This window comes from uncultured Psychrobacillus sp., assembly GCF_938022135.1.
GTDB lineage: Bacteria > Bacillota > Bacilli > Bacillales_A > Planococcaceae > Psychrobacillus.
The window spans coordinates 1-57,671 of sequence record NZ_CALIED010000044.1 but is presented as its reverse complement, the minus strand read 5'-3'; the positions used below and the strand labels follow the sequence as shown (position 1 = coordinate 57,671).

At 38.8% G+C, this 57,671-nt stretch carries 48 protein-coding genes and 2 other annotated features (1 of these 50 running past the window's edge); of the genes, 42 read left to right on the top strand and 6 right to left on the bottom strand.

Going from position 1 to position 57,671, the window contains the following annotated elements; all coding sequences use genetic code 11:
* The 9 genes from ilvD to Q0371_RS09640 form a co-directional block, all read left to right on the top strand.
* A protein-coding gene (ilvD, locus tag Q0371_RS09680) for a dihydroxy-acid dehydratase (protein ID WP_298470677.1) crosses the window boundary here: on the top strand, nucleotides 1–546 show its 3' end. 1,122 nt of this gene lie to the left of the window's left edge; the window shows 546 of its 1,668 coding nt (coding positions 1,123–1,668); its start codon lies off the left edge, out of view; the stop codon is at nucleotides 544–546.
* A gap of 7 nt (nucleotides 547–553) precedes the next feature.
* Nucleotides 554–812: a binding site (T-box leader), on the top strand.
* 85 nt (nucleotides 813–897) lie between these two features.
* A complete protein-coding gene (ilvB, locus tag Q0371_RS09675; protein ID WP_298470675.1) occupies nucleotides 898–2,652 on the top strand; it encodes a biosynthetic-type acetolactate synthase large subunit in 1,755 nt (584 codons plus the stop codon).
* On the top strand, nucleotides 2,649–3,167 hold the full coding sequence (gene ilvN, locus Q0371_RS09670; protein ID WP_169358835.1) for an acetolactate synthase small subunit: 519 nt from the start codon (nucleotides 2,649–2,651) through the stop codon (nucleotides 3,165–3,167). The genes ilvB and ilvN overlap by 4 nt, the downstream gene beginning before the upstream one ends.
* A gap of 30 nt (nucleotides 3,168–3,197) precedes the next feature.
* Nucleotides 3,198–4,229, top strand: coding sequence for a ketol-acid reductoisomerase (gene ilvC, locus Q0371_RS09665; protein ID WP_298470672.1), 1,032 nt, complete (start codon nucleotides 3,198–3,200; stop codon nucleotides 4,227–4,229).
* Nucleotides 4,216–5,757 (top strand): 2-isopropylmalate synthase, encoded by a 1,542-nt coding sequence (locus Q0371_RS09660; RefSeq protein ID WP_298470670.1) that lies wholly within the window; start codon nucleotides 4,216–4,218, stop codon nucleotides 5,755–5,757. Before ilvC ends, Q0371_RS09660 begins: the two co-directional genes overlap by 14 nt.
* A 23-nt stretch (nucleotides 5,758–5,780) precedes the next feature.
* The gene (gene leuB / locus Q0371_RS09655) at nucleotides 5,781–6,881 is read left to right on the top strand and encodes a 3-isopropylmalate dehydrogenase (protein WP_298470668.1); all 1,101 of its coding nucleotides are present in this window, start codon (nucleotides 5,781–5,783) and stop codon (nucleotides 6,879–6,881) included.
* 15 nt (nucleotides 6,882–6,896) lie between these two features.
* The gene (gene leuC / locus Q0371_RS09650) at nucleotides 6,897–8,306 is read left to right on the top strand and encodes a 3-isopropylmalate dehydratase large subunit (RefSeq protein WP_298470666.1); all 1,410 of its coding nucleotides are present in this window, start codon (nucleotides 6,897–6,899) and stop codon (nucleotides 8,304–8,306) included.
* 12 nt (nucleotides 8,307–8,318) lie between these two features.
* On the top strand, nucleotides 8,319–8,903 hold the full coding sequence (gene leuD / locus Q0371_RS09645; RefSeq protein ID WP_298470664.1) for a 3-isopropylmalate dehydratase small subunit: 585 nt from the start codon (nucleotides 8,319–8,321) through the stop codon (nucleotides 8,901–8,903).
* 348 nt (nucleotides 8,904–9,251) lie between these two features.
* On the top strand, nucleotides 9,252–10,097 hold the full coding sequence (locus tag Q0371_RS09640) for a VOC family protein (RefSeq protein ID WP_298470662.1): 846 nt from the start codon (nucleotides 9,252–9,254) through the stop codon (nucleotides 10,095–10,097).
* 406 nt (nucleotides 10,098–10,503) lie between these two features.
* On the opposite strand, the gene Q0371_RS09635 is transcribed toward Q0371_RS09640, so the two are convergent.
* Nucleotides 10,504–11,295 carry an SDR family oxidoreductase gene (locus Q0371_RS09635; protein WP_298470660.1) on the bottom strand — a complete coding sequence of 264 codons (792 nt, stop codon included), beginning with the start codon at nucleotides 11,293–11,295 and terminating at the stop codon, nucleotides 10,504–10,506.
* A gap of 488 nt (nucleotides 11,296–11,783) precedes the next feature.
* On the opposite strand from Q0371_RS09635, the gene Q0371_RS09630 reads away from it, so the two are divergent.
* The 3 genes from Q0371_RS09630 to raiA all read left to right on the top strand — a co-directional run bounded on the left by Q0371_RS09630 (nucleotide 11,784) and on the right by raiA (nucleotide 13,609).
* Nucleotides 11,784–12,278 (top strand): C40 family peptidase, encoded by a 495-nt coding sequence (locus Q0371_RS09630; protein WP_169358843.1) that lies wholly within the window; start codon nucleotides 11,784–11,786, stop codon nucleotides 12,276–12,278.
* Nucleotides 12,279–12,559: 281 nt separating this feature from the next.
* On the top strand, nucleotides 12,560–12,970 hold the full coding sequence (locus tag Q0371_RS09625) for a PilZ domain-containing protein (protein ID WP_298470658.1): 411 nt from the start codon (nucleotides 12,560–12,562) through the stop codon (nucleotides 12,968–12,970).
* Between the two features lie 81 nt (nucleotides 12,971–13,051).
* Complete coding sequence (gene raiA / locus Q0371_RS09620) at nucleotides 13,052–13,609, top strand: ribosome-associated translation inhibitor RaiA (protein WP_251552802.1); 558 nt, start codon at nucleotides 13,052–13,054, stop codon at nucleotides 13,607–13,609.
* A 93-nt stretch (nucleotides 13,610–13,702) separates the two neighbouring features.
* Here raiA and Q0371_RS09615 read toward each other — a convergent pair whose 3' ends face one another.
* Nucleotides 13,703–14,050, bottom strand: a complete 348-nt coding sequence (locus tag Q0371_RS09615) for a hypothetical protein (RefSeq protein WP_298470655.1) — start codon at nucleotides 14,048–14,050, stop codon at nucleotides 13,703–13,705.
* Between Q0371_RS09615 and Q0371_RS09610 the strand changes: the two genes are divergently transcribed.
* The 15 genes from Q0371_RS09610 to pyrE all read left to right on the top strand — a co-directional run bounded on the left by Q0371_RS09610 (nucleotide 14,042) and on the right by pyrE (nucleotide 32,048).
* Nucleotides 14,042–14,830, top strand: coding sequence for a YlmH/Sll1252 family protein (locus Q0371_RS09610; RefSeq protein ID WP_169361230.1), 789 nt, complete (start codon nucleotides 14,042–14,044; stop codon nucleotides 14,828–14,830). The two genes, Q0371_RS09615 and Q0371_RS09610, sit on opposite strands and share 9 nt — an antisense overlap.
* 94 nt (nucleotides 14,831–14,924) lie before the next feature.
* The gene (locus tag Q0371_RS09605) at nucleotides 14,925–15,434 is read left to right on the top strand and encodes a DivIVA domain-containing protein (protein WP_169361231.1); all 510 of its coding nucleotides are present in this window, start codon (nucleotides 14,925–14,927) and stop codon (nucleotides 15,432–15,434) included.
* 52 nt (nucleotides 15,435–15,486) lie between these two features.
* Nucleotides 15,487–15,704 (top strand) — a binding site (T-box leader).
* Between the two features lie 66 nt (nucleotides 15,705–15,770).
* A complete protein-coding gene (gene ileS / locus Q0371_RS09600; RefSeq protein WP_298470653.1) occupies nucleotides 15,771–18,533 on the top strand; it encodes an isoleucine--tRNA ligase in 2,763 nt (920 codons plus the stop codon).
* Nucleotides 18,534–18,949: 416 nt separating this feature from the next.
* Complete coding sequence (lspA, locus tag Q0371_RS09595) at nucleotides 18,950–19,426, top strand: signal peptidase II (RefSeq protein WP_169361233.1); 477 nt, start codon at nucleotides 18,950–18,952, stop codon at nucleotides 19,424–19,426.
* Entirely contained in the window at nucleotides 19,426–20,352 is a 927-nt protein-coding gene (locus Q0371_RS09590) for an RluA family pseudouridine synthase (RefSeq protein WP_298470650.1), read from the top strand. The genes lspA and Q0371_RS09590 overlap by 1 nt, the downstream gene beginning before the upstream one ends.
* A 199-nt stretch (nucleotides 20,353–20,551) precedes the next feature.
* Complete coding sequence (gene pyrR, locus Q0371_RS09585; RefSeq protein ID WP_298470648.1) at nucleotides 20,552–21,091, top strand: bifunctional pyr operon transcriptional regulator/uracil phosphoribosyltransferase PyrR; 540 nt, start codon at nucleotides 20,552–20,554, stop codon at nucleotides 21,089–21,091.
* 21 nt (nucleotides 21,092–21,112) lie between these two features.
* The gene (locus Q0371_RS09580; RefSeq protein WP_298470646.1) at nucleotides 21,113–22,435 is read left to right on the top strand and encodes a solute carrier family 23 protein; all 1,323 of its coding nucleotides are present in this window, start codon (nucleotides 21,113–21,115) and stop codon (nucleotides 22,433–22,435) included.
* Between the two features lie 145 nt (nucleotides 22,436–22,580).
* Nucleotides 22,581–23,459, top strand: a complete 879-nt coding sequence (locus Q0371_RS09575; RefSeq protein ID WP_298470644.1) for an aspartate carbamoyltransferase catalytic subunit — start codon at nucleotides 22,581–22,583, stop codon at nucleotides 23,457–23,459.
* A gap of 1 nt (nucleotide 23,460) precedes the next feature.
* Nucleotides 23,461–24,741: a dihydroorotase gene (locus tag Q0371_RS09570; RefSeq protein ID WP_298470642.1), complete on the top strand. Its 1,281-nt coding sequence runs from the start codon at nucleotides 23,461–23,463 to the stop codon at nucleotides 24,739–24,741.
* A complete protein-coding gene (locus tag Q0371_RS09565) occupies nucleotides 24,738–25,838 on the top strand; it encodes a carbamoyl phosphate synthase small subunit (protein ID WP_298470640.1) in 1,101 nt (366 codons plus the stop codon). Before Q0371_RS09570 ends, Q0371_RS09565 begins: the two co-directional genes overlap by 4 nt.
* Complete coding sequence (gene carB / locus Q0371_RS09560) at nucleotides 25,831–29,028, top strand: carbamoyl-phosphate synthase large subunit (protein ID WP_298470638.1); 3,198 nt, start codon at nucleotides 25,831–25,833, stop codon at nucleotides 29,026–29,028. Before Q0371_RS09565 ends, carB begins: the two co-directional genes overlap by 8 nt.
* On the top strand, nucleotides 29,025–29,801 hold the full coding sequence (locus Q0371_RS09555; protein ID WP_298470636.1) for a dihydroorotate dehydrogenase electron transfer subunit: 777 nt from the start codon (nucleotides 29,025–29,027) through the stop codon (nucleotides 29,799–29,801). The genes carB and Q0371_RS09555 overlap by 4 nt, the downstream gene beginning before the upstream one ends.
* The gene (locus Q0371_RS09550; RefSeq protein ID WP_298470634.1) at nucleotides 29,798–30,712 is read left to right on the top strand and encodes a dihydroorotate dehydrogenase; all 915 of its coding nucleotides are present in this window, start codon (nucleotides 29,798–29,800) and stop codon (nucleotides 30,710–30,712) included. The genes Q0371_RS09555 and Q0371_RS09550 overlap by 4 nt, the downstream gene beginning before the upstream one ends.
* Nucleotides 30,709–31,419: an orotidine-5'-phosphate decarboxylase gene (gene pyrF, locus Q0371_RS09545; RefSeq protein WP_298470632.1), complete on the top strand. Its 711-nt coding sequence runs from the start codon at nucleotides 30,709–30,711 to the stop codon at nucleotides 31,417–31,419. Before Q0371_RS09550 ends, pyrF begins: the two co-directional genes overlap by 4 nt.
* On the top strand, nucleotides 31,416–32,048 hold the full coding sequence (pyrE, locus tag Q0371_RS09540; protein ID WP_298470630.1) for an orotate phosphoribosyltransferase: 633 nt from the start codon (nucleotides 31,416–31,418) through the stop codon (nucleotides 32,046–32,048). The genes pyrF and pyrE overlap by 4 nt, the downstream gene beginning before the upstream one ends.
* Before the next feature lie 200 nt (nucleotides 32,049–32,248).
* Here the strand turns inward: pyrE and Q0371_RS09535 are convergent, their stop codons facing one another.
* Together Q0371_RS09535 and Q0371_RS09530 are read right to left on the bottom strand one after the other, a co-directional pair.
* Nucleotides 32,249–33,592, bottom strand: coding sequence for a TldD/PmbA family protein (locus tag Q0371_RS09535; protein WP_298470628.1), 1,344 nt, complete (start codon nucleotides 33,590–33,592; stop codon nucleotides 32,249–32,251).
* A gap of 2 nt (nucleotides 33,593–33,594) precedes the next feature.
* A complete protein-coding gene (locus Q0371_RS09530) occupies nucleotides 33,595–34,983 on the bottom strand; it encodes a TldD/PmbA family protein (protein ID WP_298470626.1) in 1,389 nt (462 codons plus the stop codon).
* Between the two features lie 360 nt (nucleotides 34,984–35,343).
* On the opposite strand from Q0371_RS09530, the gene Q0371_RS09525 reads away from it, so the two are divergent.
* Nucleotides 35,344–35,664, top strand: a complete 321-nt coding sequence (locus tag Q0371_RS09525; RefSeq protein WP_169361541.1) for a hypothetical protein — start codon at nucleotides 35,344–35,346, stop codon at nucleotides 35,662–35,664.
* Nucleotides 35,665–35,852: 188 nt separating this feature from the next.
* Here Q0371_RS09525 and Q0371_RS09520 read toward each other — a convergent pair whose 3' ends face one another.
* Entirely contained in the window at nucleotides 35,853–37,043 is a 1,191-nt protein-coding gene (locus tag Q0371_RS09520; RefSeq protein WP_169361542.1) for a coenzyme F420-0:L-glutamate ligase, read from the bottom strand.
* A gap of 112 nt (nucleotides 37,044–37,155) precedes the next feature.
* Here Q0371_RS09520 and Q0371_RS09515 point away from each other — a divergent pair, with 112 nt between their 5' ends.
* Both Q0371_RS09515 and Q0371_RS09510 read left to right on the top strand, forming a co-directional pair.
* Nucleotides 37,156–38,034 (top strand): LysR family transcriptional regulator, encoded by an 879-nt coding sequence (locus Q0371_RS09515; RefSeq protein ID WP_169361543.1) that lies wholly within the window; start codon nucleotides 37,156–37,158, stop codon nucleotides 38,032–38,034.
* A 193-nt stretch (nucleotides 38,035–38,227) separates the two neighbouring features.
* A complete protein-coding gene (locus Q0371_RS09510; protein ID WP_169358529.1) occupies nucleotides 38,228–38,701 on the top strand; it encodes a phosphate-starvation-inducible protein PsiE in 474 nt (157 codons plus the stop codon).
* A 331-nt stretch (nucleotides 38,702–39,032) separates the two neighbouring features.
* Here the strand turns inward: Q0371_RS09510 and Q0371_RS09505 are convergent, their stop codons facing one another.
* Nucleotides 39,033–40,742: a transglutaminase domain-containing protein gene (locus tag Q0371_RS09505; protein WP_298470622.1), complete on the bottom strand. Its 1,710-nt coding sequence runs from the start codon at nucleotides 40,740–40,742 to the stop codon at nucleotides 39,033–39,035.
* A gap of 767 nt (nucleotides 40,743–41,509) precedes the next feature.
* Between Q0371_RS09505 and Q0371_RS09500 the strand changes: the two genes are divergently transcribed.
* From Q0371_RS09500 to Q0371_RS09445, 12 genes are all read left to right on the top strand, one after another.
* Nucleotides 41,510–42,967 carry a DASS family sodium-coupled anion symporter gene (locus Q0371_RS09500; RefSeq protein ID WP_298470620.1) on the top strand — a complete coding sequence of 486 codons (1,458 nt, stop codon included), beginning with the start codon at nucleotides 41,510–41,512 and terminating at the stop codon, nucleotides 42,965–42,967.
* A 41-nt stretch (nucleotides 42,968–43,008) separates the two neighbouring features.
* On the top strand, nucleotides 43,009–45,804 hold the full coding sequence (locus tag Q0371_RS09495) for a 2-oxoglutarate dehydrogenase E1 component (RefSeq protein ID WP_298470618.1): 2,796 nt from the start codon (nucleotides 43,009–43,011) through the stop codon (nucleotides 45,802–45,804).
* Nucleotides 45,805–45,832: 28 nt separating this feature from the next.
* A complete protein-coding gene (gene odhB, locus Q0371_RS09490; protein ID WP_298470617.1) occupies nucleotides 45,833–47,056 on the top strand; it encodes a 2-oxoglutarate dehydrogenase complex dihydrolipoyllysine-residue succinyltransferase in 1,224 nt (407 codons plus the stop codon).
* 174 nt (nucleotides 47,057–47,230) lie between these two features.
* Nucleotides 47,231–47,980, top strand: coding sequence for a class I SAM-dependent methyltransferase (locus Q0371_RS09485; RefSeq protein WP_298470615.1), 750 nt, complete (start codon nucleotides 47,231–47,233; stop codon nucleotides 47,978–47,980).
* A gap of 328 nt (nucleotides 47,981–48,308) precedes the next feature.
* Entirely contained in the window at nucleotides 48,309–49,865 is a 1,557-nt protein-coding gene (locus Q0371_RS09480) for a glycoside hydrolase family 68 protein (protein WP_298470613.1), read from the top strand.
* Between the two features lie 121 nt (nucleotides 49,866–49,986).
* The gene (locus Q0371_RS09475; RefSeq protein ID WP_298470611.1) at nucleotides 49,987–51,900 is read left to right on the top strand and encodes a glycoside hydrolase family 68 protein; all 1,914 of its coding nucleotides are present in this window, start codon (nucleotides 49,987–49,989) and stop codon (nucleotides 51,898–51,900) included.
* Between the two features lie 99 nt (nucleotides 51,901–51,999).
* Nucleotides 52,000–52,146 (top strand): hypothetical protein, encoded by a 147-nt coding sequence (locus Q0371_RS09470; protein WP_298470609.1) that lies wholly within the window; start codon nucleotides 52,000–52,002, stop codon nucleotides 52,144–52,146.
* Nucleotides 52,147–52,332: 186 nt separating this feature from the next.
* A complete protein-coding gene (locus tag Q0371_RS09465; protein ID WP_169358538.1) occupies nucleotides 52,333–53,601 on the top strand; it encodes an ammonium transporter in 1,269 nt (422 codons plus the stop codon).
* A gap of 65 nt (nucleotides 53,602–53,666) precedes the next feature.
* Nucleotides 53,667–54,617, top strand: coding sequence for a DUF294 nucleotidyltransferase-like domain-containing protein (locus Q0371_RS09460; protein WP_298470606.1), 951 nt, complete (start codon nucleotides 53,667–53,669; stop codon nucleotides 54,615–54,617).
* A 16-nt stretch (nucleotides 54,618–54,633) separates the two neighbouring features.
* Entirely contained in the window at nucleotides 54,634–55,356 is a 723-nt protein-coding gene (locus Q0371_RS09455; RefSeq protein WP_298470604.1) for an exonuclease domain-containing protein, read from the top strand.
* A gap of 122 nt (nucleotides 55,357–55,478) precedes the next feature.
* The gene (locus tag Q0371_RS09450) at nucleotides 55,479–56,360 is read left to right on the top strand and encodes an alpha/beta hydrolase (RefSeq protein WP_298470602.1); all 882 of its coding nucleotides are present in this window, start codon (nucleotides 55,479–55,481) and stop codon (nucleotides 56,358–56,360) included.
* Entirely contained in the window at nucleotides 56,357–57,295 is a 939-nt protein-coding gene (locus tag Q0371_RS09445) for a Gfo/Idh/MocA family oxidoreductase (protein WP_298470600.1), read from the top strand. Before Q0371_RS09450 ends, Q0371_RS09445 begins: the two co-directional genes overlap by 4 nt.
* Nucleotides 57,296–57,671: the final 376 nt, after the last annotated feature.

Below are 57,671 nucleotides of genomic sequence, written 5' to 3'. Positions count from 1 at the left end.
CTATCTGTCTTATTTGGAAACATTGCCCCAGAGGGTGGTGTCATCAAGGTTGGTGCTGTCGATCCTTCTATAAAGGAGTTTACAGGCGAGGCAATCGTCTTTGATTCGCAGGAGGCTTCACAAGAAGCTATTGATAATGGAACTGTCAGAGAAGGTCACGTAGTCGTTATTCGCTACGAGGGTCCAAGAGGTGGTCCAGGAATGCCAGAAATGCTGGCACCGACATCTGCGATTCAAGGTCGTGGATTAGGAACAAAGGTGGCACTGATTACAGATGGAAGGTTCTCAGGTGCTTCCCGAGGAATTTCTATCGGGCATATCTCTCCAGAGGCTGCTGACGGAGGACCGATTGCTTTAGTAGAAAATGGCGACATAATCGCGATTGATCTTATTAATAGAACGATAGAGTTACAGGTGAGTGAGGAAGAGCTCGTTAGAAGAAGAGCAGATTTACAACCATTTGAACCAAAGATTAAAAAAGGATATTTAGCAAGGTATTCCAAGCTCGTTACATCTGCAAGTACAGGTGGCGTGATGAAAATATAAATATTGCTGTAAATCTATGATGAGGCAAAAGTTAAAGGAATTTTGTATTCACAGAGAGCCGGTAGTGCTGGGAGCCGGCAATACAACCTTTAGCGACATCCCCTCGGAGTGAGGTGTTGAACGGGATTATCCCTTTTAGATACTTCCGGGTGTAGTAATAAGCTACTCTCGTTAAAAATGGACGTTCGATGCTATGTCGTTTGTCTGCGAGGTAGCGGTTGCGCTACGAATTAGGGTGGTACCATGAAAAGAATTTCATCCCTATACAAAAGAACGATGGTTTCTTTGTGTGGGAGGAAATTCTTTTCTTTTTTATTAGATAAAAACTGGACGATTTGAGGAAGAGGAGGAATGATGATGAAGTTAACTGTAGAAGCGGAGCAATTGTTAGAGGAGCCGGCGACCAGTATAGCTGTCCCGGAAAAGAATGGTGCAGACGTGTTTATCGAGACGCTAAAAAGGCACCAGGTGGAAGTAGTATTTGGATATCCAGGTGGTGCAGTCTTACCGATTTATGATGCACTGCATAAAAACCCGATTAAGCATATTCTTGCCCGTCATGAGCAAGGAGCAATACATGCAGCAGAAGGATATGCACGAGTGTCTGGGAAAGTCGGAGTGGTGATTGCAACATCGGGCCCTGGTGCTACAAATGTGGTGACGGGGATTGCAGATGCAATGATGGATTCGATTCCATTAGTCGTATTTACTGGCCAGGTCGCCACAACCGTTATCGGAACAGATGCCTTCCAGGAGGCAGACATCATTGGAATCACACAGCCAATTACGAAGCACAATTACCAAGTAAAGGATGTAGCAGATTTCCCAAGAATTATGAACGAAGCATTTCACATTGCTTCCACAGGTCGTCCAGGACCAGTAGTCGTCGATATACCTAAAAATATAGCAACAGGTATTTTCACCCCAAGGGAAGGGGAAACGGAAGCAGTTAATTTACCAGGCTATCAGCCAACTACTACGCCGAACTTCCTGCAAATTCAGAAGGCGGCTCAGGCAATCTCTACAGCAAAGCAACCATTAATATTAGCGGGAGCAGGAGTTTTGTTTGCAAACGCCTCAGAACAACTAAAGGAGCTAGCAGAAAAATACCAAATACCGATTACAAATACGCTACTAGGGCTAGGTAGTATCGAGGGAACACATCCTTTGTTTCTAGGAATGGCCGGTATGCACGGGACATACACAGCGAATATGGCCATCCAAACATGCGACCTACTCATTAATATAGGAGCAAGATTCGATGACCGCTTAACAGGGAATCTAAATTACTTTGCTCCAAACGCGAAAGTAATTCATATCGATATTGATCCAGCGGAAATCGGTAAAAACGTACCAACCGAAATACCGATTGTTGCGGACGCAAAAGAGGCATTAGAGGCCCTACTCCATCAAAATGCACCAAATGGCAACACAGCAGCTTGGCTAGAGAGCTTAAAGGTCAATCAAGAGCAATACCCATTACATTATGATGCAAGTGGAGATAGGGGGCTGCTTCCTCAGCAGGTTTTAGAACTAGTGCAGGAATACACAAATGGAGAGGCAGTTGTGACAACAGATGTAGGCCAGCACCAAATGTGGACGGCACAGTATTACAAGTTCAGTCATCCCCATAACTGGGTTACATCTGGTGGTTTAGGTACGATGGGATTTGGATTCCCAGCAGCGATTGGAGCTCAAATAGCTAAGCCGGATGCAAAGGTAGTATCCATCGTTGGAGATGCTGGATTCCAAATGACACTTCAGGAGCTCTCCTTACTCCAAGAAATGCGTATACCGGTAAAGGTCATTATTTTAAACAATCAGGCACTCGGTATGGTTCGTCAGTGGCAGGAAACTTTCCACGGAGAACGTTATTCTCAATCCTTAATACCGGTACAGCCAGATTTTATCAAGCTGGCAGCTGCTTACGATATTAAGGGATATAAAATCGAGACATATGAAGAGGCAAAGGTGCAATTAAAAGAAGCACTCGAGTCGGATGAGCCAGTGCTGATTGATTGCCGAGTAGTCCAAAAGGAAAGTGTCCTTCCAATGGTTGTCCCGGGCACGGCATTACACGAAATGATTGGGGTGAAGCCAGAATGAAACGAATCATTACTGTCACGGTCATCAATCAAAGTGGAGTGCTTAATCGCGTGACTGGTCTCCTGATGAAGCGTCAATTCAATATTGAGAGCATCACAGTAGGTCACACCGAGCAGCCTCAAATTTCTAAAATGACCTTTGTCGTTAACGTAGAGGATGAACAGAAGCTTGAACAGCTGTTAAAGCAGCTCCAAAAACAAGTAGACGTGCTGAAGGTAAATGATATTACAGAAAAATCAATAGTAGTCAGGGAGCTCGCATTAGTAAAAGTAGTGTCTCCACCTTCTGTAAGAGCGGAGATCAATAGTTTAGTAGAGCCTTTCCGAGCTTCAACGATTGATACAGGAAAAAATGTTGTTACATTCCAGGTCACAGGTAATCCAGAAAAAATAGATGCGTTTATCGAGCTCGTCAAGCCTTATGGCATTAAAGAATTAACAAGAACTGGTGTTACTGCCTTTGTAAGAGAAACGCAAAAGGCCGCAAATGCACCTTATCTTTCTATATTGCAATAACAAAACAAACAATCTGAGGAGGAAATGAAAATGGCGAAAATGTATTATAACGGGGATATCAATGAAGGATCTTTAAAGGAAAAAACAATTGCAATCATCGGCTACGGATCACAAGGTCATGCACATGCACAAAACTTAAAGGATTCAGGCTTTAACGTGATTGTAGGAATTCGTGCTGGAAAATCTTTTGACCAGGCACAAGAAGATGGGCAAGAGGTTTACTCCGTGCAAGAGGCTGCAGAAAAAGCAGACGTAATCATGATTTTATTGCCAGATGAACGACAAAAAGCAGTTTATGAGGCAGAAATTGAAGCTGCTTTAACAGCGGGCAAGGCGTTAGTATTCGCCCACGGCTTTAATATTCACTTCGACCAAATCGTTCCTCCATCAGACGTGGATGTATTTTTAGTAGCTCCAAAAGGACCAGGGCATTTAGTTCGCCGTACATTTGAATCTGGAGCAGGCGTACCTGGCTTGTTCGCGGTATACCAAGATGCAACGGGTCAAGCAAAGGATTTAGCGTTGGCCTATGCAAAAGGGATTGGGGCGGCTCGTGCTGGAGTGTTAGAAACAACGTTTAAGGAAGAAACAGAAACAGATCTTTTCGGAGAGCAAGCAGTGCTTTGCGGTAGTACAACAGCAATCGTAAAAGCAGGCTTCGAAACATTAGTGGAGGCAGGCTATCAGCCAGAGCTTGCATACTTTGAAACGTTACATGAGTTGAAACTTATTGTTGACCTAATGTATGAGGGTGGAATGGCAACGATGCGCTCTTCCATTTCTGACACAGCGGAGTGGGGAGATTTCGTTTCCGGTCCACGCATCATTGATTCGTCAGTTAAAGACCGCATGAAGGATGTATTAACAGACATCCAAAACGGTAAGTTCGCGAAGGAATGGATTGAAGAAAATGAAACAGGCAGACCAAAATACAATGCCATCAAACAAGCAGAGGCAGAGCATCCAATCGAAACAGTAGGTGCACAGCTACGTGAAATGATGCCATTTATCAATGAAGGAAAAAAAGCGAAGAAGGAAGTGGTGACGAGTGGCCAAAATTGATATTTTCGACACGACACTAAGAGATGGGGAGCAGTCCGCTGGGATTAACTTAAACACTCAGGAAAAGCTAGAGATCGCTCGCCAGCTTGAGAAGTTCGGAGTTTCTATTATCGAGGCAGGTTTTCCTGCTTCGTCACCTGGTGATTTCAACGCAGTTCAGCAAATAGCGAACACCGTTAAAAATTCAGTCGTAACTGGTCTCGCTCGTTCGATTAAGAGCGATATCGAAACGTCCTGGGAGGCATTAAGAGGAGGGGTTCAGCCTCACCTTCATACATTTATCGCTACATCGCCAATCCATATGCAATACAAGCTCAACAAAACACCGGAGCAGGTTATAGAAATCGCAGTAGAGTCGGTGAAGCTAGCACGTAAATACTTTCCATTAGTGCAATGGTCTGCGGAGGATGCAACACGATCTGACAAGGATTTTCTAGTTCGTATTATCAATGAAGTCATTAAAGCCGGAGCTACAACGATCAATATCCCAGATACAGTGGGCTATGCCACACCGATTGAATATGGTGCTTTGTTTAGATATTTGTCCGAGAATGTAACTGGTATTGAGAAGGTTAAGCTTTCTGCCCATTGTCATGATGACCTCGGTCTTGCCGTTTCGAACACACTTGCAGCCATTGAAAATGGAGCGACACAGGTAGAGGGAACGATTAATGGAATCGGTGAACGTGCAGGAAACGCAGCATTAGAAGAGGTCGCAGTCGCATTGCATATTCGAAGCGATTATTACCAAGCGGAATCCGGCATTATCTTAAAGGAAACTAAGCGTACGAGTCAGCTAGTAAGTAAGCTTACGGGAGTCGTCATTCAGCCGAACAAGGCAGTCGTCGGAAAAAATGCCTTTGCTCATGAATCCGGCATTCATCAGGATGGGATGCTCAAAAACCCTGAAACGTATGAAATCATTACGCCAGAGCTAATTGGAGATGTCGCAACCGAGCTAGTGCTTGGTAAGCATTCCGGTCGTCACGCATTCTTTAGTCGTGCAGTGCAAATGGGCTTCCAGCTAAGCGATGAAAAGCTAAATGCAGCCTTTACAGCATTTAAGAAGCTAGCGGATCGTAAAAAGGAAATATCCGATGAGGATCTATTTGTTTTATTGACAGATCAGCAAGTAAGCAGTGGGGAAGTTGAGGTTTACGAATTAGAGGAACTAGTTATTAACTACGAAAACAATGTACCGACTGCATCCATCACAGTGAAGATGCCAATTGGTGAGAGTAGGACCGCAAAAGGCAACGGCTCTGGTGCGGTAGAGGCCATCTTTAACACATTAGAAAATCTAGTAAATGGAGAGGTAAGAATTTTGGATTATCGGGTTTCCTCAGTTTCAAAAGGGCGAGATGCTCTAGGTGAGGCAGTGATCAATCTATCGTACAACGGAGCAACCTCTTCCGGAAGAAATGCATCGCAGGATGTACTAAAGGCATCTGCAAGAGCGTATATCAATGCAGTCAACCGACAACTAATGAATGCACATTTTAAAGAGCGTGTAGCAGTCATTCAATAAATAAAACAATGGGAGTGAATGGGATGGAAAAAACAATAACGGTATTACCTGGTGATGGAATCGGTCCTGAAGTAACGGAGGCAGCGGTAAAGGTGCTTCAAACAATTGCAAAGCGATATAATCATACATTTAATCTGCAATTTGCGTTAATCGGCGGAGCAGCAATTGATGCTTGTCAAAATCCACTGCCAGAAGAAACGATCAGCTTGTGCAGTGATAGTGATGCCATCCTGTTAGGTGCGGTAGGTGGACCTAAATGGGATCAAAACCCATCTCATTTACGCCCTGAAAAAGGTTTATTGGCAATTCGCAAGCACTTCGGACTTTATGCGAATATTCGTCCAGTGAAGGCTATTCCAGCTCTACTAGAATCTTCTCCACTTAAAAAGGAAATCGCAGAAAATGTTGACATGGTAATAGTTCGAGAGCTGACAGGCGGCTTGTATTTTGCAGAGCCTCGCAAGAAAACAAATGATTACGCATTGGACACTCTAGTCTATACTCGCAATGAAATCGAGCGAATTGTAGACACCGCATTCCAGCTAGCTCGGAGCCGCAGAGGTAAGCTAGCCTCTGTAGATAAAGCGAATGTGTTAGATTCCAGTAAGCTTTGGCGAGAAATTGTAGAAGAGAAAAAACAAGGCTATCCGGACGTAGAAGTAGAGCATATGCTAGTCGATTCAACAGCGATGAAGCTAATCACTAAGCCAGGTGCTTTTGATGTCATCGTAACGGAAAACATGTTTGGTGATATTTTAAGCGATGAAGCGTCTGTGATCACGGGCTCACTAGGAATGCTACCATCTGCTAGTACCCGGGGTGACGGCTTCGGACTTTATGAACCGGTCCATGGCTCTGCACCAGATATTGCAGGTCAAAACAAAGCGAACCCTGCTGCATGCATTCTATCTGCTGCCATGATGATCCGCGAGGCTTTCCAAATGGAAACAGAGGCTGCAGCCATCGAAGAAGCGGTATTTAATGTACTAAACGATGGTTACTTTACAGGAGACTTGCAGACGAACGGGAAGCGAGTTCTATCCACAAGTGAATGGACTGACAAGGTGTTAGATGAATTAGATTCAGAATTTGTTTCAGAAAGCATTATGTATTCATACGTATAAAAGGAGAGGGACTACATGGCAAAAACGATTATCGAGAAAATTTGGGATGAACATATTGTATACGAGGAAGTGGGGAAACCAGACCTTCTCTATATCGACCTTCATTTGCTTCACGAGGTAACGTCTCCCCAGGCGTTTGAGGGCTTACGCTTAAATAATCGTAAAGTACGCCGCCCAGACCTTTGCTTCGCAACGATGGATCATAATGTGCCAACAAGAAATCAAAAAGAAATTAAAGATGAAATTGCTCGTAAACAAATTAACACGTTACAGCAAAACTGTGATGAGTTCGGAGTTCCTTTAGCAAATATCGGACATCCAGACCAAGGAATTGTTCACATTATTGGGCCAGAGCTAGGCTTAACGCAGCCCGGTAAAACAATTGTGTGTGGAGATAGTCATACCTCCACACACGGTGCCTTTGGTGCCATCGCATTTGGTATCGGTACAAGTGAGGTAGAGCATGTTTTATCGACTCAAACTCTCTGGCAGGCTAAACCAAAAACGATGCAAATTAAAGTGAATGGTGAGCTAGGCATAGGAGTAACAGCGAAAGATATTATCCTAGCGATCATCGCCAAGTTCGGAATTGATATGGGAACTGGCTACATCGTGGAATATACCGGAGAAGCTATTCGGAAGCTTACGATGGAGGAGCGCATGACCATCTGTAATATGTCGATTGAAGCAGGAGCGAGAGCAGGTTTGATTAGCCCAGACGAGACAACAGTCGAGTTTTTACGAGGCAGAGAATACGTCCCAACAGGTGAAGCATTTGAACAGGAAGCATCACGTTGGCTAGCCTTGGCGTCTGATCCAGAAGCTACTTACGACAAAACGGTGGAAATCAATGCAGAGGAAATCGAGCCGTTTGTCACTTGGGGAACAAACCCTTCGATGGGATCTGGAGTGTCCCAAAGTATTCCGTATAAAACAGATTTCCAAGAGGCTTCCGATCAGCAGGCACATGAAAAAGCACTTACGTACATGGGACTGCAGGAAGGTATGCCATTGACGGACATTCAAATTAGTAATGTCTTTATCGGTTCTTGTACGAACGCTCGCTTAAGCGATCTGCGCAACGCAGCTAAAATAATTGAGGGGCGCACGGTTCATCCAAACGTCACAGCTATTGTAGTACCAGGCTCGCAAACCGTGAAGAAACAAGCAGAAGAGGAAGGCATCGACCAAATCTTCAAGGCAGCAGGCTTCGAATGGCGAGAATCTGGCTGCAGTATGTGTCTAGCTATGAATGATGACATTGTTCCCGCTGGAGAGCATTGTGCATCCACATCTAATCGTAATTTTGAAGGCCGTCAAGGAGCAGGAGCGCGAACTCATCTCATGAGTCCTGCTATGGCAGCTGCTGCAGCTATCGAGGGACATATTGTAGACGTTCGGAAATTTCAACTAGTGCCTGCATAAGGAGGAAAAAACATGGAGCCCATCAATGAAATCAATAGTATCGTTACACCTTTAAATAGAAAAAACGTTGACACAGACCAAATTATTTCCAAAGAGTTTCTTAAAAGAATCGAGCGCACAGGATTCGGAAAATATCTTTTCTACCATTGGCGCTTCGATGCAGAAGGAAACGAACGTCCAGATTTTATCCTAAATGACGAGCGTTATAAGGAATCCACTATTCTAGTAGCTCATGAAAACTTTGGCTGCGGCTCCTCACGTGAGCATGCCCCATGGGCGATCCTGGACTACGGCTTCCGTGTCGTCATCGCACCAAGCTTTGCAGATATTTTCTACAACAATTGCATGAAAAACGGCATTCTTCCTATTAAATTAACTGTAGAGGAAGTAGAAGCCATCTTAAGTAAAGAAAATTATTCAATAGAAGTAAATCTAGAGGAGCAAACAATAGTGGGTGAGGATGGAGTCTCGTATTCATTCCCAATCGACCCTTACCAAAAGAAGATGCTTTTAAACGGTTGGGATGAAATCTCGCTAACTTTCCAATACGAAGACCAAATTAAAGCGTATGAGGAAAAGAAGTTTGCCACTGTATAAATAGAAAGCCACTAATCGAAGCGGATTAGTGGCTTTTATAGTGTAAAGGACTAGGTACAGACTTGAGAAAGGAAAGAATGCATTGTCAAAGTAATGGCAGTAGAAATATATAACGTTTGAAGAGAGATATAACCGTTCTCGGAAATTTATGACCGTTCGGCGAAGATTTATAACCGTTCACAGAAATATATGACCGGTAAGGAAGATACGAGCAGTATAACATGGAGATCAATCTCCAAAACTAATATCAGTGCAATGTTTTCCTACAATAAAGAGTAGTTGACTTTAGTAGGTAATTAAAATATAATTACTTACGAAAAGTAACTTAAAAAGAGGAGCAAATAAATTATGAAATTTCACCAAAAACCTTCTACATATGTCGAGCTTGTCGAGTTAAAGGTAACTGACCTAGAGCAATCACTTAAATTTTACGAGGAAGTAATCGGCTTTAAAGTATTAGATAGACAAGCAAGCAAAATTTGGCTAACAGCTGACGGGAAAACTGCTCTTTTATCCATTGAACAACCAGAAAAAGTAGTGCCAAAAGAGCCTAAAACAACAGGGCTTTATCATTTCGCACTACTATTACCAAATCGTAAAGATTTAGGAGCTATTTTAAGATTCTTTGCTGAAAATGGTATTCGTATTGGAGCGGGGGATCATCTTGTTAGTGAAGCGCTGTATTTAAATGATCCAGATGGAAATGGGATTGAGATTTATAGTGATCGACCAGAAACAGAGTGGAAATGGGAAAAAGGTGCTGTTGCTATGGACACTTTAGGAATCGATGCACCAGCTATTTTAGCAGCAGGTGCCAACACGGAATGGAATGGATTGCCCGAAGGAACTGTAATGGGTCATATACATTTACAGGTAGTTGATATAGAAGATGCAAAAGAATTTTATGAGTTATTGGGGTTTGAAGTAGTTACTCCTTATCCTGGCGCTTTATTTATGTCTACTGGAAAGTACCATCACCACATCGGCTTGAACACTTGGGCGGGAGCAGGTGCACAACCAGCCTCAGAAAACATGACTGGATTAGAGGCATTTAATATTATTTATCCTTCTATAGAAGCAAGAGAGACAGCGGTAAAAAATTTGCGTGAACAAAACATTTCTGTTCTTGAAGAAAACGAAATTTTTTATACGAAAGATCCATCAGAAAACAAAATTAAAATGGTAGTAAAATAAAGCTTAGTTAAAAACTAGGGTTGATTTATGTTGCAAATAGTAAGATTGATTTCCGCGCCAGCCGGACGCTTTCCGCGGGGTGAGCGATAAGCCACCACCCATCGCTTGCACGCATGGTTGTGATGTCTTATCTGTCTCCCTCATCCCGCAGGAGTCGCCGTCTGGTGCTCCAATCAATAAATGGAGAACAGCTTTAATTCGTCGGTAAAAAGCATATAGATATTCTTTCTAAACAAAGCTGCAAAACTGCCAGCCACTTTTAAAAAATGCTTAGTCAAAAATCAACCATTAACTTCAACATAACCTAAATAAGCCAATGCCTCCAATTAGTAGTTGGGGGCATTTTTCTTTATGTCCCAAATGCAATAAAAAAAGACTGGAACAACATCCAGTCTTCTTCCTCATTTTATAATGCCTTCAACATTCCACCATCAATTACTAGGCTTTGACCTGTCATATAAGTATTTGCCTCAGAGCATAAAAAGGTAATGACCTTGGCAAATTCAGCAGGCTCTCCATATCTGCCCATTGGAATGATTTGTTTAAACCCTTCTCGAACATCTTCTACGGTTATATCACGCTTTTTAGCTGCAATTTCATCTAGCTCTGTTACGCGATCTGTTTGAATGCGCCCTGGTCCAACGGTATTAATCAAAATATTATCCTTGCCATATTCTCTTGCAATACTTTTCGACAAACCAACCATACCCAATCGGAAGGTATTCGACAAAATTAGACCATCTAATACTTCTTTAGTAGAAGACGAAGAAATGTTTACTATTCTGCCGAATTTTTGTGCTTGCATGAATGGAATAGCTTGTCGAATGGTACGTATATAGCTAAGCAGATTTTTTTCAAATGCTTCCATCCAGTCTTGATCGGTTACTTGCCCGAATCCTCCTGGAGATGGGCCACCAGCATTATTGACTAAAATGTCTACTCCACCAAGCTTAGTTTCTGCTTCTTTAAATAATTGAGCAATATCCTCTTCCTTCGTAACGTCACAAACAGTGTAGAAGATATCTGGATTGGAGCTATGTTGTTTAATGTCCTCCATGGTTACCTTTAATTCTTCTGCATTGCGACTAGAGATAAGCACCTTTGCTCCTTCTTGTGCAAACTGTAAAGCAGTTGCTTTTCCTAAGCCCTTACTTGATGCCGTTACTATAACACGTTTATTTTGGAGTCCTAAGTCCATTTAAGCACTCAACCCTTTCTTTTCTTATTTATAAGAATATATTACATTTAATATTCAGATTTGTCAGTGTAAATGATTATCTTCGATTTGATCGTCAATATTTAATTAAACAGTAGCCCTCCAAAGAGCGATTTATACGCTGTTTTTAATTTGTTAAATATTTTATTTCTACTACTTTATAACTACCTATTTTTTTAGTATGCAGAGATAGATAAAATTATTCGTTTTGTCCTAAAAACAGATTAAGAGAAGATTTCACAGATTTTACATCTATATTTAGCGTAGAAACCATCGACAATTGTCGATGGTTTTTTGTTGAAAACCTTATGTATCAAGGGTTGTCCCAAATTTAACAGGAAATTTCCTTGATTACATTAGACGTCTTTTGTAATGAAAATGTTACATAACTGTAAAATAAAAAAGGTTTAAAGAGTGATAAGATGAATATAGTTAAGTTTTCAGAAAATTTATGACGTCGGAGGAACTACATGAACTTGAAGTCTATATCGCAAAAAGTCATTGGTATAATTATTTTATCTATGCTTTTAGTCACAATTCCATATGCAGCTAATACTGAAGCTTCTAGCTCAATAGATTCATCTGAATTAGTATCCACTGCTAAAAACTTAATAGGCATTAAATATCGCGGAGGCGGCACTACTACTGCTGGATTTGATTGTTCAGGGTTTGTAGGCTACGTATTTGATGATTTAGGAGTTAATCTTCCAAGATCATCCGCAGGTATGTATGCAAAAGGATCAAAAGTAGAAAAGGACGATCTTTCATCAGGGGATTTAGTTTTCTTTAATACATCTGGTAAAGGCGTATCGCATGTTGGCATCTACATTGGAGACGGGAAATTTATTCACTCTTCAAGCTCAAAAGGTGTAAAGGTAGATAAGCTAAGCGATCCATACTATTGGGGCAAACGTTTTGTCGGAGCTAAACGAGTAGCAGATGTAACGATGACTGCAAATAAATAAACATATAACAAGGTACCTTATCGGATTAGTCGGTAAGGTATTTTTTTATAGCTTCATATAATAATAGTTTTAATCGTACTAGGATGGTTTGCATTTAAAACTCCAATAAAAGGGGAATTATAGTAAAGTGTTTAAAATACATAATTAGGGTATAAAAGTAATAGCAACATTATTTTCATATACCTCTAGCAGTCGAATAATTTCTTGTAAATAAATTCTTTATTAGGCATAATGAAGAAAAAAATATAAGGTTATTATTGGCTCTTGTGGGAGGACATAGTATGCAATATAAAAGAAATGAATATTTTCGTTACACATTTGGTGAACCTACTGAAGCAACTTTTCGTCTAATAAAAGACTCGGGAGGTGACCAGCCTGCTGAATTCTCTAATAAGGGGAACTGTCAAATCGTAGATATAAGCCCAAATGGCTTGCGAATGGTCACAGAGCTATCCATTACTATCGAGCTAATAAAGCAAATCGAGATAAGTTTTACTATTGATGAGACCCCGCTAGATATGATAGGTGAGCTTGTTTGGTGTAAGAAGAGTGTCCATGGTTTCTTCGAATACGGAGTACGATTAGATGGGGATCATGACAAGGAGCAAAGAATTGTTAATGAACTGAAAGCTCGCCGGCGAAAAGAAGTGGAAAACAAACCCAAAGTTGTGACAAGATTCGACAAAAAATAATTATTTTATTTCTTAAAAAGAAGGATATTAAATAGGGATTGTAGAAATATTATATAGAGTTAAATTAAAGGAGGAGTTTACATGCTAAACTTTAACATTCGTGGAGAAAACCTTGAGGTGACTCCTGCAATTCGTGATTACGTTGAGGGTAAGATCGAAAAAGTTGGTCGATACTTCAACGAAGAAATTCAAGCGACTGCAAATGTCAACTTAAAGGTATACAATGACAAACAAACTAAGGTCGAAGTGACAATCCCAATGAAGAATTTAACTTTAAGAGCGGAAGAACGTCATACTGATATGTATGCCGCTATTGATTTAATAGTAGATAAATTAGAACGTCAAATTCGTAAATATAAAACAAAAGTAAATCGTAAAAGCCGTGAGCGTGAAGGGGTTGGAGCTTACTTCGCTGCAATCGATCCGCCTGATGCACCAGTTTCAAATTTAGAAGAAGACGAATACAATATCGTCCGTACTAAACAATTTGATTTAAAACCAATGGATCAAGAAGAAGCAGTTTTACAAATGAATATGCTTGGTCACAACTTCTTCATCTTTACTGATGCTGACTCAATGGGTACTCATATTGTGTATAAGCGTAGAGATGGGAAATACGGTTTAATCGAAACAAACTAAATACATCAATGAAGCTTTCTGTGCCACATATGAATGTTCTATAGGGCATCGACAAAAAGCGACAAAGCTCTTCTCGTTACTTGAGAAGAGCTTTTAATATTGGTTAGGAAGTGTATCTGTGGATAAATTGATGTCTAGCTCCATCGCCTTGTCCCTCGATAAAAGCTGCTCCTGCGCAAGCTCTTCGCAAACAAGAGCGTTTGCGGTGGCTGAAGAACTGCCTCCTCGCTTTTTCCCATTTGCCTGTCGGGGCAGACATAGGCGGTTACGCTTTTCTTGATGTCTAGCTCCATCGCCTTGCCCCTCGGGGTCAAATGGGTAAAAGCTCCGGTGGCTGAAGAGCTGCCTCCTCGCTTTTCTCCATTTGCCTGTCGGGGCAGAGACAGGCGATTGTGCTTTTCTAATTATAAATTTCAGTGAGGTCTTGATTATATGGAACATTTATTACAGCATTTTAGGAAAGAAGAGCAACCTTTTATCGAGCAAACGGTTAGTATGATGAGAGAGGTTGAGGATCGTTATGCGCCAAAGCTAACGGATTTCTTAGACCCAAGACAACAATTTATCGTGGAGTCTATACGTGGGCAATATGAAATAATTGAGTCTAGCTCTGCTGGTGCTTTAGAGGACGCGGAGAGAAAAAGGATACTACTTTATCCCTCGTATTTCGAACCAGCGGAATCTGATTATAATATGACCGTAGTGGAAGTAAAATATCCACAAAAATTTGTAACATTAAAGCATCAAGATGTACTCGGTTCGATGATGTCCTTAGGGATTGATCGAAGTAAGTTTGGTGATATTCGTGTGGAGGAAGGATCTATTCAGTTTGTAGTTGCTACAGAGGTTCTTGACTACGTTAGAGCAAATTTCGTCAGTATTGGTAAGGTTAAAGTTCATATGGAAGTAGTAGAAGATCCGGCTAATTATTTTAGACAGCAAGAAATATGGACTTCTGAAAATCATACGGTTAGCTCTTTAAGGCTGGATACAGTTATCTCATCTATTTTCAATATTTCTCGGCAAAAATCTGCTTCTATCATTCAAGGTGGAAAAGTAAAGGTCAATTTCACTGTAAAAGAACAAACATCCTTAGAGTTACAGGAGTTAGATCTCATCTCTGTAAGAGGATTTGGTCGATTAAAGTTATTGATGATTGAAGGAAGAACAAAAAAAGACAAAATTAGACTGCAAATTGGTAGATTAGAGCCAAAAAAGTGATTTCCTTAAATTAAATTTGAAATTTAGATGTTTTCAACCTGCCGGAAATGTATAATAGAGGGAAGAAGATTAGTATGTAAAGGAGATGGATAGGATGCCACTAACACCACTTGATATACATAACAAAGAGTTCAGTAAAGGATTCAGAGGTTATAACGAAGATGAAGTAAACGAATTTCTGGATCAAATCATGAAAGACTTAGAGATACTCATCAAAGAAAAAAAAGAGTTAGAGCTTAAATTGAAGTCATCTAGTGAAAAGGTTGGCCATTTCACCACTATAGAAGAAACCTTACATAAATCCATAGTTGTTGCCCAAGAGGCTGCTGAGGAAGTAAGACGAAACTCTCAAAAAGAAGCAAAGCTTATTGTAAAAGAGGCAGAAAAAAATGCAGACCGTATTGTCAATGAAGCTCTATCTAAAGCTCGGAGAATTGCTTTAGAAATAGAGGAATTGAAGAAACAGTCTAAAGTGTTTAGAAATCGCTTTAAAATGCTAGTAGAGGCTCAATTAGATCTTATTAATACAGACGATTGGAATCATTTGATGGAGTATGATGTAGATTCTACTGCTGTCGATCGTATTTCTGCTACAGAGGAATAAGAGATTTCTTGACGGCTGGCCGTACATTTCCTATAATAATTTCATATCATATATACATGCATTGAAAAAGACGTCTAAAAATGATTTCAGTCAAGCGACTTGGGGATGGTGGAAGCTCAAGCAATGAAGCGTTTTAGAAGATCACTTTGGAGCAAGGACACTGAATTTTTAAGTGTCTTCGGATATGTCCCGTTATGACATACTAAGCGGCGATTACTTTTGGTAATCGCAAGTAGGGTGGTACCGCGAGCATAACTTCTCGTCCCTTTTTGGGATGAGGGGTTTTTTTATTTGTAAATATACCAGTACCTGCGAAAAATGAAGGAGGAAGAACAAATGGAGTACAAAGACACATTATTAATGCCAAAAACAGACTTTCCTATGCGAGGAAACCTACCGGTCAAAGAAGTAGATATCCAAGCAAAATGGGAAGAACAGGACATCTACAAGAAGGTTTTAGAAAGAACGAAAGATCGTCCATTTTTCGTCCTGCATGATGGTCCTCCGTATGCAAACGGTGATATTCATATTGGGCATGCTTTAAACAAAGTTCTAAAAGATATGATCGTTCGTCACAAATCAATGACTGGCTATCATGCTCCTTATGTGCCAGGCTGGGATACTCACGGACTTCCAATTGAACAGGCTTTAACAAACAAAGGTGTTAAGCGTAAAGAATTATCATTGGCTGAATTTAGAAAGCTATGTGAGGATTATGCCTATCAACAAATTGACAACCAACGTACTCAGTTTAAACGTTTGGGTGTGCGTGGAGATTGGGAAAATCCTTATGTGACTTTAAAGCCTGAATTTGAATCTCGCCAAATCGAGGTATTTGGTGCGATGGCTAAAAAGGGATACATTTATAAAGGATTGAAGCCTGTTTACTGGTCACCTTCAAGTGAATCAGCGTTAGCAGAGGCCGAAATTGAATATCAAGATAAAAAATCTCCATCCATTTATGTAAGCTTTGCTGTTACAGATGGTAAAGGGGTATTAGAAGAAGGTACCAAGTTTATTATTTGGACTACAACTCCATGGACAATTCCAGCAAACCTTGCTATTTCATTGCATCCACGAGTGGAGTATGTCGTAGTGCAAGCAAATGAAAATAAATATGTTGTAGCGAAAGACTTGGTAGAATCAGTGGCAGCTGAGCTGGGCTGGGAAGAGTATTCTATTGAACGTACAATTCTTGGTCAAGAAATGGACCGTCTAGTTGCTAAACATCCTTTGTATGACCGTGATTCTTTAATAATCCTAGGTGAACACGTAACTACTGAATCTGGTACTGGTTGTGTTCATACGGCACCAGGACACGGGGAAGATGACTTTTACGTAGGGAAAGCTTATGGTCTAGATGTGCTTTGTCCAGTAGATGAGCGTGGAGTAATGACAGCAGAAGCACCAGGCTTCGAAGGGTTATTCTATGATACAGCCAACAAAGCAATTACAGAAGCATTAGAAGAAGCAGGAGCATTAGAGAAACTTACATTCTTTACTCACTCATATCCACATGACTGGCGTACGAAAAAGCCTGTTATTTACCGTGCAACACCACAATGGTTTGCTTCAATTGAGGCATTTAGAGATGAATTATTACAATCTATCCGTAACACTAAATTTACACCAGCATGGGGCGAAACGCGTTTATATAATATGATTCGTGACCGTGGAGATTGGTGTATATCTCGTCAGCGTGTATGGGGTGTGCCAATTCCAGTGTTTTACGCAGAGGATGGAGAACCGATTTTAACAGAGGAAACAATTGCTCATGTATCAAATCTTTTCCGTGAGCATGGTTCGAATATTTGGTTTGAAAGAGAAGCGAAAGACTTGCTTCCTGAAGGATTCACACATCCACATAGCCCAAATGGTATCTTTACAAAAGAGACAGATATTATGGACGTTTGGTTTGACTCTGGATCTTCCTACCATGGTGTTTTAGAAGAACGTGATGATTTGGTATTCCCAGCAGACTTATATTTAGAAGGTTCTGACCAATATCGTGGGTGGTTTAACTCTTCTTTAATCACAAGTACAGCTATGCATGGTCATGCACCATACAAAGGGCTACTAAGTCACGGATTTATTTTAGACGGAAATGGTCGTAAAATGAGTAAATCACTAGGAAATGTAATTGTTCCTGCAAAAGTAATGAACCAGTTAGGTGCTGACATTTTACGACTATGGGTTGCTTCAGTAGACTATACTGCTGACGTTCGAGTTTCAGATGCAATTATTAAGCAAGTGACAGAGGTATATCGTAAAATCCGTAATACACTTCGCTTCTTACATGGGAACATCAGTGATTTCAATCCAGCAAGCAATCGTGTGGCATTTGAAGATTTACGTGAAGTAGATCAATACATGTACATGAAATTACAAGAAGTTATTAAGACTGTTAGAGCAGCTTATGAGCGCTATGATTTTGCGACCGTTTATCACACAGTAAATAACTTCGTATCTGGAGAGTTAAGCTCGTTCTATTTAGATATTGCAAAAGATGTTGTATATATTTATGGAGCAGATGACAAAGATCGTCGTGCAATGCAATCCGTCATGTATGATACACTTTCAGCTTTATTGAAACTGTTAACTCCAATTCTTCCCCATACAACAGATGAGCTTTGGGCTTATTTGGAGCATGAGAAGGAAGAAAGTGTCCAATTAACTGACATGCCAGATGCTGTTGAATACCCAGCTTTCGAAGCTCTTGCTCCTAAGTGGGAAAAAATCATGGAACTACGTGATGATGTTCTTAAAGCGCTTGAGGAATCTCGTAATGCGAAGACAATTGGTAAATCATTAGAAGCAAAAGTTACGTTATATGTTAGTGATGAATATAAAGTATTGTTCGATACTGATGCAATTGACTTTGCACAATTATTTATCGTATCTAAGTTTGTTCTGGGAGGCTCCCAATCTGATGCTCCAGCAAACAGTTTAGTGCTTGAGCATTCATCTGTTGTAATAGAAAAAGCAGATGGTGAAAAATGTGAACGCTGCTGGACTATTGCTGAAACAGTAGGAGAAAGCGAAGCTCACCCGACTTTATGTACTCGTTGTGCAGAAGTTGTAGAAAAACATTACGTATAATAAATTTATAGATGTCCTTTATGTAAATTCATAGGCACCGAAAACCACAGTCAAAAAGAATAAAGGCGAGTACGTGAACGATTATCGTTTACGTACTCGCTTTTTTTATAACGAGAGTGATTATATAGCGAACCTGTTAATTAGGGCACTTTTTATAAGAGCTAGTATAGTATTTGCATAAACAGCAAAGTATTATATAACACAGAGTTTCCCAGGACGTTTAAAGAGAAGCCTAACTTTTCTTTGTATAATCTATAGATGCTCTTTTACGTAAGATAGGTTTCTATGGTAAACTATTGTAGATTGTTTAATATTATTCAGCAAAAATCTTTTTAATAATTATAAGTTGGATGTAATATTCATTACTACAGACGAGAGAGGTCGTTAAGGCTTATTTGATTATCGGGGGAATTAATGTGTGGAAATTTTATGGACTAGCAGTATTTGTTATTGCCTTAGATCAATGGACAAAATGGCTTGTTGTTAAAAATATGACGCTTGGTGAGCAAATTATGATTTGGGACCCTTACTTTGCACTGCTTTCACATCGTAACCGTGGTGCCGCGTGGGGTATGCTCCAAGGACAAATAGGGTTTTTTGCGGTAGTTACTATAATTGTAATCGCTGCAATTATTTATTACTTCCATAAGGAAGCAAAAGGGAAACCTGTTTTTCAAGTAGGATTAATGCTTTTACTAGGTGGAGCAATTGGTAACTTTATAGATCGACTTTGGAAAGGCGAAGTAGTTGATTTTGTAGATGTGCTCATTCCAATTGTTAACTATGATTTTCCGATTTTTAATATTGCAGATGCTGCCCTGACTATAGGAGTTGTAGTAGTAATTATTTTTATACTACAAGAAGAACGAGCTGAAAAGAAAAAGGTGAAATAATGGAAGAATTAACGTTTATTATTGAAAAGGAACAAGAAAAAGAGAGAATTGATAAAGCAATTGCTTCTTTTGATACAGACTGGTCTCGTACACAAATTCAAAATTTTATAAAAGATGGTAGTGTATTAGTTAATAACGAGCCTGCCAAAACAAGCTACAAGGTAAAAGAAGGCGATGTTATTATTGTCACACCTCCTGAAGTAGTTGAGCTAGACATAGTGGCAGAAAACTTAAACCTTGAAATCGTTTATGAAGACGAGGATGTATTAGTAGTGTATAAGCCAAGAGGTATGGTAGTTCATCCGGCTCCTGGACATCTTAGCGGTACGCTTGTTAATGGTCTTATGCATCAAATTAAGGACCTTTCTGGTATTAACGGAGTATTACGACCGGGAATTGTCCACCGTATTGACAAGGATACGACAGGCCTTTTAATGGTAGCTAAAAACGATGTTGCCCATGTTTCTTTAGTAGACCAACTTGTAAAGAAAACTGTTACTCGTAAATATACAGCACTTGTTCATGGCCACATTGCTCATGACAAAGGTACAATTGATGCACCGATTGGCCGAGACAAAAAAGAACGTCAAAACATGGCAGTCGTTGATAATGGTAAGCATGCTGTAACTCATTTCCGTGTATTAGAACGCTTTAACAAATATACTTTAGTGGAATGTCAGTTAGAAACTGGTAGAACACACCAAATCCGTGTTCATATGAAGTATATTGGTTATCCTTTAGCTGGAGATCCCAAATATGGTCCAAAGAAAACACTAAACTTTAATGGACAGGTTTTACATGCGGGAGTTCTTGGGTTTATACAGCCTAGAACCGGTGAATACTTAGAATTCTCATACCCACTACCAGAGGATTTCACGGATTTATTGCAAGATTTGAGAAAAACAGCATTGCCAAAAGAAGAATAGTCAGATATACTGATTACAATAAATTGAATAGTTTCACCTTTAATAACAGTCCAGAGAGGCTGAGAAGGTACATGTGAAAGTGACTCACTATTATTCTGCGGATTAATAGGATCACTATATTTTAAACGCGCACATACAACCTCTTGGGCTCTTCTAGCTCAAGAGGTTTTTTACATTTCCGAAAAGGAGGAGATAATTTATGGAAGAAAAAGCAAGTATTCTAGATGAACAAGCCATTAACAGGGCACTTACTCGAATTGCACATGAAATAATTGAACGTAACAAAGGAATTGAAGAATGTATATTAGTAGGCATAAAAACTAGAGGTACATATCTAGCACAAAGGCTGGCTGAGGGAATCGAAAAGATTGAAGGCAAACCAATCAAAACGGGTGAATTGGATATTACATTATATCGAGACGATTTATCAATCAAAAGCGCTTCTAATGAGCCTTTAGTACAGCAAGTAGATATTTCCCATGATGTAACGAACAAAAAAGTAATTTTAGTAGATGATGTGCTATTTACGGGAAGAACAGTTCGAGCAGCAATGGACGCAGTAATGGATATAGGCCGGCCCTCTCAAATACAGCTGGCTGTTTTGATCGATAGAGGACATAGAGAGCTACCAATTCGAGCGGATTATGTTGGCAAGAACATTCCTACCTCAAGCAGCGAAAAAATAGTAGTTAAAGTTACAGAGACAGACAAAATAGATGCTGTAAAGATCTTTGAATAAACCAAAAAGGTGGCGACTTAAATGTCAAAGGCAATACTAGATGTAAATGACAAGCCTACAGGTGGACAGCTGATTACTTTAAGCTTTCAGCACATGTTTGCAATGTTTGGCTCAACAATATTAGTACCTCAGCTTGTAGGGTTAAGTCCCGCTATCGCATTACTAACTAGTGGTATAGCAACTATCATTTTTTTAATGGTAACCAGATTTCAAGTACCAGCCTATCTTGGTTCCTCCTTTGCTTTCATAGCTCCTATACTAGTTGCTTCAAACGGATTAAATGAATCAACAGGCAAAGCTATAGACCCGGGAAATGCCATGATTGGAGCAATATTCGTCGGTTTAGTATATGGTGTAGTGTCACTGATCATTTGGAAGAGCGGCTATAAGTGGATTATGAAGCTATTACCACCAATCGTTGTTGGTCCGGTAATCATGGTTATTGGTCTTGGATTAGCAGGAGTAGCAGTGGACATGGCCATGAATATTACAAATGTAGAAACTGGTTTAAAAGAATATAGCTTTTTACATTTTTCAGCAGCGCTAGTGACATTGTTTACAGCAATCATTTGTACAATCTTTTTTAAAAATATTATTAGCACAATGCCAATTTTAATAGGCTTAGTAGTTGGATATCTCTACTCTATCCTCATTGGTATTGTAGATTTTACACCAGTTAAAGAGGCTAGCTTACTAGCGTTACCTGATTTCTTAATACCAGGTGTTCATTATGACTTTGAAGTTACTTCTAGAATCTTGCTCATTATGGTACCAATTGTCATTGTTACTATTTCGGAACATATTGGCCACCAATTAGTATTAGGGAAGGTAGTTAATAGAGACTACATCAAAGAACCAGGTTTACATCGATCTCTTCTAGGGGATGGTCTTGGAACATTTGCTAGTGCCTTAATCGGCGGACCTCCAAAGACAACCTATGGTGAAAATATTGGGGTATTGGCAATTACTCGCGTATATAGTGTGTATGTCATAATGGGTGCAGCTGTGATCGCTATACTACTGTCTTTCTTTGGTAAAGGCATGGCTCTAATCACAACGATACCTACTGCAGTACTCGGTGGAGTATCGATCCTTCTATTCGGAATTATCGCTTCTAGCGGGTTGCGAATGCTAGTAGAGGCAAATATTGATTTTGGGAATAGCAGAAATCTAGTTATTGCGTCGGTAATCCTTGTAATCGGTATAGGTGGAGCTAAATTTATTGTTACAGAGGCTTTGAGTGTGGAAGGTATGGCACTAGCAGCAATCGTTGGTGTAGTTTTAAACTGGATACTACCAGGTAAAAAAGAAGCACAAGCATCAGGTAACGAGACAATAGAATAATGACCTTTTAAAAAGTTGAACAGAGAGTCAACGAAGGGTTCAGATTGAAAAGAGAATTTTAGTAAAAAATCTCTTCTTTGATCATGCTTTGACGAACCCTCTTGAGCTTTTTCAAGAGGTTTTTTTTATAGAAAGGCGGATATTCATGAAAAATTTAGTCTCAATGAAGGAATTATCTGTAGAACAAATAATTGCAATATTAGAACAAGCCGAAGCATTCCGAACAGGCGCAGCCTCTACTTTAAAAAATAAATATACAATGGCAAATCTCTTTTTTGAGCCGAGCACTAGAACTAAGATGAGCTTTGAAATGGCAGAAAGAAGGCTCCCAATCGATGTGCTGCCGTTTGAAGCTGGATTTTCAAGCACGTTAAAAGGTGAAACATTATATGACACAGTAAAGGTACTGGAAGCTATAGGACTTGATGCACTAGTTATAAGACATGAGCAAAACAACTATTTTGAAGAGCTGATAGGTAATGTAAAGCCTGCAATCATTAACGGCGGAGATGGCACTGGAAATCATCCGACTCAAAGTCTGTTAGATATTTTTACGATCTGGCAGGAGTTTGGTACTTTAGAGGATAAAATTGTCACGATAGTAGGGGACATAGTGCATAGCAGGGTGGCAAGGTCTAATGCTCAAGCTCTTACTAGACTAGGAGCTACCGTTCAATTTGTCTGTCCTCCTGAGTGGCAAGGAGAATTTGAAACTATTAATAGTTTTGAGGAAGCGATAGAAACAAGTGATGTATTAATGATGCTTCGCGTACAACATGAACGTCACGATGGTTTGGCTTCTTTTTCAAAGGAAGCGTACAACAAGTCTTATGGCCTTACAGTAGATCGGGAACGAAGGATGAAAGATGGAGCAATCATTATGCACCCTGCCCCTTTTAACCGTGACGTGGAAATAGCTAGTGAATTAGTAGAGTGTGAACGTTCTAGAATTTTTAAGCAAATGGAAAATGGTGTTTATATCCGAATGGCTGTTATCGAGATGATCTTAAAAGGGAGAGAATAAAATGACAAAAATTATTCAAAACGTCCAACTAGTAAACAAATCAGGTGAATTAGAAACTACCTCAGTTGTAGTAAAAGACGGAAAAATAGCTGAAATTACGCCTACTCCTACTTTAGAAGATGCGCAAGTGATTGATGGTAAAGGAATGTTACTGTCCGCTGGCTTTATCGATGTGCACGTTCATTTACGTGAGCCAGGTGGAGAGCATAAAGAAACAATAGAAACAGGAACTAAGGCTGCTGCAAAAGGGGGATATACTACGATTTGTGCGATGCCAAATACTCGTCCAGTTCCAGATACAGTAGAAAACTTCTCTCATGTATTAGATTTAGTAGATAAAAATGCACTAGTTCGAGTACTTCCTTATGCTTCTATTACCATACGTCAAGCAGGTAAAGAACGTACAGATATAGCCGCACTAAAAGAACTTGGTGCATTTGCTTTAACAGATGATGGAGTCGGTGTACAAACAGCTGGAACTATGCTGGAAGCGATGCAAGAGGCAGCAAAACATACTATTCCTGTTGTAGCTCACTGTGAGGATAATTCCCTTTTGTACGGTGGGGTAATGCATAAAGGAAAGCGAAATGAAGAGCTTGGATTAAAAGGAATCCATTCGGTTTCAGAATCGGTACATATTGCGAGAGATATATTATTAGCTGAAGCAGCAGGAGCACATTATCATGTTTGCCATGTAAGTACAAAGGAATCTGTTCGAGTGATTCGAGACGCTAAGAAAGCCGGCATCCATGTTACTGCAGAAGTAAGTCCACATCATTTATTACTTTGCGAGGAGGATATTCCAGCAAATGATGCAATTTGGAAGATGAATCCTCCGCTAAGAGGTAGAGACGACATGATGGCTTTACGTGAGGGATTGTTAGAAGGAACTTTAGATTTTATAGCAACAGACCATGCCCCTCATACAGATGAAGAAAAAGCACATGGTTTCGAAAAGGCTCCCTTTGGAATAGTTGGATTAGAGACAGCCTTTCCATTACTGTATACTCATTTCGTAAAAATGGGGGAATGGTCATTAAAGCAACTGCTAGATTATTTGACCATCAAGCCAGCAAATGTATTTGGGTTTGAATTTGGCAAGCTAGAAGTAGGAGCTCCAGCTGATTTAGTATTAGTAGATTTAAATAAAGAGCAAAAAATAGATAAAGAAGCATTCCTTTCTAAAGGAACAAATACTCCGTTTGATGGATGGGTTTGTACTGGTTGGCCACAAGTAACGATCTATAACGGAGAAATCGTATGGCAGGAGGAACAAGCATGAAAACAAGATATTTAATATTAGAAGACGGTACTGTTTTTAAAGGAAATGCATTTGGTAGTGAATCAGGGACTATTGGAGAAGTTATTTTTACAACTGCTATGACCGGTTACCAGGAGTCTATATCAGATCCATCCAACTGTAGTCAAATACTTACTTTTACGTATCCGATGGTAGGTAATTATGGTATTAATCCAGATGATTTTGAAGCAATAGAGATTGCCTTGTCAGGAGTTGTAGTTCGAGAGCTAGCAGAGAACCCATCTAACTTCCGTAACCAAAGTACATTGAATGAATTTTTAACTTTAAAAAATATTCCAGGAATTGAAGGAATAGATACTCGAAAGCTAACACGCATTATTCGTAAGCACGGATCTCTAAAAGGAACGCTAACAGCTGCTGGAGAAGAAGTGAATGTGGATGAAACAGTGGCAACATTAAAATCTACTGATATTCCTAAAAACGTAGTGGAGCAGGTTTCTATTACGAGACCTTATCCAAGTCCAGGGCGAGGTAAACGAGTTGTCTTAGTAGATTTCGGTATGAAACATGGAATACTAAGAGAATTAAACAAACGTGACTGTGACGTTATCGTGGTACCTTTTAATACATCAGCTAAAGAAATTTTAGCAATGCGTCCTGATGGAGTAATGCTATCTAATGGTCCTGGGGATCCGACGGATATACCAGAGTCTATTGAAATGGTAAAAGGTCTAATAGGAAATGTTCCAATCTTCGGAGTTTGCCTAGGTCATCAGTTAATTTCACTAGCAAGTGGTGCAACATCCTTTAAACTAAAATTTGGTCACCGAGGTGGAAATCATCCAGTAAAAGATTTAACTACTGGAAGAACAGAGCTAACTTCACAAAATCATGGCTATGCGATTGATGCAGATTCAATCTCTAACACGGATTTAGAAATTACTCATCTAGCATTAAATGATGGAACAATTGAAGGTGTAAGACATAAAAAATATCCCGTGTTTTGTGTACAGTTTCATCCAGAAGGGTCATGCGGTCCAGAGGACTCAACCCACTTATTTGATCAATTTATTGAACTAATGAATAAAGAAAGCAAAAAGGAGACTTCACATGCCTAAACGTAAAGATATAGAAACTATTTTAGTAATCGGATCTGGTCCAATTGTAATCGGTCAAGCTGCAGAGTTTGACTATGCGGGGACACAAGCATGTATTTCCCTTAAAGAAGAAGGCTACAAAGTAATATTAGTAAACTCAAATCCAGCAACTATTATGACAGATACAGAAATTGCAGACAAAGTATATATTGAACCTATTACTCTTCCATTTGTGAGTAAGATCATTCGCAAAGAGCGTCCAGATGCAATCCTTCCAACTTTAGGAGGACAGACAGGTTTGAACATGGCGATTCAATTAGATGAATCAGGTATATTGGATGAGTTAGGAATTGAAATTCTTGGTACAAAACTAGAGGCGATTCATAAAGCAGAGGATCGTGACTTATTCCGTACGTTAATGAATGAATTGAATGAACCAGTACCGGAAAGTGATATTATCCACAACCTAGACGAAGCAAAGGCGTTTGTAGAGCGAATCGGATACCCAGTAATAGTAAGACCGGCCTTTACCTTAGGAGGAACCGGGGGAGGTATTTGTCACAATGATACAGATCTAGTGGAAATCGTAACTAGTGGTTTAAAGTACAGCCCTGTGACTCAATGTCTACTAGAAAAATCGATTGCTGGCTTCAAAGAGATTGAATATGAAGTAATGCGAGATTCAGCTGACAATGCAATCGTTGTTTGTAATATGGAAAATGTTGACCCAGTAGGCATTCATACGGGGGACTCGATTGTAGTAGCTCCTACCCAAACTTTGTCGGACCGTGAAAACCAAATGCTTCGAAATGTTTCCTTAAAGATTATCCGTGCGCTAAAAATCGAAGGTGGATGTAATGTGCAGCTTGCTTTAGATCCATATAGCTTCCAGTACTATATTATTGAAGTTAACCCACGTGTAAGTCGTTCATCAGCACTTGCATCAAAGGCAACTGGCTATCCCATCGCGAAGCTTGCAGCAAAAATTGCAGTAGGACTTACACTAGATGAAATGATGAATCCTGTAACTGGAAAGACATACGCTTGCTTCGAGCCAGCTTTAGACTATATTGTTGCAAAAATTCCTAGATGGCCGTTCGATAAATTCGAATCAGCAAAACGTAACCTTGGAACACAAATGAAGGCAACCGGAGAAGTAATGTCGCTAGGACGTACATTTGAAGAGGCAATCTTAAAATCTGTTCGTTCATTAGAAACAGGTCACTTCCATTTGGAAATGAAGAACAGCGAATCCATAACAGACGAATGGATTGCCAAAAGAATTCGTCGCGCAGGAGATGAGCGCTTATTCTTTATAGGAGAGGCACTTCGCCGTGGTGTGAGCATCGAGCAAATACATGAATGGTCTCAAATAGATCTGTTTTTCTTAAACAAATTACAGAACATCGTGCAATATGAAAAGGTAATACAAGAGAATCCGTTTAATCAAGAAATTCTTTATAAAGCAAAAAGAATGGGCTTTGCTGATAAAACAATAGCAAAGTACTGGAACGTGAAAGAAATAGAAGTATATAACTTTAAAAAGGAACATGGAATTACACCAGTTTACAAAATGGTAGATACTTGTGCAGGAGAGTTTGAATCAGAAACTCCTTATTTCTACGGGACATATGAAGAGGAAAACGAATCCATTCGAACGGATAAAGAAAGTGTCATCGTACTTGGTTCTGGTCCAATTAGAATCGGGCAAGGAGTTGAATTTGATTATGCAACAGTTCACTCTGTATGGGCCATCAAAGAAGCAGGCTATGAAGCGATTATTATTAATAATAATCCAGAAACAGTTTCTACCGATTTCTCCATCTCAGATAAATTGTACTTTGAGCCATTAACGGTAGAAGACGTCATGCACATCGTGGACCTTGAAAAGCCAAAAGGAGTAGTTGTACAGTTTGGCGGTCAAACAGCGATCAACCTAGCGGAAGCGTTAGAAGAACGAGGCGTAAAAATATTAGGCACTACTCTAGAAGATATCGATCGAGCAGAAAATCGCAATAAATTTGAGGCTGCTCTTCACGAAATAGGAATTCCTCAGCCGCTAGGTAAGACAGCAGTATCTGTAGAAGAAGCTATTGAAATAGCTAATGAAATTAGTTATCCGGTATTAGTTAGACCTTCTTATGTTTTAGGTGGTCGAGCAATGCAAATCGTTTACAATGAAGATGAAATTAAACACTATATGGAAAACGCGGTTGAAGCTAGCCCCGAAAAGCCCGTTTTAATTGACCGTTACTTAACTGGTACAGAGGTAGAAGTCGATGCAATCTGTGATGGAGAGAATGTTCTAATACCAGGTATCATGGAGCATATTGAGCGAGCAGGAGTGCACTCAGGTGATTCAATCGCTGTATATCCACCACAAAAGCTATCACAAAAACATATAGACACATTGGTAGATTATACAACGAGACTGGCAAGAGGCTTAAAAATAGTAGGTCTGATGAATATTCAATATGTAATTTCCAAAGACGAGGTTTATGTAATTGAAGTAAACCCACGCTCAAGCCGTACGGTACCTTTCTTAAGTAAAATTACATCGATTCCAATGGCAAATATTGCAACAAAGGCAATTTTAGGAAAATCCATTGTAGAGCAAGGCTTTAAAACAGGGCTTGCACCAAATAGTCCAGGAGTATATGTAAAGGTCCCTGTATTCAGCTTTGCTAAGCTGCGCCGTGTAGATATTACCCTAGGGCCAGAGATGAAATCGACTGGAGAGGTTATGGGTAAAGACATAACATTAGAAAAAGCCCTCTATAAAGGCCTAGTAGCTGCAGGAATGGAAATTAAGGATCATGGCTCAGTGCTAATGACGATTTCTGATAAAGACAAAGAAGAAGCAACAGATATCGCTAAGCGTTTCCACGCAATTGGCTTCCGTATAATTGCAACTGAGGGTACAGCTAAAGCAATTCAAGAGGCAGGTATTCCAGTAGATATTGTTGACAAAATTGGTTCTAAGGGAACTACTTTACTTGATGTTATTCAAAAAGGGGAAGCGCAATTTGTTATTAATACTTTAACAAAAGGCATGCAGCCCGAGCGTGACGGCTTCCGAATTCGTAGAGAGTCTGTTGAAAATGGAATTCCTTGCTTAACTTCTCTAGATACAGCAGAGGCAATGGTTCGAGTAATTGAATCGATGAGCTTCTCTACGGATACGATGAAGTTACAGGAGGTCCGTGCATGATTAAACAGGAGCAGATGATTGTTGTATCTCAACATAAAATTGCGACGAACATTTTTGTGGTTACGTTAAAGGGACAGCTCGTACAGGAGATGAAACAACCTGGCCAATTTGTTCATGTACGTGTGGCACATCAAATGGAGCCACTACTACGAAGACCGATTAGTATTTGTTCTATAAATAGAGAAGCATCGGAATTTACGATGATCTACCGTGCTGAGGGCAGAGGAACTATACTACTTTCAGAGAAAAGACCAGGGGATTATATAGATATACTTGGTCCCCTAGGTCAAGGTTTTCCAATAGAAAAAGTCTCTTCAGGTGATAAGGCATTACTTGTGGGGGGAGGAATTGGAGTTCCTCCTCTCTATGAATTATCTAAAAGATTAGTTGAAAAAGGTGTAAAGCCAATCCATGTATTGGGCTTTCAATCCGAGAATGTTGTTTTCTACGAGGAGCTATTTAACCAGCTTGGTGAAACACATATAGTTACAGCAGATGGAACCTATGGTCATAAGGGGTTTGTAACAAATGTATTAGAGACTATGAATGACGACTTTGCTGTGTACTATAGCTGTGGTCCAACTCCTATGCTTGCTGCTATGGAAAAAATGTATCCACATAAAGAAGGTTACCTCTCTTTTGAACAACGAATGGGCTGTGGGATTGGTGCATGTTTTGCATGTGTATGTGAGACAACGGAAAAAATGGAAGTTGACTATCTCAAAGTTTGTTCAGATGGTCCAGTCTTCCAGTCAGGAGTGATTCGAGTATGAATAGATTAGCTGTCGAATTACCAGGACTGTCATTAAAGAACCCGATCATGCCTGCTTCTGGGTGTTTTGGATTTGGGAAGGAATATGCTCAACTCTATGATTTATCCAAATTAGGAGCGATCATGATTAAAGCAACTACCTTAGAAACACGACTAGGTAACCCAACTCCTCGAGTAGCTGAAACGCCTGCAGGGATGCTAAATGCGATTGGGCTACAAAATCCAGGACTAGCTAAGGTCATGGCAAACGAGCTTCCTTGGCTAGAACAATATGACGTGCCCATCATAGCAAACGTAGCTGGGACATTAACAGAGGACTATGTTGGTGTTGCTGAGGCTATTTCAAAGGCACCTAACGTATACGCTCTAGAGCTAAACATTTCGTGTCCAAATGTTAAACAAGGTGGAATTACGTTTGGAACAGACCCCCTAATAGCAGAAGAATTAACAAGAGCTGTCAAGGAAGTTTCAAGCGTTCCCGTCTATGTAAAATTGTCTCCAAATGTAACAAACGTAGTAGAAATTGCAAAAGCAGTAGAAGCTGGCGGTGCAGATGGAATAACTATGATTAATACGTTACTTGGTTTACGTCTAGACACTCGAACTGGACGCCCTATCATCGCTAATGTAACTGGTGGTCTGTCAGGACCCGCCATCAAACCTGTTGCCCTTCGCATGGTATATGAAGTAGCTAAACAAGTATCTTTACCAATTATCGGTATGGGTGGGGTGTCGAATATAGATGATGTCATAGACTTCCTATCTGCAGGAGCAAGTGCAGTTGCTGTAGGCACGGCTAACTTTGTTGATCCATTTATTTGTCCGACTTTAATCGATCAATTACCAGAAAAGTTAGATGAGCTCGGATATAAAACAATAAGCGATTTAGTTGGAAGGAGCCATCGATTATGAAAAACAGCCCCATTATCGCATTAGACTTTTCTTCAGCAGAAGAAGTTTACCGTTTTTTAACACCTTTTGAGCAATCTCTTTTTGTGAAGGTTGGAATGGAACTATTTATGCAGGAAGGTCCAGCCATCGTTTATAAGCTAAAGGAAAAAGGACATGATGTTTTTCTAGATTTGAAGCTACATGATATTCCAAATACAGTTGGACAGGCGATGAAAGGATTAGCACGTTTAGGAGTAGATCTGATCAATGTCCACGCAGCTGGAGGAGAGACTATGATGGCAAAAGCTCGTGAAGGCTTAGAAGCCGGAACTTCGGCCGGTAATGTAAGACCTGCTATTATAGGCGTTACTCAATTAACTTCCACTTCTGAGAAGCAAATGCAAGAGGAACAGCTGATTAAACAAACTCTAGAGGAATCTGTTCTTCATTATGCTAGGCTTTCCCAAAAAGCAGGATTAGATGGTGTAGTATGCTCCGTACTAGAGGCAAAGAAAATAGCAGAAGCGTGTGGGGAAGACTTTTTAAGAGTTACTCCAGGTATACGACTATCTGCTGGAGAAGCACACGACCAAGTTCGAGTAGCAACTCCTTCTAATGCTAAAAAGCTAGGCTCTTCTCACATTGTTGTCGGACGTGCAATCACAGAAGCAGAAAATCCCGTAGAGGCTTATAAAACTATTCTAAAAATGTGGGAGGAACAAGCATGACACTTGAACATAAAATTGCAAAAGCACTTCTTGAAATAGGGGCAGTAGAACTAAAGCCAAACGATCCTTTCACGTGGGCATCGGGAATAGAATCACCAATTTATTGTGATAATCGCATAACGATGTCTTCTCCGGTCGTTCGCAAGGATATTGCAAAAGGTCTTGCTGAAGCAATCCAAAAGAATTTTCCAGAAACGGAAGCCTTGGCGGGAACGGCAACAGCGGGTATTCCTCATGCAGCATGGGTAAGTGATGTATTAGAGCTTCCTATGATGTATGTACGCTCTAAGGCAAAGGAGCATGGTAGAGGAAAGCAAATTGAAGGAAAAGTAGTGAAAGGTCAGAAGGTAGTAGTCGTCGAAGATCTAATTTCCACTGGAGGAAGTAGCTTAACAGCAGTTGAAGCGCTTCAAAAAGCTGGGTTAGAAGTACTTGGAGTAGTAAGTATTTTTACATATGGACTTCCGAAAGCAGAGGAGTCTTTTAAAGAAGCGGAGATAAACTTTGTCAGCCTAACTAACTTTGAGACTTTGGTCAATGCGGCGCAGGAAGTAGGAACAATTACAGAAGCGGATATTCCGATGCTTACTAAGTGGCACAATGATTTGAAGCAAGGGTTATTAAAATAAGGAAGTGATCGCCTTCTCATTTTTAATTGAGAGGCGATTTTTTAATGGATGAATCAATTTCATAATCATTTGACTCACTTATCCTAGTTGAGCTGTCCTTGAATCAAAGCAACCTAAAGAAGCTTACAGATTTTTGCATAGTAAAAGAGAAAGAAGTGAGATTACTTCTTTCCCTGTTTATTCAAAGAAAGCTAGATTTATTAGTCTACTGTTACAGCAAGCTCTTTTACTAATATAGAAGGTGATCCATAGCCTCCAGGCTGAAAGGTAAGATCTGATGCAATGGTATCTATGTTTTTCATAAGGTGATAGAAGTTTCCAGCAATAGTCATTTGGTTTATAGGTGATGCGATATTCCCGTCTTTAATATGATATCCTGTTGTTTCCACAGAAAAGTCACCTGAAATAGTATTTGTTCCAGAGTGTAGCCCAGATAAATTAGTTATATAAATGCCATTTGGAAGATCACCTAATAACTGATCTCTGCTTTGCTCCCCAGGAGCAATATATAAATTTTGCGGTGCTATAGTTAAAGTACCTTTGTAAGAGGATTTATATGCATTTCCAGTGGACTCGCAGCCATCAATCTTAGCAGTCTTTCGGTTGTGTAGAATAGTTTCTAATGTTCCATTAGAAATAATTGTTTGTTTTTTGGTAGCAACTCCTTCGCCATCAAACGAAGATCCAGAAAAAGCATCAGGGTGGAAAGGGTCATCTACAAGAGTCAGTATATCTGATCCTATTTTCTCTCCAACTTTTCCTTTTAAAAGTGATTGGTCCTTTTGAGTATTTTCAGCAGAGAAAATTTCAGAAAAGGTTGCTAGGAGAGAGGCAGCGGAATCATGTCTGAATACGACTGGGTATTTTCCGCTCGGGATGGTTTTACCCCCCAAGTAAGATAATGCTTCTTTTGCTAGCTCAGTAGCAATTTCATCAGCATTCAAAGAATAAAAATCACGAGTCATTTTAATAACGTGCCCGGTTTTCATTTCATTATCAGCTTTTACAACTGCAGATACAAAAATATAAAGTCCATTTCTTTCATCCTGCAAAGAGAGTCCTTTATTATTAATCATTAATCGTTCGGAATTAAAATCTTCTAGCATGCAATAATTTAAAGTAGTTATTCTTGGGTCGTATGCCAGTACTTTTTGTTCAATGGCTTTTATAAGTTCAATCTTCTCAGGAATTCCTATCTTCTTTAATTCAGGATTATAAAAGCTATGCTGGACATATTCTTTACTTCCCTCGAAAATAGAAGAATTATCACTTTCATCTAAGATTTCAGCGTTAGCCTTAGCGTTTTCTACTAAGAAGGCAATCGAGCTCTCATCTATTTTTTCTGTATAAGCATAGCCCATGTTTCCGTTATACAGACCTCTAAATCCTATGCCAGCTTCTTCAGAGGTTTCATAACTATCTACTTCTCCATTAAAAATCATACATTTAAACGAATCTGATCTTTCATAGTAAGCTTCTGCTTCAGAAAATCCAGTGGCTTTTGCTTGTTTAAGCAGCTCTTTTTGAAAGTCTGTTGTATTCATCATTATTCCCCCTTTGTTCCACCAACAGTGATTTCACTTACACGAATCATGGGCTGTCCTACGTTAACTGGAAGGCTTCCACTAATAGAACCACACATTCCAGCACCGTGTGCAAGATTGTTTCCAACTCGATCTACTAGCTGAAGTGTCTTAGCGCCATTTCCAATTAGCGTAGCACCACGGATTGGTTGAGCTATTTCTCCATTCTTAACTATATAACCTTCCATAACTGCGAAGTTGTAGTCTCCAGTGGCAGGGTTAACTTGCCCTCCACCCATATATTTAGCATAGATTCCGTATTCTGTAGAAGCTATTATTTCTTCCGGAGTAGAAGACCCAGGTGCGATAAATGTGTTAGTCATTCGTGAAGTAGGATTGTATCTATATGATTGTCGACGTGAAGAACCTGTTGGCTTTGCATTCATTCTTCTAGCATTAAATTTATCAATCAGATAGCCCTTTAAAATACCATTTTCAATTAATACGTTCTTTTGAGTTTTTTCACCTTCATCATCAATATTTAATGAACCCCATTCGTTAGGTAATGTCCCATCGTCAATATAGGATACAATGTCAGGAGCAACTTTCTCACCTATTCGATTAGCAAAAACAGAATTGTTTTTGGCAACCGATGTAGCCTCTAGGCCATGACCGCATGCCTCATGAAAAATAACTCCTCCAAATTCGTTGTCAATAATAACTGGGAACTTTCCGCTAGGACATTCCTCTGCACCAAGCATATTGACTGCGATACGAGCAGCCTCTCCGGCATAATGCTCTAAGTTAAGATTTTCTATAAATTCGAACCCAGCATGAGCACCTGGCCCATAAAAACCAGTCTGCATTTCAATACCATCAGAAGCAGTGGCTTGAATAGATAGTCTACTATATACACGAGTATCTTCTACAAACTTTCCTTCTGAATTTGCGATTAAAACATTCTGTTCCTCGTCTATATAGCGTATTCCTACTTGTTTAATACGAGGATCATAGCCTCTTGCAATATCATTTGCCTGTCTCATTACGGATACTTTTCTAAGATTTTCTACACTACGAGGCTTTAAAGCAATAGTATGTAGTGGTTGAATAATTTCTTTTTGAAGTGGATGAATGATTCCAGCAGAACCACCTTGGATGGCATGGGCTGCTCGCTTGGCTGCTTGTATTAAACCTTCTTCTGAAAAATCAGTAGTATACGTATAAATACTCTGTAACCCTAAAAATATACGAATACCAATACCAAAATCTCTACCCGAATTACTTTTTTCTATTTTGTTGCTTTGTAGTACTAATTGATTGACGTATTTATCTTCTACAAAAATCTCTGAAAAATCTCCTCCGGTAGAAAGTGCTGCTTCCAATACGTTTTCTATAATGGACTGTTTTAACATATAATTCCCCCCTTAATAGAATTATATAGTAATAAACTATCACTTAATACTGTTTATTTTGATAATTTGGTAAATTTTAAAAATATTAATAGGGTAATATTCACGCATTAATAAGTGTGTTAGAGTTGGGCATTCTAATAGTATGGAATGACCTTTATTACGTGCATTGACATGGGCTTTGGAGAAATAGAAAGGATATTTCCTTTCTCATGAAGTATTATTTCGACTAAATAAATTAAAAACTAAAAATCTGTATTGGATTAAATGGGTAATAAATCATAAGAAAGTTAAGACATCCCTCTCTGGTTATGTTATATTCTTAATAATTATAAAAAAATGAAAATAGAGGATGTAGAGAATATGTCAAATTCAAAAATATTGAAATGGGTTACAGGAGGATTAGAGGCTGTACTAGGTATACCAGTTCTTGGAGGAATCATAATTCTGAGCTTGGCCTGGATTCCTTTGCTAATTATGCTGGCACTGCATATAGTTACTCTAGTGATTACAAAAAAAGAAGGCGGAGGAACTACGACAGGGAGTATACTAGGAATAGTAACCTCTTGCATTGGCTTCATACCTATTGTAGGAATGATTATGCATATCATTACTGCTGTTATTTTAATGATAGAAGCTTCTAAGCCAGAGATTCCAAAAGACGTCTTTAATGAAGAGTTTTAAATAGACTTAAAGAAATCAAAAACTGACTTATTAGAGACAGTAGCTAAGTACAGTTTTTTCACAACTCACTGTAACCGTAAATAACTTCAGAAAATTGAAAGAAGCCATGAAAATTTTACATCCGTAGAATTTTCAAGGCTTCTTATTTTGAGGAGAGTTTTGCACCCGCCTCGTTTATTAATTTTTTATTATTTAGTATAGTTATCAAAGTATCCTTGAATATAAATCATTGGTGTACCTTTGTCTCCGCTACCGGAAGTAAGATCTGACAGAGAACCAATAAGATCAGTTAATCTACGTGGAGTTGTACCTTGAGCTTCCATTGCTCCAACAAGATTGTCTTCTTTGTTATTAATATGCTCAGTAATTGCTTGCTTTAATTCTTCTCCTCTTAAGTGAGCGAAGTTATTATCTGCAAGATATTTTAATTTTACTTCATTTGGAGTTCCGGCTAATCCAGATGTGAAGGCTGGTGAAACAACGGGATCAGCTAGCTCCCAAATATGTCCTACAGGATCTTTAAATGCTCCATCTCCATATACCATTACTTCTACATTTTTCCCTGTTTTTTCTTTTATAATTTCTTGAATGTTATCAACGATTGGTTGGCAATCGCGAGGGAAAAGCTTCACCGTGTCTTCTGTCGATTTGTTCGATCCAAGTAAACCATATTCCTCGTTAAAACCACTTCCATCAATGGACTCCGATAATATGTTGTCTAGACTATAAATTTTTTCGCCACCATTTGCTTTTAATATTTTCTTCGTTCTAAATCTTGAGTGAATATCACAAGCAAGTACATTTTTTGTATAGTCTAGAATAGATTTTGGGTTGTTAGAGAAAATGACTTCACATTCCACTCCATATTCTTCTATTAACGATTTATAGTATGCAATGTAGTCTACTCCAGTAAAAGGATGTAGCTTATAGCCAAAGTAGTCGCGGAATTGTTTCTCTGTAAGGACATCTGTCCAAGGGTTTACCCCTTTATCATCTAACTCGTCAATTTCTACAAGATGATTGCCGACTTCATCAGAAGGATAGCTTAGCATTAAGACTATTTTCTTTGCACCTTTTGCTATTCCACGGAGTACTACTGCAAATCTATTACGACTTAGGATTGGAAAAATAACACCTAGTGTGTCATCTCCAAACTTCGTATGAACGTCAGTGGCAATCTGGTCTATACTAGCGTAGTTTCCTTGAGCGCGGGCAACGATAGATTCAGTTACGGTCACAATGTCCTGATCGTTGATAGAAAAGCCTTCCACTTCTGATGCTTTTAATACACTATTTACTACTATTTCTTCAATATTATCACCATTATTTATAATTGGGCCACGAAGACCTCTTACAACTGTTCCCACTACTCTTTCCAAATTGAACGCTCCTTCAACTATTATAAATATATTATTACCACTTGTAATTCTACGTAATACAGTGATATAAGTAAAATTAATATATATTATAATAGATATAAGAGGTGCTTATATGTCAGGGAAATTGGATTTATATAAAATATTTTGCATGGTAAGTAAAAATAATAGCTTTTCGAAGGCTGCAAAAGATCTCTTTATGAGTCAATCCGCAGTTAGTCAGGCCATAATGCAACTGGAGAAAGAACTAGATACCAGATTATTCTACAGAACGACAAAAGGAGTTACTTTAACAACAGAAGGCTCTGTGCTTTTTGAATATGCTAGCTCTGCTTTAAAGCTCATTGATACTGGTGAGGAGAAAATTTTAGAATTTAAAAACCTTACTGCAGGGGAACTTAAAATTGGAGTTGGAGATACAATTTCAAGATTTTTCTTGCTCCCTTATTTAGAGGAGTTCCATAATAAATATCCTAGTATTAAATTCACCATTGTAAATGGTACGACCATAGAGCTTTGCAATATTTTAAAGAGTGGAGGCGTAGACATTGCTCTTTGTAATTTTCCGATAGATGATGATAGCTTGGGACAACGGCCTTGTTTAGAGGTACAAGACATTTTTGTATATGGGGAAAAGTTTGATAAAGTCTTGTCAAAGCCAATTAGTTTGGACAAGCTTGTAAAATTTCCATTAATATTCCTTGAACAAAAATCAGTCTCGAGAAGATATGTGGAAGAATATATGCTTTCAAAGGGTGTAAAAATATCACCTGAATTTGAGTTAGGTTCTCATGATTTACTATTGGAGTTCGCAAAAATTAACTTAGGTATTGCTTGTGTTACTAAGCAATTTGCGGGAGATTATTTAAGAAAAGGGATGCTCAAAGAGGTGAAGTTAAAAGAGAGTATACCGCCAAGAAATATAGGAGTGTGCTTTCTAAAAAGGGTTCCATTATCAACTGCCGCCACTAAATTTGTAGAATTAATCGAGTAAAGGCTTGATTTTCCACAACTATTTCTAAGAAGTGCTACGCTTTGTCATATTGGGGTAGCACTTCTTTCTTCTTCCAAAATACAGTATGTAGGGATACGTAGTGTGATTTTTAAAAAAATATTCTGAAATTTCATTGTAGACATGTTAGGTAACCTTACATTATAATAATATATTATAAAAAAGGGGGAATTGAATGGTTAAATTTACAGCTGTGTTATCGATCATCCCAAAAGCCTTGCAAATGTTTTTAAACCTCTGCTTAGTCTTCTTGGCCTTTATACTGGCCTTTTTGTTAGTGAAGGAGCTGACTATTTTTATAAAGGTGCTGCTCACAGTAGGTCCGAGCGATTATAAAATGTTCCTTGCTAATATCCTCATATTCTTTTTGTATTTTGAATTCATCACTATGATCGTGAAGTACTTCAAAGAAGACTACCACTTTCCGCTTAGATATTTTTTATATGTAGGCATCACAGCAATGATCCGTCTAATCATCGTAGAGCATGACCATCCAATTGATACTCTTTTTTACTCACTCGTTATTCTAATTTTAATTGTTGGTTATTTTATTATGAATATTACACCACTCGAAAGACCTAGTAACCCATGGTTTATAAAAGGAAGGGAAAGAGAAAATCCATCAAACTTGGGAGAAACGAATGCATGAAAAATACCTATTTAAGTCGTGAAATTATTCCTAAAAAAATAAATAAAACCTCTATAAATGTTGCAAAGAGGATGGTTGTGAATAAACCACAACCATCCTCTTTATTTATATATAGAAAAGCGTAAGCCCCTGTGCTTGCGCCGACAGGCAAATGGAAAAAGCGAGGAGGCAGCCTCACAGCCACCGGAGCTTTTATCCATTTGACCCCGAGGGGGCAAGGGGCTGAAGCTAGCCAAATAGAAAAGCGTAAGCCCCTGTGTTTGCCCCGACAGGCAAATGAAAAAAGCGACGTCACAGCCAATTGAGATTTTTTCCAGCCCTCCTACTCAATTTAATATACTAAACCAATGCGAGTATGCGTTTTTTGGAAAAACTCTTCATCAGGGTCAAAATAATCTTCACTAAAACTAGCTATAAATTCCTTGTTGTCATTTAGGTAGCCTGCACCCCATGTAGGATCCATTGTGACCCACCGATCATCGACCTTAGCCTCTACCCATGCATGTCGATCTGTCGTGTATCCTTCTACAAATCGGGCTTCGATATTGCTTGAACGTAAGAGTGCAATCGTAAGGTAGGCGTAGTCCTGACATACCCCCGTTTGAGAATTTAAAGTTTTTAAGGCACTGTCATCCCATTTGAAGTCGTCATTTTGGAATTTAACTACGTCATAAGAGATGGTGTTAGCTACAAAGTCATAAATAGCTTTTGACTTTTCTAATTCGGAAGTTTTCCCTTTTGTAAGGCTGTTTGCTAGGTCAATAATTTGTGGTGCATCAGATTCAATGCCTCTTGAAGGAAGAATATCTCGTTTATCCTCTTCAGCTGAAGAAATTATATCGAACTTAGCAACCTCATAATATCTAAAGAAATCATTTTTAGTTTCAGTAATCTCAGGGACGCTAATAGATACTTCATATTCTCCAGGGCCAAATCTTAAATGAAAATAATCGTTAAATGTAAAGTCTTGGATGGGGATGACCTCTAGAGCATGATCTTCACCTTTTTGAGTTTGCACATAGAGATGGGTAGTTTGTTTTGATAGTGAAGCTTCTGGATCTATAAAACCCTTAATGTGAAACGTGTGTTCTGTTGTCTTTTCTCCACTGACAGGCTCAACCAGATTTATCCCGCGTTCAGCATATAGGGAAGAATAAGAAATTGGTTCCAATATCTCTAACGATGTATTTTCTATAAGCAAATCTGTTGCAGTCTTGTAAAAGTTATCTTTCTCTAAATCAGGAATCATAACTTCTAGCTTATGCAAGCCTTTGCCAAACAAAAGTGGAATATTGGTAGTAAATTGACCTTTTTTTATTGGAATAACATTACTCCACGTTTGACCGTCTTTTGATAGCCGAACCATAATATCCTCGTATAATCCACCATTCTGTAAGTTCCCTTGCAATGTATAAATACCGTCTTCTTCTACATAGCCGACCTCTGTATTAAGGATCAGTCCGGCTTCTAAACCAATAGGTGTATAGGCAACATCTCTAATTCTATTTGGGTTTACATTTAGAACTTCAAAGTTTGCTGTATCATAGTAATGGTTTTCTCGTTCTTTGCTCGGTATCTGTACTTTAATCTTATACGTTCCCTCACCGTTAAAAAAATGAATGATTTTTTTAAATTTACCATCACTAATTGGAACAAAATAGTCCTGTTCCTGAATATAACTATTTTCATTTTCTGTTTGGACATTAATCCATATGTAGTTAGATTTTAGTTCGTCAGCCTTTTTTATCTCACCTGCAATAGTAACTTCACCGTTAGCAGAAAACTTCTCATATTTTGGTTCATAAAAGGTGAGCCCTAGTTCACTTGCATAAGAGGAAGTGAGATCCAGCGGAGTAAGGTTTATGCTTTTATTTTTTTCCTGAACTAAAATTTCATAAGGATCAGCTTCAACTTTTTCTATTGGAACAGGGATGTTAGGTTCTGTTGGTATTGGATTATTCAATGTTTCGGAATCATTACCACATGCAGTGAGAAGAATTAAAAAACAAAATATAGGGAATCCGCGTTTAAATAACTCCATTGAACATCCTCCTTTTTATCCGCATAAAACTCTTCTATTTATTCTCTCATAAATTTGGAAAAATAGTGGATTATTTTTTACATGTATTGATATCAGTAGCAGGTGTCTCCAGTAGGAGACGTGAGCTGTATAAGCGATGACAGCGCGAACGCTTAATACAAGGGATAACTTAGAAATTTACGCGTCCAACTGCCAGCTGCTTACTAAATTTAAAATAAAATTAAATTATATACAAATAATAAAAAAATGACAAAATTATGAACAATCGATTAATAATTTATGAATTAATAATGAAAAAAAGAATAATAGTATAACAAAAAAATACAAAAGAGTTATACTTACGTTATTGTGAAATTATTCACAATTAATAATATTAAACCTATTCTTTTAAATGAAACAGCATCAAAACTCCTGCAATTTATGAAACTTTACTTGGGAATTTCAGGTATAAAAAGTTTTTTTGATTACAAGATAATTTAGAAACTTGTATGAACAAATTATTAAGGTCCTAAAAGTGAAGTCCCAGTAAGAGAGTAGTTAAGAGAAAGAGGCGATTTCCAAAACTTAAAAGTTAAAATATCGTGTATGACAATAGAAGAAGATGGAATGATTAATAAGGATAAATTAGGACAAAATACAGCAGATAAGTATACAGAGGTGCTTTAAGTTCACCTATTATTTTATCCACAAGTATGTTTAATCGCAAAGTAAAGATTCATTCTTAGTTAGTCTATTTGTAAATTTATAGAAGTAGAGGAGAAGAAAAGATGAAAAAAAATAAAATGTTATTTGTTCTTCTGGCTTTTGCAGTATTTCTTATCATTATTTTGTTACCAAATCCTGAAGGACTTCCTGTTGCTGGGCAGAGAGCTCTGGCAATACTTGCGTTAGCAGTAATTCTGTGGGTTACAGAGGCTGTATCGTTTCCTGTAAGTGCCTCCATAATAATTGTGCTCATTTCCGTATTTATAGGTCTTGCTCCAACTATTGATGATCCTACAGTAGATTACACGACATCAGGTGCATTAAAGCTTGCGTTAGGTGGGTTTAGTTCTTCTGCAGTCGGATTAGTAGCCGGTGCTACATTTATCGCAGCAGCGATGGAGCTTACGGGATTACACAAAAGGTTAGCCCTTTTCATCATGTCCAAAGTTGGTACAAAAACCAAGAGTTTAGTTTTTGGGACAATTGTTGTAAGTATTGTATTAGCTCTATTTGTTCCTAGTGCTACAGCTCGGGCGGGTACAATTCTTCCTATTCTTTTAGGAATAGTAGCTGCTTTTAATTTACCTAAAACAAGTAGGCTTTCCGCTTTATTAATAGTTACGGCAGTGCAGTCTATATCTATTTGGAATGTTGGTATTAAAACAGCTGCAGCCCAAAACATGGTTGCTCTTGGATTTATTGAAGAAACTTTTGGCATTAATATTACCTGGGGGCAATGGTTTATATATGCTGGTCCCTGGTCCATACTGATGTCTATCTTACTATTTTTTCTAATGAATAAGCTTATCAAACCAGAGCTATCGGAATTAGAAAACGGTGACGTAGTTATTAAAGATCAATTAAGAGATTTGGGTCCTATAACAGGGAAAGAAAAAAGATTAATCATTATTTCCATCGCATTGCTAATTCTTTGGGCAACAGAAGGTATACTTCACCCACTAGATTCAACGACAGTGACTTTTATAGCGGTCATGGTTATGCTCTTACCTGGAATTGGTATTTTTTCTTGGAAAGAAGTGCAAAATAAGATTCCATGGGGAACTCTTGTAGTATTTGCAGTTGGGATATCAATGGGTACAGTGCTTTTACAAACGGAAGGAGCTGCTTGGTTATCGCAAAATACTTTAGAAGCAGTCGGTTTGACAGAAATGCCTCTTATTTTTATTATCATGGTTCTTTCGTTATTTAATATTTTGATTCACTTAGGATTTGCAAGTGCTACGAGCTTGGCTTCCGCTTTTATACCTATTGTTATCGCTTTAGTGGTCTCCATGCAGCCAACTTCATTTAACGGTCCTGGTCTTGTATTAATCCAACAGTTTGTTGTTTGCTTCGGTTTCTTGCTACCTGTAAGCGCACCCCAAAATATGCTTGCATATGGTACCGGTGCCTTCACAACAAAGGACCTTTTGAAATCTGGTCTTCCAATAACTATAGTAGGATACTTATTAATCATTGTCTTCAGCATGACTTATTGGCAATGGGTTGGTCTTCTTTAAGACAAGTGGGATTAGTTATAAAAATATAAGGATGTGTAATAATGAATAACAATTATCCATGGAATCAATTTCAAGGACCCAATTTAGCATACCTGTTAGAGCAATACGATTTATATGTACAATCACCTGATGACGTAGAAGAGGAAATAGCAGCATTGTTTCAACAATATGGTTCACCAGTCGATTCTTTGGGTCAAAGTGAGACTAAATCGATATCAGGTAATATAAACAACAACTTAGATAAAATTCTTCGAGCTATTCGGCTCGCAGATGCTATTCGTACACATGGGCACCAAAATGCTAACATTTACCCCCTTAACAATGGGAAACAGGATCCGTCGAAAATTAGTATGGAGTTCTATGGCCTCTCTGAACAGGACTTAGTAGATGTACCGGCAGCTCTTATAATTACTAATCCTCCTAAAGACATACGTAATGGACTTGAGGCTATCAATTATCTAAGGTCTGTTTACACGGAAAGTATTGCTTTTGAAATTACACATATCACAGACTCCAAGGAGAGACAATGGCTGCAAGATAAAATTGAAGGAAATGCTTTAAATCAAAGCCATTCATTAGAAGAAAAGAAAGAGTTACTAGAACGTTTAACTAAAATTGAAGGATTTGAAAAGTTTATTCATCGTACGTTTGTAGGAGCTAAGCGCTTTTCTATAGAAGGGCTTGATGCATTAGTTGTTTTAATCGATGAATTAGTTAATCAGGCTGGGATAACAAAAACTAAACAGGTGAATATCGGAATGGCCCACCGTGGCCGATTAAACGTCTTGACGCATGTATTAAATAAACCGTATGAGATGATGTTTGCTGAGTTCGCTCATGTACCGTCTAAGGCATTCTTACCTAAGGACGGATCTTTAGAGATTGCAGAAGGCTGGTTTGGTGATGTGAAATATCATAAAGGGGCTACCTATCGTTCAAATAATGGCGTCACAGTACAGCTGGCCTATAATCCATCCCATCTTGAGGTAGTGAGTCCTGTAGTGACTGGTCAAACTCGAGCTGCACAAGAGGTAAAAGACATACCTGGTTATCCGAAGCAGGATAAGAATGCAGCATTTGCAATCTTAGTTCATGGAGATGCCGCTTTTCCAGGGCAAGGTGTAGTAACAGAGGTATTAAACTACAGCCGAGTACGTGGTTTTCAAACAGGTGGATCCATTCATATTATTGCTAACAATATGATTGGATTCACTACAGAGCAATTCGACTCTCGTTCTACGAATTATTCCTCGGATCCTGCAAAAGGATTTGAGGTTCCAGTCATCCACGTAAATGCTGACAAGCCGGAAGCTGTGTTAGAAGTAGCAAGGCTTGCTTTTGAATATCGTCGACAATTTAGTAAGGATATAGTTATTGATCTTATTGGTTACCGTCGATATGGTCATAATGAAATGGACGAACCATCCATTACTAATCCATTGATGTATCACATTGTCCATAAACATCCAACTGTAAGGCAAATTTATGGTGACCAACTTGTAGAAGAAAAGGTACTTAATCAGTCCCAAGTTGAGATGTTAGATGAGACAATATTAAAGGAAATGCAGGAGGCATATGACAGGGTCAAAGAACTTCCGCAGACAACTGCAAACGAGGTAGTGATTCCGCAGGTTGTATTAGACGGGTATCCTGATATACCGACTGGTGTTGAGGAAGTAAAGCTAAGTAAGGCTAACGCAGAACTTTTAACCTGGGCCAAGGAGTTCACACCATTCAAAAAATTAGAGAAGATACTTAGACGTAGGGAAGAGCCCTTTACCGGAAGCGGAAAGATAGACTGGGGACACGCCGAAACACTTGCGTTTGCAACTATTTTGCAAGATGGACATTCGATACGCTTAAGTGGACAGGATGCCCAACGCGGGACGTTCTCTCACAGACATTTAGTACTACATGATGAGAAAACAGGAGAAGAACTTATACCAATGCATTTTATTAGCGATTCTGCTGCCTCTTTTGTTGTTCATAACAGCCCATTAACAGAAGCTGCTATTTTAGGCTATGAATTCGGATATACACTAGAGGATAAGAATACGTTAACGATTTGGGAAGCACAGTATGGGGATTTTGCTAACATGGCACAGGTAATGTTTGATAACTTTATCAGTTCTGCTCGAGCGAAATGGGGATTGAAGTCAGGTCTAGTAATGCTGCTTCCACACGGGGCCGAGGGGCAAGGCCCAGAGCACACAAGTGCTAGATTAGAGAGGTACCTACAGCTTTCAGCAGAAAATAACTGGACTGTAGCTAACCTTTCAAGCGCAGCAAATTACTTCCATATATTACGCAGACAAGCAGAATCTTTGAATGAAGAATTTGTGCGTCCGCTACTAATCGTCTCTCCTAAATCACTTTTACGGAATCCTTTGGTTGGTGCTGATGTCTCTGAATTGGTGGATGGTAAATTCCAAGCAGTGATTGAACAACCGAATCTTGGTGGCCAACCAGACGAGGTAAAGAAAATTGTTTTTGCTAGTGGGAAAATGGCAATTGATTTAGCGGAAAAAGTAAAAAGCGGCACTGATTTTAATTATTTGCATATCATTCGTGTGGAACAGCTTTATCCATTCCCTAAGGATGAAATTTTGTATATATTAGGACGTTACCCAAACGTAGAGTTATTGACATGGGCTCAAGAAGAACCTCAAAATATGGGTTCTTGGAATTATGCTCTCCCGTATTTATTAGAGATGGCAGATGGAAGAAGCATTGCTTATACAGGACGAGTGCATCGCTCAAGTCCGGCTGAAGGCGACGCAGATACTTATAAAGTAGAACAAGGAAGAATTATTGAAGAAGCATTAAAAAGTTTGTGAGCAATAGAACTAAAAGGAGGAAGTTTAAGTGGCAGAAATTATAGTTCCGGAATTGGCAGAGTCTATTACAGAAGGCACGATTGCCCAGTGGTTAAAAAAACCAGGTGATACCATTGAAAAAGGCGAGTTTATAGTTGAGCTCGAAACAGATAAAGTAAACGTTGAAGTTATATCCGAGGAAGCGGGAGTAGTGAGTGAGCTGTTATTTGGTGAAGGAGATACAGTTCAGGTAGGAGAGGTTATTGCAATCGTCGGTGCAGGATCTGGAACTTCTGCTGCCCAACCTCAGGCAGAGGAAGTAAAGGTTGAGGAAAAAGCTCCAGATATACCAAAGGCAGAAAATGCACCAATTACAAAGGTTGAAACTACCTCAGACACAAGTAGACCTATTGCTAGCCCTGCCGCGCGTAAGATGGCAAGGGAAAAAGGTATTGATTTAAATGAAGTGTCTCCTGTTGATCCAATGGGGCGTGTTCGTGTTCAAGATGTATCAGCCCATGGCTCAAAACAAATAGCAGAGCCAGCTAAAATTGTCTCTGCTCCAACAGATGATGGTCGTACGACTCGCGAAAAAATGTCTCGTAGACGACAAACAATCGCTTCACGTTTATTAGAGGTCAAACAAAGCACTGCAATGTTAACGACGTTTAATGAGATAGATATGACGAATGTGATGGCTTTGCGTTCTCGTAAAAAAGATAAATTTTTCGAAGACAACCAGGTACGTCTAGGTTTTATGTCGTTCTTCACTAAGGCAGTCGTAGCTGCTTTGAAAAAATATCCTTATGTTAATTCACAGCTGGATGGAGAATACATTGTTAAAAATAACTTCTTTGATATTGGTATTGCTGTATCAACAGAAGGGGGTCTAGTAGTGCCAATCGTTCGTGATGCGGATCGTAAAAACTTTGCAGAAATTGAAGGGGATATTGGAGAACTGGCTAAAAAGGCGCGTGATAACAAGCTAGCACTTTCGGATATGACGGGTGGTTCCTTCACTATTACAAACGGGGGTGTATTTGGTTCCTTAATGTCTACCCCGATATTAAATGGAACACAAGTTGGTATCCTTGGAATGCATACCATTCAAAAACGACCGATAGCGGTTGGAAGTGAAATTCAAATAAGACCTATGATGTATGTAGCTCTTTCTTATGATCACCGTGTAATAGACGGAAAAGATTCAGTAGGCTTTCTGAAAATGGTAAAAGAATTGCTCGAAAATCCAGAGGATCTTATGCTGGAATCTTAAGAGAGTTCAGGTGGAGTATTAATATTTACATTTTAAGTTTTTTAGAGGCTTACTGGATTAATCCAGTAAGCTCTTTTTTTATTCTTAATTATTTTCTGGGAAATACTATTAGCAGGAACTCTTTTATGAAAGGCGAATTACTAGTTATTACATTAGAATGGGAGTGGCGCTATTATGGTAAAAAATATGACTTCTGAAGATTCTATTAAGAGGTGGGACAAGTTTGCTGAAAAATATGCAGCCAATCATCTGGAGCATGGAGATCCACATAAAGAGGTATATTTAAATCCAACCTTGTTTAGTCTTATGGGGAATTTAAACAACAAAAAAGTACTAGATGCTGGTTGTGGAGAAGGGTATTTAAGTAGACTGATGGAGAAAGCAGGAGCAGCTGTAACAGCTATTGACTATTCATCAAAGATGATTGAAATAGCAAAAAGTAGAACAACATCAGAACTCAATATAGAATTTAAACAATCTAACTGTGAAAATTTACATTTTATAATGGAAGGAACTTATGACGTAGTTGTTTCTAATATGGTGATCCAGGATTTAGAAGGTTATCAGCAAGCATTTAATGAGATTTATCGTGTTCTTCGAGAGGGTGGGATTTTTATCTTTTCTATTTTACATCCTTGTTTTCAAACTCCAAAAAGTGGATGGGAGAAAGGGCATGACGGTAAAAAATTATATTGGAAAGTAGATAACTATTTTTATGAGGGAGCCTATGAGCAAAGAGGGATGGACCAGGTAATCTTCTATCACCGCACATTAACAAGTTATGTAAAAGTCATCTGTGAAGCTGGATTTTTAATAGAAGAGATAGTAGAGCCTACCCCATCTGAGGAAATGTTGAAGAAGTACCCATCATTTCGTGAGGATTTTAGAAGTCCCGACTTCATTGTTTTTCGACTGAAAAAGTAATGTTAATTAAGTAGAATAGATTTTTTAAAGCTAAGCTAGAACAGTTTAACGAGTTGTGTAGTGGGGAGACTGTCGCTGGACATAGTGATAAATAATAATCCTTCTAAATTATTTTTTTCTTATATTAAATTTATCTAAACTAATGATTAAACCTAATTTATATACCTTAAAAAAGGGCAATCTCTCATGAGATTGCCCTTTTTTCGTGGTAATCACCTATAAAAACTAGATACACAATTTTCTTACGGTTTAATAATTTTACTCAAACCTTTCTTTTGGCTCTACATATGATAGCAAAGTACGAAAATCTATTAAAGGTGTGTAAGTTATGACAAAAGAAAATGATGAAAAACATTTTAATAGACTTGGGGAACATGAACATCGCTCAAATAAAAATAGGTATAAACTAACTTCGCAACAATTTCCTGTTAGAAGCTCGAGAATAGAATCCGCAAATATAATGCCGAGTGCTTCTGTTAATCGGAACTCTCCTTCTGGAGCCACTGGAAATAACAATGTTCGTTATCGAACTTTTAATGGCAAACAAATTAGTCAGTTTTGTAACTATAACCCTAGAAGAGATTTCGGACGTTGCCTTGAATATAACCGCGACGCGATTCCATCTGTTTGGACAAGGAGCCAAGTAGAACAAATTCGAATTAATTCTACTAATGTTGCACCGCTAATTGAAGCCCCATTCCCTCGTATATCAGCCGATTTATGGATATGGGATATGTGGCCGTTAATAGAAAAAGACGGTTCAATCGCAGTGTTACCTGGTGGTTGGCGAGTGTTATTTGCTTTATCTGTCCCTCGTAGTGTTCTACCAGGAAAAAGACATGATGTTGCAAGAATCAGTTACTTTTATTCGAGAAACGGACTTGACTGGATCCAGGGAGGTTACGTATTCAAAGAAGGTACAGCTTTAGGGTCTAGACAGTGGGCGGGCTCAGCAATGCTTGATGATGATGGTCGTATTTATTACTTCTATACAGCTACTGGTAGAAGAGGAGAAGCTCAAATCACTTACGAGCAGCGAATTGCATTATCGAGCAGTGATTATATTTCTAACTTAGATGGTGTGCAATTAGTAAACTTTGCCCCTCATCAAGTAATCCTAGAACCAGACGGTATTCTCTACCAGACAGAAGAACAATCTAGTGGAGGAATAATTTATGCCTTCCGTGATCCCTTCTTCTTCAAAGACCCTGCGACAGGGTGTGAATATTTATTGTTTGAAGGAAATATAGCCGGTACGTCAGCAGATGTAGACTGTGGTCCTGGAGTTCCAGCAGACGCTGCAGAATATACAGGCAATATAGGAATAGCATTACTTCGTAATAACAGCTTTTCCAGTTGGGAACTACTCCCTGCACTTTTAGAAGCAGGATGTACGAACCAACAAACTGAACGTCCTCACATAGTAGTGAGTGACGGACTGTACTATCTTTTCACTGATACTCATGCTTCAACATTTGCACCAGGTCTTGTTGGGCCAGACGGGTTGTACGGTTTTGTAGCAGGATCCTTACGTGGAAATTACGTACCGCTAAATGGAAGCGGTCTAGTAGTTTCTAATCCTCCTTCCGAGCCATTCCAGGCCTATTCTTGGCTTGTATTACCCGACTTTTCAGTCCTAAGCTTTATAGATAATTTTGATTTACAAGGTATTCCTATAGAAGAAGTCGGTTTTTTACCAGAACAATTTCAATTTGAGCATTTTGGCGGGACGCTAGCTCAAACACTACAGTTAGCTGTAAGTGGTAGGAATACGGAGATTATAGATGTTTATGAGTATGGACTAATGATGGTATCAGAAACAGAAAGTCCGAAATGCAGAGAATGTAATGATGATTACTCTACTGAGAATCATCACAGACGTTAAGTAAGAAAAATTATAAATAACATTTGATTATATGAGTGGTCAATTTTTCAAATTAGATTAAATTAGATTTTCGTACAACCATTCATTTGATTGAATTGAAAATAAGAAAAGGTGAAAATATATGTCAAAAAAAAGAGATATGGGTCAGAGAGTTCCAATCGCTGGGTCAGGTAATGAAATGCTATCTCCAATAACTGGAGGTTCATCTAATAGAAATTTCCCAAGTGCTGCAACTAATTCTGGAACTACTCAATACAGATCATTTAACAACAATGATATTAAAAGATTTTGTGACTACAACCCACAAAGAGATTTTAAAAGATGCTTAAACCAAAGTATTGACGCGGTCCCTTCGGCTTGGACGAGGGCGCAAGCAGAGCAAATTAGAATTACTGCTTCTAATAGCGCTCCTGTTATACAAGAACCATTCCCTCGAATTTCAGATGATTTGTGGATATGGGATATGTGGCCACTTCAAGAAAAAGATGGCTCTATAGCTGTACTTCCTGGTGGATGGAGAGTCCTGTTTGCCTTATCTGCACCTAGAAGTGTATTGCCAGATAACAGACATGACGTAGCGAGAATCGCATACTTCTATTCTAGAGATGGCTTAAATTGGATACAAGGTGGACTAGTTTTTGAAGAGGGTACTGCATTTGGATCAAGACAATGGGCAGGATCTGCAATCATCGACGGAGGAAGAATCTATTACTTCTATACAGCCTCCGGTAGACGTGGTGAAGCTCAAGTAACTTTTGAACAACGCATTGCATTAACAAGCAGTAACTTTAGATCCAATTTAGATGGTGTCGAGCTAGTTAACTTCGCGCCACATGAAATAATTTTAGAGCCAGACGGAGTGCTTTATCAAACGCAAGAACAATCTGAAGCGGGTGGAAGTAGTATTATCTACGCTTTCCGTGATCCTTGGTTCTTTAAAGATCCAGCAACAGGCTGCGAGTATTTATTGTTTGAAGGTAATATCGCGGGAAACAACTTAGACATTGATTGTGGACCTGGAGTGCCAGAGGAAGCAAGGCTTTACACTGGAAATATTGGAATTGCCCTACTAAGAAACAATGAGTACACTTCTTGGCAATTACTTCCGGCTCTCTTAGAGGCGGGTTGTACAAATCAGCAGACAGAACGTCCACACCTTATTGTAAGGAACGGTTTGTACTATTTATTTACAGATAGTCATAGATTTACGTTTGCTCCTGGTTTAACTAATGGACCTGGACCAGATGGTTTATATGGTTTTGTTGCAGGGTCATTAAGAGGGAATTATCAACCATTAAACTCTGGTGGTTTAGTTATAGCAAATCCAGTTTCTGAACCGAATCAGGCCTATTCTTGGTTAGTGTTACCTGATTTCTCTGTACTAAGCTTTATCGATACATTCGATTTACAGGGAATAACGACAGATGAGCTTGCTGATTTACCTGAATCATTCCGAAGAGCTCATTTTGGTGGAACTCTTGCGCCTACTCTTCAATTAAGAGTTTCAGGTAGAACAACAGAAATTGTAGCTGAATACGAGTACGGCTTGGTTATGGTATCTGAAACGGAAAGTCCGAAGTGTTGCCGAAATGGTGCAGAAAACGGTAATGGTGGAAACGAACACGATCATGATTGCCGCTGTAAAGATCATGGTGATTGTAATTGTAACCATCATCGTAATAGAGGCAAAGACAATTACGATTGTCAATGTAACCATCAACACGGGAAAGACAGAGACAATGAGGATTGCAACCATGATAGAAGTGATGAGTGTGATTATGACAATTACGATTCTAATGGGCAATGTTATAGATGCGGAAAAAACCATAGCAAACCGTCCTATCCTAGAAGTCATAAGTCTTGGAAGGAAGATAACTATTGGAAAAACTCTAAGCATAAACACGATGATGACTGCTACTCGGTAGGTGATTGTGAATGTAAGGATAAGCATGACGATTATGACTGTATCACGTTTCCGAAACCAGATAGAAAGAGATTTTACGATGACCCTAACTGTGGATGTAGAAACAGGTAAAAAAATTAAATATAAAATTTAGTCTTCAGTCCGGCTCCTTTATGGAGTCGGATCTTTTTATATGAGACATATTTCTAAAACAATAGATGGAGAGAAGGTATGAATTCTTGCATCTGCCCGATAGAAAATGGCCAAAGCGAACATAAGAGAATGGAATCGCTAGAAGACATCAAGCTGGTACAAGTTACTCTAAATACATGTAAGCTATTCATGATTCTAAAAAGTACAAAGTATGAAGAAATGTAACTAACAAGCCTGTTATTGCCGATAAACACAATTATGTAATGAAAGTTAACATAAAATAAAATAAATTCAGAAAAATGTATTGACATTCATTCTGTATTAAGTAAAATAAGAATATAAATAAATGATGTTATGTTTTCTTACATGTAATGTTAAGAGATGTAACATAAAGAAATAGGAGGGGTCAAAATGGAAGATGTAATGTATTTGATGAACAGCTTATGGACCATGGTTGCTGCAATTTTAGTTATTTTTATGATTGGTGGATTTATACTTTTAGAAGCTGGTTCAACAAGAATGAAGAATGCTGGGCACGTTGCCGGTAAAACCATTTTTACTTTTGGGTTGGCATCATTAGTATTTTGGGCAGTAGGATATGGTTTTATATTTGGAGGGAATGCTAACTTCTTCGTAGGAATGACAGACTTCTTCTATGCTGGTGGAGGAGAGGATGGAGCAAGTGTTTCTCCTACCGTATTTTTTGTTTTCCAATTAGCATTTGCTGGTATTGCAATAACGATTGCTCTTGGAGGGTTTGCCGAACGTGCTAAACTGTCTGCTTACGTAATTTTCACTATTCTTTTCGGCATAATCGTTTATCCAGTAATCGCTCATTGGGTGTGGGGAGGCGGCTGGTTAGCTGAACATGGAAAACAAGATTTTGCAGGGTCTACAGTAGTACATCTAACTGGTGCAGCTGCAGCTCTTGCGGCAACGATGATACTAAAACCTAGAATAGGGAAATTTAACAAAGATGGTTCTTCTAATAACTTAGCGGGTCATAACCAAGTTTATACTGCATTAGGTGTACTAATTTTGTGGGTTGGTTGGTTTGGGTTTAACGCGGGTAGTACGGTTTCCGTTGATGCAGCATTCTTTGGGTATGTAGCATTAAATACTGCTTTAGCAGCAGGAGCAGGAGCGGTTGCGGCAACATTTATCTCCTGGGTAGCTTTAGGGAAATCAGATATTCCTACTATTTTAAATGGAGCATTAGCTGGTTTAGTTGCTATTACGGCATCGTGTGCATTTGTAGACGTATGGGCGTCAGTTGTAATTGGTTTAATAGCTGGGGTACTTGTATTTTATAGTGCACGATTCTTTGAAAAGAGAAAAATTGATGATCCAATTTATGCACTTTCTGTTCATGGAACTGCTGGTATTTGGGGTACTTTATCTACCGGCTTCTTTGCTACAACCGAGCTTGCGACGACAGGGAAACCTGGTTTGTTTTATGGTGGTGGCGTAGATCAGCTGTTAGTTCAATTAATGGGAGTTGCAGCTTGCGGAGCATTCGCTTTCGCCGTATCATATGCTATTCTGTTTATAATGAAGAAAGTCATGGGTGGTATCCGAGTAACAGAAGAAGAGGAAATAATGGGTCTGGATATGAGTGAGCACGGGAATTATGGCTATCCAGAACAAATGGTTTTAGAGGAAGCGAAAGGTACTAACTAAAACAAATAAATAAACGTCAAAAAGCCTCTGCTTCAGAGGCTTTTTGTATAAAAGGGAGTGTGGTCATGGAAACCTATGAATCCTTAAGAGAGTGGAAGGACCAAAATATCATGTCCTATTTGAAAGATACCATCTCTCTCAATGATTTTCATGATCAAGTCATGCAACATGTGATGTATATTGCTAAAAGTAAACTAAAAGAGGACCCGCCCTGTAACTTCACATGGTTTATAACGGGCAGTGGAGGTAGAAGAGAGCAAGGTTTAATCAGTGATCAGGACCATGGAATTATATATGAAAAGTCGGACAAAGAATATGAGGAATATTTTAAAGTGCTGGGAGAGGAGCTAGCATTCGGGTTGCATGCTGTAGGGTATCCATATTGTCAAGGGAACGTTATGAGTTCTAACCCATTATGGTGCAAGTCTGCGGGGCACTGGAAAAGTCAGCTTGAGGGATGGATGAGAGAAGAAAGCTGGGAGGCTATTAGACATCTTCAGATTTTTTTTGATGCTCGTACTTTATGTGGAGATCAATGCTATATTAATGAATTAAAACTTTTTATCTATCAATTTCAGCTAGGTCATTCTTCTTTATTGAGTCGGTTTTCTGCCAATATTGAACATGTCAAAAATGTTATAGGACCAGTGGGGCAGATTTTAGTGGAGCAGCATGGTAAGTATCAGGGATGTGTCAACTTGAAATATGCCGCCTTTTTGCCGTATGTAAATGCAGTGCGTCTATTATCCATAAAGGAAGGCATCTATGAGACTTCTACGTTAAGTAGGATTGTTCAATTAAAGCGTTTAAGTAAATACGATAAAATGCTACAAAACTGTGATAGAAATTTCTTGGATTTGTTAAAGTATCGTATTTCTTTAATTCAAATAGAGAATTATACAGACACTCATTACTTAAGGATTCATAATTTGTCTAAGGAAGAGCGTAAAGAGATTAAGCGAATACTGAAGGATGGAAAAAGGCTACATGAAGAAGTAATTGCTTTAACTAGTTAAAAAAAGGGTGTTGGCGATGGCATTTGAACCGTTTATGCAAATATTAAGAGGACTACAAGGAAAACGTAACAATGTTGGAATTGGTGATATTCAAAATGCTCAGCAAATGGCCTATTTACGTAACTTGGAAAAGGAAATGAATCAACAATATGTACTTGATGTTCCGCTTATGGATTTAAAGGTAGTAGTCTTTGACATCGAAACGACGGGGTTTTCTCCTGAAAAAGGAGATACCATTATTTCTCTAGGGGCAATAAAGATGCGAGGAGATCAAATAATTGAGGATGAGGTGTTTTATTCGCTCATCCACACCGACCAAAAAATACCTGATGTTATTGTTCAATTGACAGGAATTACAAATGAACAGGTAAGCAATGCCATGCCGCTTTCGGATGTATTCATCCAATTCCTTCAATTCAAACAAGATTGCACATTAGTGGCACATCATGCTACTCATGAACGAAATTTTATGGAGCACGCAAGCTCAACCTTGTTTCGTAAGCCTTTTAAGCATCGGATTGTAGATACTTCTTTCCTTTTAAAGGTGATAGAGCCTAATTTGAATTTTGTGACGCTGGAAGACATATGTGTTCATAACGAAATTCCTATTATTGGACGACATCATGCTCTAGGAGATGCCAAAATGACAGCTAAGCTATGGAGTATTTATGTAAAAAAAGCCAAAGAAATCGGCTGCGAAACGTTAAGTGACGTCTATCACCGTCTCGCCAGACTCTAAAAGTATAGGGGTTTTAAAATAAGCCTGACAGTCCATTAACTGTCAGGCTTATTTTTATTATATGAGAAAAGGGTATTTACATAGGTAAATCGAATATATAGTAGTGGGTAGGGGGTTGTTTAGTGGAAAATATACTATTATCAGATGGTTGTAATGCGATTAATTTTTATGAAGTGGGTGATCGACGAAATCCCTTAATTGTTTGTTTACATGGCCTAGCTGGAAATGCACCATATACATTTGATCAACTTTCAACATTATTGGAGAAGGATTTTTATTTTATTATGGTCGACCTACCTGGGCACGGACTTACAAGTCCACTAAGTAGGGAAAGTGACTATTTATTCTCATCATTGGCTCAGTGGCTTCAAAAATTAATTAGACAAATAACTGATAAGCCTTTTTATATACTGGGACATTCCTGGGGAGCTGATATTGCACTGCACTACAGTAAGTTATTCACGGAGAATATATTAGGTGTGATAATGTTGGATGGAGGATATACCTTTCCTGTCAATCAACCAGAGATGACATATGAAGTTGCACTTTCCGGTTGGAATACATATATGGATCAATCTACTTTAGTAGAATGGGAAACAGTTTTAAAAGAATATAAGGAGTATACAAGCAAGTGGGATGACCGAAAAGAAAAATATGTTCGGACACTATTTTACAAGGAGAACAACCTTTTCACTTTAATTCCCTCTAAGTTTACTATTCTTTCTATTATTAAAGCCTTTTTCACTGAGCCTTTCACAAGTGCCTACCCATACATTCAAGTGCCACTTTTACTCTTGCATGCAACATTGCCGAGAACTCTTGATAAAGCCCGAGGTGTTGGATTTAAGCAGCTAGAAGAATCAATAAGTGAATTGGCAATAATAGCTATGGAAAACGCTGGACATATGATTCAATGGGATCAACCAGAACAAACAGCTTTAGAAATTAAAAAGTGGGTTATGCAACAAAAAATGAAGAAAAATGAAGAGGAGTTATTAGGATGACAAAGACTACTTTTGCACTAATCGGAACGGGGATAGTTGGAGAACGTATCATTAACCAAATAAAAACTAATCCTAATTGTGAAATTTTATCTGTTTTTGATGAAAATAAAAAAAGACTGAGAGAAGTTGCTGAAAAGTATACGCTACCGGAAGCCTCTACGCTAGAAGAACTACTAGAAACAAAGCCTGATTGGATTTATATAGGAACACCCCCAGTTAGCCACGCACCGATTACAGAAAAGGCAGCAGCCTATGGATTAAATATTCTTTCTGAAAAGCCACTAGCACACGATGCGCAAGATGGAGAAAGAATGGTTAAAGCCGTGACCAAGGCAAACGTACATACAGCTATGCATTTTCCTTTAATGTACAGTCCAGTTATACATAGTCTACAACAATCGATTTCAGATGGTTCATTAGGGGATATCCTTAAAATTGAGCTACATACATACTTCCCTCATTGGCCTAGAAAGTGGCAACACAATGCATGGATTGCATCTCGTGCGCAAGGTGGTTTTATAAGAGAGGTATTTCCACATTATTTACAACTCTTATATCGTTTATTTGGGAATTTCACGATCACAGCAAATCATACGACATATCCTCAGGATGCAGAACTTTGCGAACTTGGTGTCTCTGCTTTGGCAAAAACGGATAGTGATATTCCTGTTGTTTTAAATGGCTTATCAGGGATGGGGCAGGAAGAACGATTAGAGTTTAAAGTATTTGGAACGAAAAAGGTTATCACGATTAGAAACTGGTCTGAGTTATGGGAAAGTGAATTGGATAAAGAGGCAGTGCAAATCACTCCATCTACAGTGCCTGATGGATTAATTGAAGCATGTCATCAATGGAGGATCGGTGAAAAGTCTACATTAGTTTCCTTTGAAGAGGGTTTGAAGGTACAGGGATGGATTGATGAATTATTAAAGTAAATCATAATTGCTATTTCTATGGAAGCACATGCACATCCTCTAAGAAATAACGAAATTTGTACACCTTAATTATATTTGTTTCCACTCTAGTCGGATGCAACTGCTATTTACGATAAGTCACTTTATTGTTTTAAGCTTTGTTAAAGTTAATGGATGATTTTGACTAACCATTCTTTTTTATAGTGACTGTAAACATTATAATAGGGACATTCAAATGATTATTAAGATTATAAATAGATGGTGAAATTGGGATTGGGTACAGTTTTTCGGCTTTGTTTATGCGAGTAAATTTTTTAGCGATCGATGCTAAAGCTGTTCCCGTTTATTGATTGGAGTGCCAGACGGCGACTCCTACGGGATGAGTGAGACAGATAAG

Bases quoted from the DNA above. Each gene is read 5' to 3' on its own strand.
- ilvB (WP_298470675.1), top strand. From the start codon at position 898: ATGATGATGAAGTTAACTGTAGAAGCGGAGCAATTGTTAGAGGAGCCG.
- ilvN (WP_169358835.1), top strand. From the start codon at position 2,649: ATGAAACGAATCATTACTGTCACGGTCATCAATCAAAGTGGAGTGCTT.
- ilvC (WP_298470672.1), top strand. From the start codon at position 3,198: ATGGCGAAAATGTATTATAACGGGGATATCAATGAAGGATCTTTAAAG.
- leuB (WP_298470668.1), top strand. From the start codon at position 5,781: ATGGAAAAAACAATAACGGTATTACCTGGTGATGGAATCGGTCCTGAA.
- leuC (WP_298470666.1), top strand. From the start codon at position 6,897: ATGGCAAAAACGATTATCGAGAAAATTTGGGATGAACATATTGTATAC.
- leuD (WP_298470664.1), top strand. From the start codon at position 8,319: ATGGAGCCCATCAATGAAATCAATAGTATCGTTACACCTTTAAATAGA.
- Q0371_RS09640 (WP_298470662.1), top strand. From the start codon at position 9,252: ATGAAATTTCACCAAAAACCTTCTACATATGTCGAGCTTGTCGAGTTA.
- Q0371_RS09635 (WP_298470660.1), bottom strand. From the start codon at position 11,295: ATGGACTTAGGACTCCAAAATAAACGTGTTATAGTAACGGCATCAAGT.
- Q0371_RS09630 (WP_169358843.1), top strand. From the start codon at position 11,784: ATGAACTTGAAGTCTATATCGCAAAAAGTCATTGGTATAATTATTTTA.
- Q0371_RS09625 (WP_298470658.1), top strand. From the start codon at position 12,560: ATGCAATATAAAAGAAATGAATATTTTCGTTACACATTTGGTGAACCT.
- raiA (WP_251552802.1), top strand. From the start codon at position 13,052: ATGCTAAACTTTAACATTCGTGGAGAAAACCTTGAGGTGACTCCTGCA.
- Q0371_RS09610 (WP_169361230.1), top strand. From the start codon at position 14,042: ATGGAACATTTATTACAGCATTTTAGGAAAGAAGAGCAACCTTTTATC.
- Q0371_RS09615 (WP_298470655.1), bottom strand. From the start codon at position 14,050: ATGTTCCATATAATCAAGACCTCACTGAAATTTATAATTAGAAAAGCA.
- Q0371_RS09605 (WP_169361231.1), top strand. From the start codon at position 14,925: ATGCCACTAACACCACTTGATATACATAACAAAGAGTTCAGTAAAGGA.
- ileS (WP_298470653.1), top strand. From the start codon at position 15,771: ATGGAGTACAAAGACACATTATTAATGCCAAAAACAGACTTTCCTATG.
- Q0371_RS09590 (WP_298470650.1), top strand. From the start codon at position 19,426: ATGGAAGAATTAACGTTTATTATTGAAAAGGAACAAGAAAAAGAGAGA.
- pyrR (WP_298470648.1), top strand. From the start codon at position 20,552: ATGGAAGAAAAAGCAAGTATTCTAGATGAACAAGCCATTAACAGGGCA.
- Q0371_RS09580 (WP_298470646.1), top strand. From the start codon at position 21,113: ATGTCAAAGGCAATACTAGATGTAAATGACAAGCCTACAGGTGGACAG.
- Q0371_RS09575 (WP_298470644.1), top strand. From the start codon at position 22,581: ATGAAAAATTTAGTCTCAATGAAGGAATTATCTGTAGAACAAATAATT.
- Q0371_RS09570 (WP_298470642.1), top strand. From the start codon at position 23,461: ATGACAAAAATTATTCAAAACGTCCAACTAGTAAACAAATCAGGTGAA.
- Q0371_RS09565 (WP_298470640.1), top strand. From the start codon at position 24,738: ATGAAAACAAGATATTTAATATTAGAAGACGGTACTGTTTTTAAAGGA.
- carB (WP_298470638.1), top strand. From the start codon at position 25,831: ATGCCTAAACGTAAAGATATAGAAACTATTTTAGTAATCGGATCTGGT.
- Q0371_RS09555 (WP_298470636.1), top strand. From the start codon at position 29,025: ATGATTAAACAGGAGCAGATGATTGTTGTATCTCAACATAAAATTGCG.
- Q0371_RS09550 (WP_298470634.1), top strand. From the start codon at position 29,798: ATGAATAGATTAGCTGTCGAATTACCAGGACTGTCATTAAAGAACCCG.
- pyrF (WP_298470632.1), top strand. From the start codon at position 30,709: ATGAAAAACAGCCCCATTATCGCATTAGACTTTTCTTCAGCAGAAGAA.
- pyrE (WP_298470630.1), top strand. From the start codon at position 31,416: ATGACACTTGAACATAAAATTGCAAAAGCACTTCTTGAAATAGGGGCA.
- Q0371_RS09535 (WP_298470628.1), bottom strand. From the start codon at position 33,592: ATGAATACAACAGACTTTCAAAAAGAGCTGCTTAAACAAGCAAAAGCC.
- Q0371_RS09530 (WP_298470626.1), bottom strand. From the start codon at position 34,983: ATGTTAAAACAGTCCATTATAGAAAACGTATTGGAAGCAGCACTTTCT.
- Q0371_RS09525 (WP_169361541.1), top strand. From the start codon at position 35,344: ATGTCAAATTCAAAAATATTGAAATGGGTTACAGGAGGATTAGAGGCT.
- Q0371_RS09515 (WP_169361543.1), top strand. From the start codon at position 37,156: ATGTCAGGGAAATTGGATTTATATAAAATATTTTGCATGGTAAGTAAA.
- Q0371_RS09510 (WP_169358529.1), top strand. From the start codon at position 38,228: ATGGTTAAATTTACAGCTGTGTTATCGATCATCCCAAAAGCCTTGCAA.
- Q0371_RS09505 (WP_298470622.1), bottom strand. From the start codon at position 40,742: ATGGAGTTATTTAAACGCGGATTCCCTATATTTTGTTTTTTAATTCTT.
- Q0371_RS09500 (WP_298470620.1), top strand. From the start codon at position 41,510: ATGAAAAAAAATAAAATGTTATTTGTTCTTCTGGCTTTTGCAGTATTT.
- Q0371_RS09495 (WP_298470618.1), top strand. From the start codon at position 43,009: ATGAATAACAATTATCCATGGAATCAATTTCAAGGACCCAATTTAGCA.
- Q0371_RS09485 (WP_298470615.1), top strand. From the start codon at position 47,231: ATGGTAAAAAATATGACTTCTGAAGATTCTATTAAGAGGTGGGACAAG.
- Q0371_RS09480 (WP_298470613.1), top strand. From the start codon at position 48,309: ATGACAAAAGAAAATGATGAAAAACATTTTAATAGACTTGGGGAACAT.
- Q0371_RS09475 (WP_298470611.1), top strand. From the start codon at position 49,987: ATGTCAAAAAAAAGAGATATGGGTCAGAGAGTTCCAATCGCTGGGTCA.
- Q0371_RS09470 (WP_298470609.1), top strand. From the start codon at position 52,000: ATGAATTCTTGCATCTGCCCGATAGAAAATGGCCAAAGCGAACATAAG.
- Q0371_RS09465 (WP_169358538.1), top strand. From the start codon at position 52,333: ATGGAAGATGTAATGTATTTGATGAACAGCTTATGGACCATGGTTGCT.
- Q0371_RS09460 (WP_298470606.1), top strand. From the start codon at position 53,667: ATGGAAACCTATGAATCCTTAAGAGAGTGGAAGGACCAAAATATCATG.
- Q0371_RS09455 (WP_298470604.1), top strand. From the start codon at position 54,634: ATGGCATTTGAACCGTTTATGCAAATATTAAGAGGACTACAAGGAAAA.
- Q0371_RS09445 (WP_298470600.1), top strand. From the start codon at position 56,357: ATGACAAAGACTACTTTTGCACTAATCGGAACGGGGATAGTTGGAGAA.